Raw genomic sequence first — 57,055 nt, forward strand, 5'->3', positions numbered from 1 at the left:
CTTGCTGCTGGGGCTGTGCATGCTGCTGTTATGGGGTGAATTCCGTCTACGCGGGCGCGGTTTCGCGCGCACCGGGCAGGGTGTGGCACGTAGCGCGGCGCGGGTGCGCCTGGGCCGTTGGAGCGGGCCCGCTCAGGTGCTGCTGCTGGCGCTGGTGGCCATCGGCTGCGGCGTGCCGCTGGTGATGCTGGGCTTCTGGATAGTCGAAGGCAGCTCGGCCAGCTTCCCGGTGGCGGAGATCGCCCAGACGCTGTGGTCGTCGCTGACCTATTCCTTTGGCGGCGCCTTGTTCAGTTGCCTGCTGGCGTTGCCGGTGTGCCTGGTGGTGGTGCGTTACTACGGGCGCATGGCCACCCTGGCCGATCGCCTGCCTTATCTGCTGCACGCCTTGCCGGGCCTAGTGATCGCCCTGTCGCTGGTGTTCTTCGCCCTCGGCTACGTGCCCGCGCTGTACCAGACCAGCATCCTGCTGCTGGCGGCCTATGCGCTGCTGTTCATGCCCATGGCCCAGGGGCCGATTCGCGTGGCGTTGGAAAAAGCCTCGCCGCAACTGGAAGAGGCTGCGCGCACCCTGGGGCATACGCCGATTGCCACCTTTCTGCGAGTGACCCTGCCGATCATCTCGCCGGCCATTGGTGCCGGCTTCGTGCTGGTGTTTCTCGACTGCATGAAAGAGCTGACCGCTACCTTGATCCTCGGCCCGACCGGCCTGGAAACCCTGGCCACCAAGGTCTGGTCGCATACTGGCAACCTGGAGTACGCCGGCGCCGCGCCTTATGCCGCGCTGATCGTGTTGGTCTCGGGGCTGCCGGTGTATCTGCTGACCACCCGCGCTTACCGGCGTTCCTGAGCGCGGGCGAGGCGCGATGTCACGGTGTCGTGGCTTAACGCCCCGGCGCTCAAGGTGTATCGTGCGCAGCTTTCAGCAGGCCGTTGAAACGGCAACAGACCCTAGCGCCCGCAGAGGCATATCGAACAAACCTGATTAGTGTCACCGCAGTCCCGCTTCAGGAGCAGGTTTCATGAGTTTCACCCGTAGACAGGTGTTGGGCGGTCTGATCGGCCTTGGCGTGGTCGGTCTCGGCGCTGGCGGCGCGCGCTATTGGCTGGGGCGCCCGTTCGACCGCAAGACCCACGACTACGAGCTGATCGCCGCGCCCCACGATATCGAACTGGTACCCGGCCATGTCACCCCGGCCTGGACCTTTGGCGGCCAGGCCCCCGGCGTGGAGCTGCGTTGCCGCCAGGGCGACGAATTGCGGGTGCGTTTCATCAACCACCTGCCCGAGCCCACCACCATTCACTGGCACGGCATCCGCCTGCCACTGGAAATGGATGGCGTGCCCTATGTGTCCCAGGCGCCGGTATTGCCGGGCGAGTTCTTCGATTACCGCTTCGTCACCCCGGATGCCGGCAGCTACTGGTACCACCCCCACGAGTCCAGCGCGAAACAGCTGGGCCGCGGGCTGGTCGGCCCGCTGATCATCGACGAGCGCGAGCCGACCGGTTTCCGCCATGAGCGCACCCTGTGCCTGAAGAGCTGGCATGTGGACGAGGAGGGCGCCTTCACCCAGTTCAGCGTGCCCCGCGAGGCGGCGCGGGAAGGCACCCGTGGGCGCCTGTCGACCATCAACGGCGTGTCGTTGCCGACCCTGGAACTGCCGGCTGGGCAAGTGGTACGCCTGCGCCTGATCAACGTCGACAGCACCATCACCTACCGGCTCAACCTGCCCAAGGGCGATGCGCGAATCTACGCCCTGGACGGCAACCCGATCGAGCCGCGCCCGCTGGGCAAGGAATACTGGCTGGGCCCGGGCATGCGTATCGACCTGGCGCTCAAGGTGCCGGCGGTTGGCAGCGAAGCGCTGTCGCTGCGCAACGGGCCGCTGCGCCTGGCCACCATCAAGCCTGTCGCCAGCAGAGAACCTTCCGCCGAGTGGCCGCCGGCGCTGCCGCCCAACCCGGTGGCCGAGCCGGACCTCGCGCAGGCCGAAACCCTGCGCTTCAACTTCGAATGGGCGGCCTCCCTGGCATCGCCTGCCGATGAAGCTGCCGGCCGCTACAAGTACTGGCAGATCAACGGCCAGGCCTGGGACATCAACGACAAGACCTGCGCCGACCGGCCCATCGCCAAGCTGAAAAAGGACGGCCACTACATCTTCGTGCTGCGCAACATGGCCCAGTACCAGCACCCGATCCACCTGCATGGGTTGATCTTCAAGGTGCTGGATTCCAACCGCCGCAAGATCGAGCCGTACTACACCGACACCTTCCTGCTCGGCAAGAACGAGACCGCGCGCATCGCCTTCGTGGCCGATAACCCAGGGGTGTGGATGTTCCATTGCCATGTCATCGACCATATGGAAACCGGCCTGATGGCCGCCATCGAGATCGCCTGATTTGAGAGCCCGGATTTGAAAGCCCCCTTGATCATCGACCGCAGCCAGGACCAGCGCTTTATGCGCGAGGCGCTGGCGCTGGCTGCCGAGGGCGCTGCCCGTGGCGAAGTGCCGGTCGGCGCCGTGCTGGTGCAGGGCGGCGAGGTGATCGGCCGCGGCTTCAACTGCCCGATCTCCACCTCGGACCCCAGCGCCCACGCCGAAATGGTCGCCATCCGCGCTGCTGCCCAGGCCGTCGCCAACTACCGCCTGCCGGGCAGCACCCTGTACGTGACCCTGGAACCCTGCGCCATGTGCGCGGGGCTTATCGTCCACTCGCGTGTACAGCGCGTGGTATTCGGCGCCAGCGAACCCCGCGCGGGCATGGCGGTAAGCCGCGGCCAGTTCTTCGACCAGAGCTTTCTCAATCACCGCGTGCTGGTGGAGGGCGGAGTTCTTACAGAGGAGTGCGGTGAGGTGTTGAAGGCGTTTTTCAAGGCGCGGCGGGGTTAGTCGGGTTAAAGAACTAGGCCATAGGGCCAGGGATTCCCACAGGCCCGTGACAACACTCGAGGAGCATTGAGATTGATCAAAGCAGGGATGTTTGCAGTAGCGGCACTGCTGGGCGTATCTGCCCAGGCGGCGGAGCGGCAGGTGTATCTGGTGGCCACGGCGCAGTTGGACGGTTCCAATCTGGCCCAGAGCATCTTTCTGCATGAGCCGCAGATCACCGAGTTGCAGGGCTGTCTGGATGCCGTGCGCAAGGGCCAGCGCGGGCGCGACTGGCTGCAGTATCACCACATCTTCCAGCGCGATAGATTCAAGGGCTTCACCGGCCATATGCGCTACCGCTGTGTCTACAGCGACCTGCAGATCAGCGCCTGGTACGACAAGGTGCGCTACAACCAGCCATACCTGATCAGCATCGACGACGACGCGGTACTGAGCATCAGCCGCCCACCGAGCCTGGCGCAGTGCTCGACACGGTTGCGTGCCTTGCCAGCGAAGCAGCAGGCGCAGAGTTTTTGCGCCATGGGCAATCAGACCGTCACGCGCTGAGCCGTTCTCGCCTATCGAGCGCGCTCGAACACCAGGCTGACCTTGGCACCGCCAGGGCGCTGGAAGCTTTCGATCATGCGCTCGCCTTCTACCTCCATGCGCAGTTCCCGGGTGGTGCGCACGTCGCCGGTCCAGTTCGGGAACGACGAGCCTTCCACGGTGTTGCCACTGAAGTTGCCTTGCTCATCGACGGTATAACGCCCATACAGCGCCAGGCTGCCGGCCATCACCGCACGGTTTTCCGCGTCGGTGCCGCCGCCCCGCTGGTTGGACTGGAAGCGCGGAATGCGCGGATCGTGCAGAAATTCCACGAAGTGCAGATCCGGCGTGAACACCAGCCGGCCCCGCGGTTCGGGGCCGTAGGGATGGCTGATCACGCCGTCGCTTTCGACCGTGGCGGCGATCAGGTTCCAGGTGCCGGCAACCTGGTTCGGTTTCGGCTCGGCGTGGCTGCCCATGGCAGCCAGCAGCAACGCCGCCGCAGCGGCCAGGCGGATCAAGGAATGCGGGTACATATCAGGCCTCCCGACTGTCAGCCGAGAAGGCCATATCGCGTTGGGCTTCGAGGATCGCGAGGCGCTGGTTCAGGGCGCGGTGGATGTTCTTATAAGCGGTGCTGCCCAAGGGCAGGCGCAGGGGCGGGTTGGCCGCGTCGGCCGCCTGGATGATCGCCGCGACCGTATTGACGGCATCGCCGCGGATCTCGAATTCGCCACTGGCGATCATCCCGTGAACCTGGCCGGCCGGTGTGTCGCGATAGGCACCCGAAGGCGCAGCCAGGTCGAGCGCCGCGGCGAAGTTGGTGCGAGTCGGGCCGGGCTCGGCGAGGATGAAGTCGATGCCGAAGGGCGCGACCTCCTGGGCCACGGCTTCGACGAACCCTTCGATCCCCCATTTGCTGGCGTGGTAGAGGCTGAAGCCGGGATAGGCGATCTGCCCACCCTCGGACGACACCTGCACGATGCGCCCGCCGCCCTGGGCGCGCAGATGGGCCAGGCTGCGGCGGATCAGCTGGATCGAGCCGCTCAGGTTGGTGGCCAGCAGCCGGTCGATCTGCTCGTCGCTTACCTGCTCGGCCGGGCCGAACAGGCCGTAGCCGGCGTTGCTGACGATCACGTCGATACGGCCGAAGCGCTGGAAAGCATGGTCGATCAGGTGGCCGATCTGCGCGGTATCGGTGAGGTCCAGCGCGAGCACCTGCAACTGCTCACCATAGGCGCTCGCCAGGTCCTGCAGAGCCTCCTGACGGCGGGCGGTGGCGATCACCCGATCGCCGCGTTCGAGCAGCTGGGTGGTCATGATCCTGCCGAGCCCGGACGAGGCGCCGGTGATAAGCCAGGTCTTGTTCATGCTGTGCTCCTTGATCATTGCGTGAAGCGTTCACTCTAGTCCGGTTATTTGTAGCGATAATCGGCTTTAATCCGCATGAGCTGGTGAATGGGAGCGAACAATGAACAGGCCCACGCTGACCGATCTCACCGCCCTGATGGCGGTGGCGCAGCACCGCAGCTTCCGCAAGGCGGCCGATGAGCTGGGGATCTCGCGCTCGGCGCTCAGCCATGCCATCGCCGCGCTGGAGCGCCGGCTGGGCGTGCGGCTGCTGCATCGCACCACCCGCAGCGTGGCGCCGACCGAGGCCGGCGAGCACTTCCTGCAGCGCCTGGCGCCGGTGCTGCAGGAACTGGATCAGGCCATCGATGCGCTGACCGAGGAGGGCGGCCATCCCACCGGCACCTTGCGCATCAACGGTGGCGAGGAGGCGATGCGTGTGTTGCTCGAGCGCGTGGTGCCGGCTTTTCTGCAGCGCTACCCGCAGGTTTCCCTGGATCTGGTCAGCGACGGTCACTTGGTGGATGTGGTGCGCGAAGGCTTCGATGCCGGCATTCGGCTGGCCGAGGCGGTGCCCCAGGACATGATCGCGGTCGCCCTGAGCGAGGATTTCCGCTTTCTAGCCGTGGCGTCGCCCGAGTACCTGGCCAGTGCCGGGCGCCCCGTTACGCCGGAGGACCTGCGCGCCCATCGCTGCATCCGCCAGCGCCTGCCCAGCGGCAAGCTGTACCGTTGGGAGTTCGAGCAGCGCGGCCAGGAGGTCGTGGTCGATGTGCCGGGGGCGATGACCCTCAACCATACGCAGCTGATGATCGAGGCGGCCGTGGCCGGGATGGGCATCGCCTATGTACCGGATATGGCCGCGCAGCGCTGGCTGACGGACGGCAAACTGGTCGCCGTGCTGGAGGACTGGTCGCCGCCGGTGGGAGGGTTGCGGCTGTATTACCCCAGCCACCGGCATGTATCGGCGGCGCTGCGGGCGTTTATCGGGGTGATGAAAGACGTTCGATAGCTATGCGGAAACGGCGCCGCTGGGAGGGCTTAGAGCGGCGCCTTTTCCTGCTGCTCGGGGTGATCCTTGGAGACCCCCGGCACGTGCAGGCCGCTTTCGGCGACCTGACTGCCTTCCAGCTGCGGCTGGGTCACCCAGGTGAGGATGTCGTAGTAGCGGCGGATGTTGCGCACGAAGTGCACCGGCTCGCCGCCCCTGGCGTAGCCGTAACGGGTCTTGCTGTACCACTGCTTTTGCGACAGGCGCGGCAGGATCTTCTGCACGTCGAGCCATTTGTTGGGGTCCAGGCCCTCGGCTTCGGTGAGCTTGCGCGCGTCTTCCAGGTGGCCGCCGCCGATGTTGTAGGAGGCGAGGGCGAACCAGGTGCGATCCGGCTCCTGAATGCTGTCCGGCAACTGCTCCTTGACGTGCACCAGGTACTTGGCGCCGCCCTGGATGCTCTGCTGCGGGTTGAGACGGTCGGACACCCCCATCGCCTGGGCGGTGCGCAGGGTCAGCATCATCAGGCCGCGCACGCCGGTCTTGGAAGTGGCGCCCGGTTGCCAGAGCGACTCCTGATAGCCCACCGCGGCGAGCATGCGCCAGTCCAGGCCGTGTTCCTGGGCGGCCTTGCGAAAGTGCTTCTCGTAACGGGGCAGGCGCTGCTGCAGGTGCTGGGCAAAGGTGTAGGCGCCTACGTAGCCGAGTACGTCGACATGGCCGTAGTAGCGCTCCTTGAGGCGCTGCAGGCTGCCATTGTCCTGGGAGCGACGCAGGAAGCCGTCGACCTGCTCGAGCAGGCTGGTGTCCTCGCCAGGTGCCACCGCCCAGCCGAGATTGCGCGAGTCGCCAAGGTCGAAGCCGACCCGCACGTTGGGGAAGTACACCTGGTTCATGGCCAGTTCGTTGGAGTCGACCAGGGTCAGGTCGATCTCGCCTTCGTCGACCATGCGCAGCAGGTCGACCACCTCGACATCCGCCGACTCTTCATATTGCAGCTCCGGCTCCTCGAGCTTCAGCGCGGCGAGTTGCTCGGCATGGCTGCTGCCCTTGAGCACCAGGATGCGTTTGCCGACCAGGTCCGCCGGGCGGCTGGGGCGGCGCTGGCCGTTGCGGTAGACGATCTGCGGGGTGACTTCCAGATAGGGAACGGAAAAGCGCGCGCTCTGCTGGCGGCCTTCGCTCTCGACCAGGCCGGCGGCGGCCAGCACCGGGCCACCCGGCTTGCCGAGGCGGTCGAAGAGATCGTCGAGGTTGTCGGCGGTCTGGATTTCCAGCTTCACGTCCAGATCGTCGGCGAAGCGCTTGACCAGCTCGTATTCGAAGCCGGTTTCGCCGTTGCGATCCTGAAAGTAGGTGGCCGGGCTGTTGCGGGTTATCACGCGCAGCACGCCTTCCTCCTTGATCCGCTCCAGGCTGCTCGGAGGTTCCGCGCAGCCGCTGAGCATCAGGAGTAATCCGATCGCCGACAGCCAGCCGGCGTAGCGCTTGCCAATCAGGTAAGGAGAGGGCATCGGCGCAGTATACGCCAACGTCGTGCCGTGCCATATCTGGACAGCGCGGCTGTGCTCTGCTAGGCGAAAGCGCTTTTGCAGAGGGGCGCTGGCTGGCGGGCCAGGGCATGAGCGGGCGTGCCGCGCTCGTCGCTTTAGGCTAGAATATGCGCCCTCAAAGCACACCCCCTTCCCAGAGGCTGTCCCCTGATGCTGATCCTGCGCGGCGCTCCCGCCCTTTCCGCTTTTCGCCACGGTAAATTGCTCGAGCAACTGACCAGTAAAGTGCCTGCTGTGACCGGCCTGTACGCCGAGTTCGCCCACTTTGCCGATGTCGACGGTGCGCTGAGTGCCGACGAAGAGCAGGTACTGGCCCGTCTGCTCAAGTACGGCCCGAGCGTGCCGGTGCAGGAACCCAGTGGCCGCCTGCTGCTGACCATCCCGCGTTTCGGCACCATCTCGCCGTGGTCGAGCAAGGCCAGCGACATCGCTCGCAACTGCGGCCTGGAGAAGATTCGCCGCCTGGAGCGGGGCATCGCCTACTACGTAGCCGGCGAGCTGAGCGACGCCGAGGTGCAGCAGGTCGCCGCGCTGCTGCATGACCGCATGACCCAACTGGTGCTGAGCAACCTGCAGGACGCCGCCAAGCTGTTCAGCCATGCCGAGCCCAAGCCGCTGACCGCCGTGGACATTCTCGGTGGTGGTCGCGCCGCGCTGGAAAAGGCCAACGTCGAGCTGGGCCTGGCCCTGGCCGAAGACGAGATCGATTATCTGGTCAACGCCTTCCAGGGCTTGAAGCGCAACCCCCACGACATCGAACTGATGATGTTCGCCCAGGCCAATTCCGAGCACTGCCGCCACAAGATCTTCAATGCCAGCTGGGACATCGACGGCGAGAGCCAGGAGAAGTCGCTGTTCGGCATGATCAAGAACACCTACCAGATGCACAGCGAGAACGTGCTGTCCGCCTACAAGGACAACGCCTCGGTAATCGTCGGCCACACCGCCGGGCGCTTCTTCCCCAATCCTGAAACCCGCCAGTACGGCGCGGTGCAGGAGCCGGTGCACATCCTGATGAAGGTGGAAACCCACAACCACCCGACTGCCATCTCTCCGTTCTCCGGTGCGTCCACCGGTTCCGGCGGGGAGATTCGCGACGAAGGCGCCACCGGCCGCGGCGCCAAGCCGAAAGCCGGCCTGACCGGTTTCACCGTCTCCAACCTGAACATCCCCGGCTTCGAACAGCCCTGGGAGCAGGCCTACGGCAAGCCCGAGCGGATCGTCACGCCGCTGGACATCATGATCGAAGGCCCGCTGGGCGGCGCGGCGTTCAACAACGAATTCGGTCGTCCGGCACTGACCGGCTACTTCCGTACCTTCGAGCAGTCGATCGCCACCCCCCATGGCGACGAAGTGCGCGGCTACCACAAGCCGATCATGCTCGCCGGCGGCATGGGCAACATCCGTGAAGACCATGTGCAGAAGGCCGAGATCACCGTCGGCGCCAAGCTGATCGTACTCGGCGGCCCGGCCATGCTGATCGGCCTGGGCGGCGGCGCCGCGTCGTCGGTGGCCACCGGTGCCAGCTCGGCGGACCTCGACTTCGCCTCGGTACAGCGCGAGAACCCGGAAATGGAACGCCGCTGCCAGGAGGTCATCGACCGTTGCTGGCAGCTGGGCGACGCCAACCCGATCTCCTTCATTCATGACGTCGGCGCCGGTGGTATCTCCAATGCCTTCCCGGAGCTGGTCAACGACGGTGGCCGCGGTGGCCGCTTCGAGCTGCGCAACGTGCCCAACGACGAGCCGGGCATGGCCCCGCACGAGATCTGGAGCAACGAGTCCCAGGAGCGTTACGTGCTGGCCGTCAGCGCGGAGGACTTCGAGCGCTTCCAGGCCATCTGCGAGCGCGAGCGTTGCCCGTTCGCGGTGGTTGGCGAAGCCACCGAAGAGCCGCACCTGACCGTGACCGACAGCCACTTCGCCAACACCCCGGTGGACATGCCGCTCGAAGTACTGCTCGGCAAGCCGCCGCGCATGCACCGTTCGGTCACCCGTGAAGCCGAGCTGGGCGACGACTTCGACCCCAGCACCCTGGATATCGGCGAAGCCGCCGAGCGCGTCCTGCGCCACCCGGCCGTGGCCAGCAAGAGCTTTCTGATCACCATCGGCGACCGCACCATCACCGGCCTGGTGGCTCGTGATCAGATGGTCGGCCCGTGGCAGGTACCGGTGGCCGACGTGGCCGTCACCGCCACCAGCTTCGACGTGTACACCGGTGAAGCCATGGCGATGGGCGAGCGCACCCCGCTGGCACTGCTCGACGCACCGGCATCCGGGCGTATGGCCATCGGTGAAACGCTGACCAATATCGCCGCCTCGCGCATCGAGAAACTGTCCGACATCAAGCTGTCGGCCAACTGGATGTCCGCTGCCGGTCACCCGGGTGAAGACGCCCGCCTGTACGACACCGTCAAGGCCGTCGGCATGCAGCTGTGCCCCGAGCTGGGCCTGACCATTCCGGTCGGCAAGGACTCGATGTCGATGAAGACCAAGTGGAGCGAAGAGGGCGCGGAGAAGAGCGTTACCTCGCCGCTGTCGCTGATCGTCACCGGTTTCGCGCCGGTCGCCGACGTGCGCCAGACCCTGACCCCCGAACTGCGCATGGACAAGGGCGAGACCGATCTGATCCTCATCGATCTGGGCCGTGGCCAGAACCGCATGGGTGCCTCGATCCTCGCCCAGGTGTACAGCAAGCTCGGCAAGCAGGCGCCGGACGTCGATGACGCCGAAGACCTCAAGGCCTTCTTCGCGGTGATCCAGGGCCTCAACGCCGACGGTCACCTGCTGGCCTACCACGACCGTTCCGACGGCGGCCTGCTGGTCAGCGTGCTGGAAATGGCCTTCGCCGGTCATTGCGGCCTCAGCCTGCAACTCGACGGCCTGGTCGAAAGCCGTGAAGAACTCGCGGCCTTCCTGTTCAACGAAGAACTGGGTGCGGTGATTCAGGTGCGCCAGGATGCCACCCCGGACGTGCTCGCCCAGTTCAGTGCCGCTGGCCTGGACGACTGCGTGGCAGTGATCGGCAAGCCGGTCAACAATGGCGACGTGGCGATCAGCTTCAACGATCAGCCGGTGTTCACTGGCCAGCGTCGTCTGCTGCAGCGGCAGTGGGCGGAGACCAGCCACCGCATCCAGCGTCTGCGTGACAACGCCGACTGCGCGGATCAGGAATTCGACGCGCTGCTGGAAGAAGACAACCCGGGCCTGTCGATCAAGCTGGGCTTCGACGTCAACGACGACATCGCTGCGCCGTACATCAAGAAGGGCGTGCGCCCGCAGATCGCAGTGCTGCGCGAGCAGGGCGTCAACGGTCAGGTGGAAATGGCCGCGGCCTTCGACCGCGCCGGTTTCGCCGCGCTGGACGTGCACATGAGCGACATCCTTGCCGGTCGCGTCGATCTCAACGACTTCAAGGGCCTGGTCGCCTGCGGCGGCTTCTCCTACGGCGACGTGCTCGGCGCCGGTGAGGGCTGGGCCAAGTCGGCCCTGTTCAACGCCCGTGCCCGCGACGCCTTCCAGGGCTTCTTCGAGCGCAAGGACAGCTTCACCCTCGGCGTGTGCAACGGTTGCCAGATGCTCTCCAACCTCAGCGAGCTGATCCCGGGCACCGAGTTCTGGCCGCACTTCGTGCGCAACCGCTCCGAGCAGTTCGAAGCGCGTGTGGCCATGGTGCAGGTGCAGGAATCGGCGTCGATCTTCCTGCGCGGCATGGCCGGTTCGCGCATGCCGATCGCCATCGCCCACGGTGAAGGCCATGCCGAGTTCGAAAGTGAAGAAGCCCTGCTCGAAGCCGACCTGTCCGGCACCGTGGCACTGCGTTTCATCGACAACCACGGCAAGGTCACCGAGGCCTACCCGGCCAACCCCAACGGCTCGCCGCGCGGGATCACCGGCCTGACCAGCCGCGACGGCCGCGTGACCATCATGATGCCGCACCCGGAGCGGGTATTCCGCGCCGTGCAGAACTCCTGGCGCCCGGATGAGTGGCAGGAAGACGGCGGCTGGATGCGCATGTTCCGCAATGCACGGGTCTGGGTCGACTGATCGATCTACTCGCAGCAGCAAAAACGCCAGGCACTGCCTGGCGTTTTTCATTCTGGGCATTTGCAAGGTGCGGCGATTTCGGCTTCGCTTTGCTAAGCGATACTAATTGCTGGCGGCCAGGCCGATGACCGCCTCTCGGCGCCTGTGAACGTCGCCTGAGCAGGCCAGTCCGAATCTTCAGCAGTGTTGGCTGTATCACGAATCATGCTAGGGCGTGTTCACACTGCCGCGCAACCCGAAGGGCTCCGGCGCGGTCGTGCGGAAGTGTGAACACGCCCTAGGCAATGTGCCATTATGCTGTGGCATGATTAGCACATTGTTTTCAGCGACTTGCAGTGGAGTAGTTGATGTACAAGCTGTGTTTCTACGTTCCAGAGAGTCACCTGGAAAGCGTGAAAGCCGCCGTTTTCGCGGAGGGCGCCGGGCGCGCCGCGGGTTACGAACACTGCTGCTGGCAAACCCAGGGGCGCGGCCAATTCCGCCCGCTGCAAGGCAGTACGCCGTTCATCGGCAAAAGCGGTGAGCTGGCAACCGTCGCCGAGTGGAAGGTCGAGCTGGTGGTCGGTGACGAGCTGATCCACAACGCCGTCAAAGCCCTGAAAAAAGCCCATCCCTACGAAGTGCCCGCCTTCGAAGTGTGGCGCCTGTCCGACCTGCAGTTCTGACCCGGCCTGCTGGCTGCCAGCAGGCCATCGATAGCCGCATCCCGCCATTCATCCGCGCTTGGGGCCTGCCTCACTCGGTGACGGCCAGTTCCTGCTCGCCTTGCTGCTGGGGGCGGCGCTGGATGCTGCCGCAGGCCAGCAGGCCGACTTCGAACAGCAGCCACATCGGCACCGCCAGCATGGTTTGCGAGAACACGTCCGGCGGAGTCAGCAGCATGCCGACCACGAAGCAGCCGACGATCACGTAGGGTCGGCTGCGCCGCAGCGTGTCGACATCGGTCAGCCCGGCCCAGACGATGATGAAGGTGGCCACCGGAATCTCAAAGGCCAGCCCGAATGCCAGGAACAGGGCGAGGATGAAGTCCAGGTACAGGGCGATATCGGTCATCATCTCCACGCCATCGGGGGTGACGCTGGCGAAGAAGCCGAACATCATCGGGAACACCGCGAAGAACGCGAAGGCCATGCCGGCATAGAACAGCAGGATGCTCGATATCAGCAGGGGCACGGCGATGCGCCGCTCGCGGCGATACAGCCCCGGTGCCACGAAGCCCCAGGCCTGATGCAGCAGCACCGGCATGCAAAGGAACACGGCGACCATCAGGGTCAGTTTGAAGGGCGCCAGGAACGGCGAGGTCACGCTGGTGGCGATCATGCTCGCGCCTTCGGGCAGGTAGCGGCGCAGTGGCTCGGAGATCAGCGTGTAAAGGGTCTGCGCGAAGGGGAACAGGCCCAGGAACGCCAGCACGATCGCGAGCAGGCAGCGCAGCAGTCGCTTGCGCAATTCACCCAGGTGGGCGGTCAACGGCATGCTGCTCATGGTGTGCCCTCCGGTTTGCCGGTTGCCTGCTGCGGCTCAGCTTGGAGATTGATGCCACGCCGCAGTTCCTGCTCCAGTTGCCGTAACGGCGCTGCGTCCAGCTCCTTGCTCACGGCCTGGGCATCCAGCTCGCGTTCCACCTGGTCGCGCAGCATGGCCATTGCCCGTTTAGCCTGGCCAAGGCCGCGGCCCAGGGTGCGGGCCGCCACCGGCAGGCGTTCGGGGCCGAGTACCAGCAACGCCACCACGCTCACCAGCAGCAGTTCGGTGAAGCCTATTTCGAACATCAGGCCGGCCGGTCCGTGTGGGCCTGGGCTGGCTGAGCGCTTTCGGCCACTGGTGCCTGCTGCTGCACCTGGGCTGGTGCCTCGTCCGCTTCGCTGTTGCCGGCCATGGATTTGCGGAAACCCTGGATGGTTTCACCCAGATCGCCACCCAGCGTCTTGAGGCGTTTGCTGCCGAATAGCAGGAACACGATCAACAGCACGATGACCAGTTGCCAGATACCGATACCACCCATGAAAAACGCTCCAACGCCATGAAATTGAAGGGCTAATCTGCCTGGGCTTTGTGACGCTACGGTGACGCGGTGATGACGAAAAGAGGCGCTTGCCACTTCCCTGCAACATTCAGCCTGTTGACTGTCGGCTCCGTGTTTCGAGGGGTGAGCGATGGGGTGCAGGCAGCAACGCGGCGCAGCGTTATTGATGGTGCTGGTGGCCCTGGCCATGCTCGCCGGCGGATTGGCGTGGATGGTGCAGCAGGGGCGCCAGCAGGTCGATGCGGTGCGCCTGCAGCAGCAGCGTATCCAGGCGCGGGCCCTGGAGGTCGCCGGCCTGGCGTTCGCCGAGCAGGCGCTGCGCGATCCTGCCTGGCGGCAGAGCCCGCTGTTCTGGCAAGCCCTGCGTGGCCAGCCGTTGCGCTACGACTTCGCCGGCGGCGCGGCGACCCTGCGCATCCGTGATCTGCACAGCTGCTTCAACGTCAATGCGCTGGCCGGCCAGGAAGCCGAACGGGCCGAGCGTCAGCTGCAGTACCTGCTCGGCGACGACCTGGCCGCCGAGCAACTGGTGCATGCCCTGGCCGACTGGATCGACAGCGACGGCCAAAGCCGCCTGCACGGCGCCGAAAGCGATCAGTACCTGCGCCAGACGCCACCTCGGCTGGCGGCCAACCAACCAATGGTGGATATGAGCGAGCTGAACCTGCTGCTCACCCCGCAGCGTGGCCGGCAGCTGCGTTATCCGCAGCTCTGTGCGCTGCCGCAGACCTCGGGCTGGCGACTGAATGCCAATGCCCTGAGCCTGGAGCATCTGCCCCTGCTCGAGGCGCTCTACGAGGGCGAGTTCGCGCGCTCCTTGCTGGCCCGCATCATCACCGGCCGACCGGCCAACGGCTACCGCGATGTGGCGGCCTTGCGCGAGGCCCTGGGCGCGCTGGACGACCCGACGTTCGAGCGGTTGAGCGAAGGGCTGCTGCTCAACAGCGGTGACTTCCTGCTGCAGCTCGAGTTCGAGCAGGATGGCCGGCGGATCAGCAGCCAGTTCCAGGTGCAGGCCCAGGGGGTGGTGCGCTGGCACGCCCAGGTGCCCGCACAACGGGTGCAGGTGATCAGCCGGGAACCCTTGCCGTTCGCCTTGTAGCCAGAGGTTGATGGCAAGCGGTACCTGAGACCCGTTCACGCTCTCTGGATGTCTGGGCATTTGTATTCTGTGGATCGACTGCAACAAGGCAGAAGCGGCCGCTCCCAGCGTAGGGTGGACAACGCTCTTTTTGTCCACCATTGCGATCGCAGAGCGGTGGACGGGTAAAGCGTCGTCCACCCTACGAAAGGCCACTTGCGCCACGGTGCAGCCATTACCGGTGCAATTACGGTGAATGATGGTGAACAGGTTTTGATAAGAGAGCGCCTGGACGTCGCGGCTGCGCCATCCAGGCGAAGGGAGGCGGCACGAGATGATCCCGTGCCGCGCAGGCCGGTCAGACGCCGATTTCGCCGCCGTCGTTGCGCTGGATCACCACCGTGGAGGCCCGTGGGCGGACGGTGGTGCCGGCTGGCGTTTCCTCGGTGGCGACGTCGCTGTATGGCCAGTTGCCCGGGTGCTGGATGTTGATGAACATCGACTTGTTGTCCGGGGTGAAGGCGATGCCGGTCACTTCGCAGCCGTTGGGGCCGACGAAGAAACGGCGCAGGTCCACTTGGTTCTGCGCGTTGACCGGTACCTGCTGGCCGTTGGTGTCGGTCAGGTTGGTGGGGATCACCGCCAGCATCTGGTCGTTGGTGTAGCTGGTCACGCTGGGTTCGCCGTTGTCGGTCTGTATCCACAGAACCCCGCGGCTGTCGAAGCTCATGCCGTCCGGGCTGGCGAACTGGTTGAGCTCGGTCAGGCCGGAGCGGTTGATGTCCGGCGTGGCCGAGGCATTGGCGCCGAACACGAAGATGTCCCAGGTGAAGCTCAGCTGATCATCGCTGTCGTGCCAGCGAATCACATGGCCATGGCGGTTCGGGCCGCGTGGGTTGGCGGCGTCGACTTGCGCGGCGGTGCGTGCGCTGTTGTTGGTCAGGGTCAGGTAGACATCGCCGTTGAGCGGGTTGACGGCGGTCCACTCCGGTCGGTCCATCGGCGTTGCGCCGACGGCATCGGCCGCACCCCGGGTGTTGAGGATGATCCCCGGCAGGTCGGTGAACTTGGCGCCCAGGGTGCTGCCATCGGTGGTCGGGGTGGCCGCGACCAGCGGGATCCACGCACCGGTGCCGTCGGCATCGAAGCGCGCCACGTAGAGAGTGCCGTTGTCCATGTACTTGGCGCCGGTCGCCAGGCGGTCGCTGGGGTTGGCGTCGGCGGCCTCCCAGAGGGCATTGGACACGTACTTGTACAGGTACTCGTTGTTCGAGTCGTCGCCGCTGTAGAACACCACCGGCTTGCCGACCACCGGCAGCGCCGGCCAGCAGCCCTCATGGCGGAAGCGGCCCAGGGCGGTGCGCTTCACCGCGCGGTTGCTGGCATCGAAGGGGTCGATCTCGACGATGTAGCCATAGGTGCTGGCTTCGTTGCGGTAGTCATCGGTGGCCGAGGCGCCGCTCGGGGTGATGTCGAAACGGGTGAATTCGTCGTTCTGTTCCGAGGCATCCCCGGCGGCGGTTTCCCAGCCGTAGCGGCCGGTGCTGGTAGCGATACCGATACGCGATTGATCGGCAGGGCGGGTGCCGGTATTGATGAAGATCGACGGCCAGTTCTCTTCGCAGGTCAGGTAGGTACCCCAGGGGGTGTAACCGTTGCCGCAGTTGTTGTTGGTGCCTCGGGTCTGGGTGCCGGTCGGCGAGAACTTGGTCTTCAGGTGGTCGGTGCCGCTCAGCGGGCCGGAGATGTCCATCACGGTGGCGGTGGTGAAGCGGCGGTTCAGGGGATCGTTATCGACCACCTGCCAACGGCCATTGACCTTGCTGATGCGAATGACACCCGCGCCGTGGGCGTTGATTTCCTTGCGCACTTCCTCGGCCGGGCGGCGGCCGTTGACGGTGGTCGGACCGTTGGGGTGCAGGGCGTCTTCGTCGATGTATTCGTAGTTGACCGCCAGCAGGCCATCTTCGGAACTGCCGTTGATGGGGAAGAAGTGCATGCCGTCATGGTGCATGCCGGCCGAGTTTTCCTGGTCGGTGGCGGTGTTGCTGCCATCGGCTTTCCAGGGCGCGGCCAGGGAATTGAACGGCGTGCCCCAGGGGGCCAGCACGTGGGCGCTGTAACCGGCAGCCACCACGCAGGCATCGGTGCGCGAGCCGGCGATGGATTGGAAACCGAGGGTCAGTTTTTCTTCGGCGGGTGGCTCGGCAGGGCTGTCGTTACTGGAGCCGCCGCCGCTGTCGAAGCAGCCGGTGAGGCCGGTGCCCGCGATCATCGCGATCGCCGCGCCCAGGCCTCCACGCATCACGCTGCGGCGGCTCAGGTACGCATCCAGAACCGACGCCATGGGCAGGTTGCCACTGGTATTGCGGTCCAGGTTATCGCCGGTATCTCGACTCATCAGGTCATGTCCTTTTTCTGGTGAAGCGGCTTGAGGAAACCGGGACTTTAGAGACCGTGTGTGATGATTTTTTGGCAGTTCTGTTAATGGCTATTGAAAGCTTTATGACGCTAGCTTTCTGATTTATCTGGTTTTTTCAATTTGGATCCATGGCAAGGCTGTCGAATAACCGCCATTAAACTGTCACATAAGCTGCCCAGTATCCCGCCCCGACAACGCATAAAGGTGAGGCGGGCGGGGCGATGACAGACATCGGCAGGCGGGAAGTGATGAGCTGGATGGGCATCGGTGCAGTGGCGCCGCTGCTCGGTGCCTGCTCGGGCTTCGCGACCCCGCGGCCGGCCGGGCAATCCGAGCTGGAGTTGCTGTACGTCGCCGATACCCTGGATGCCCGCCAGCCGGGCCAGCCGGTGGTGCCGGCCACCCGGCTGGGGCCGGTTTCCCACCTGGGCCGCGCGCCCTGGCTCAGTGGCAGCAATGCCCACCAGGCGCGCAGCGAACTCAATCCGCTGCTCGATGCGCGCCTGGCCGAAGGGGTCAGCACTGGTGGTTACGCCGTGCTGGGCGCGGTGCTGGAAGACCTGCGCCAGCGCCACGGCGCCGAGCGCTGCCTGACCCTGGAGAACGGCCAGGGTTGGAACGGCAGCGGGCTGGCCTATCTGACCCAGGGCGAGAGTGGTGCCCAGGGTAGCCAGCTGCTGGGCAGCGAGGTGCGGGTCAGCAGCGATGAGCGGGTGTTGTGGCCCCAGCGCTGTGCCGGCCTCTATCGCCAGTTCGCCCGGCCGGTGCTGGGTGCCGGCCTGGCCGAAGATCAGGCCCAGGCGCTGGGCGTGCAGCCCTTCACCCTGATCCGCCGCGCTGGCCTGCGAATCGCCGTGGTGGGCATCACCGACCCCTATGCCGGGGACCAGAAAGCCTCCCTGAAACAGTGGTACCAGTCGCTGCTGCCGGCGTTCAAGGCGGCGCGTGAGCAGGCCGATCTGGTCATCGCCCTGGCCGACGTGGGCACCGGGCCCGGCCTCTGGCTGGCCGAACGGCTGGGCGACGCCGACCTGCTGTTGTGTGCCCGTGGGCAGGATTTCTGGCCGACGCCGATCGAGGTGCTGCAAAGCAGCGGCAGGCGGGTGCCGGTGGTGCTCGGCGGCTGCCGGGCCAGCGGTGCCTTTCATATCGGCTGCCAGCGCCAGGCGGGGCAGTGGACCTTCGTCGCCCGCTTTCACCCCGCCTTCGAACAATTGCTTTCCCCGGCCGGCCAGGCCCATGCAGCAGGCTTGCGCCGCCAGCTGCAGGGCCAGCGCGCGCCTCACGCCGCCTGGCTCGACCAACCGCTGGCCAGGGCGCCGCAGGCGCTGTGGCGGCGTGACACCCGCGGTGGCAGCTGGGACCGCCTGCTCCATCAGGCCCTCTCCGATGACGGCCGGATGCAGGTGTTGCTGCCCGGCCTGCGTTACGACAGCCCCCTGGCCGCCGGCCAGGCGATCACCCGCGAGCAGCTGATCAGCCTCACCGGCGGCTACCCGGCCGCCGTGGTCGAGGCGCCGGCAAAGCCGCTGGAAAGCGTGCTGGAGAACGCCGCCGACCAGCTGTTCGGCGACCCCCTGCTGCTCGACAACAGCCAGGATCTGCCGCGCTGGCAGGGGCAGGCCTGGCAGGTCAGCTACAGCGCGGGGGGCAAGCGGGTTTCCGGTCTGGCGCCACTCGACGGCCTGTGTCGCAGCGTTTCCCTGAGCGCCGATGCCCGCGGCGAACCCCTCTGGCAGCGCGTGGAAACCTGGTTGAGCAGGCAGCCGGCCGACTGGCAATTGCCGGCCCTGCAGCTGCCCAGCGTGCGCTACGTACAGGGCCATCCCGGCTGGCACCCCCGAGGCGTCAGTTGATCAGCGCGCCGCGCCTGTGGAACGGCCTGTGGCTGACCCTCGCGGCGTGGCTGGCGGCGCAGTGCGTGCTGCTGCTCAGCCGTGAGCCGCAACCGGCCCGTGCCGCAGCCGTCGAGGTGGCCGCGCCGCCCGGCCTGCTGGTGGGCCACTGGCAGCTGCAGGCCGACGACGGTGCAGTGCCGCTGACCCGCCTGCCGGTCCAGTACCTGGGCGGGCTGCGCGCGCAGCCGCTGGGCGCCACGGTGGTGGTGCTGCGCTACGAGCAGCAGGTGCGCAGCTACCGCCGCGGGCAACGCCTCGCCCCGGGCATCGTGCTGCAGGACATCGACGAGACGGGGCTGATTTTCGACAACCAGGGGCGGCGCGAGCGCCTGCCCTGGCCGCCACGGCCTGCCGTGACCGGCTTCAAGCGGCAAGGATAAGAGATGATCGTTCGCTACTGCCTGGCCGCGCTGCTGGCCCTGGGCGCTACCCAGATTCTGGCCGATGAGGTGCTGGACCTGCCGGTCGCCGAGTCGCCGCTGTACGAGGTGAATTTCGTCGACACCGAACTCAGCGAGTTCATCGACAGCGTGTCGCAGATCACCGGCACGACCTTCATCGTCGACCCGCGGGTCAAGGGCAAGGTCACCGTGCGCACGGTCGAGCGCCATGACAGTGAAGCCATCTACGACATCTTCCTGGCGCAACTGCGTGCCCAGGGCTTCGCCGCGGTCAACCTGCCCAACGGCAGCGTGAAGATTGTGCCTGATCAGGCCGCGCGCCTGGAGCCGGTGCCCGTGGACCCCAGCGGCGGGCAGCCGGCCGCCGGCGACGGTATCGCCACCCGGGTATTCAGCGTGCGCAATGCCGCCAGCGAACAGTTGCTCGGCATCATCAAGCCGCTGATCGATCCGCGGGTCGGGGTCATCACCCCGTATCCGGCCGCCAACCTGCTGGTGGTTACCGACTGGCGCAGCAACCTGGCGCGTATCGACCGCCTGCTCGCCGAACTCGATCAGGTCAGCGACGAGCCGTTGCAGGTGATGCCCCTGCAGCACGCCAGCGCCGCCGACACCAGCGCGCTGATCACCCGACTGCTGGCCAGCGACAAGGGCGCCGACGGCGCCCAGGTGATCGCCGACCCGCGCAGCAACGCGCTGCTGGTGCGCGGCAGTGCCGACAGCCGTGAGCGGGTGCGTGCCCTGCTGACCCAACTGGATCGACCGGGCGGCGAGCTGCGCGCCTCCAATACCCAGGTGATCTACCTGCGCCATGCCAACGCCAGTGAAGTGGTCAAGGTGCTGCGCGGTCTCGGCCAGGAGGCGCCCCAGGCCCCCGGCGAGGGCGCGGAAGGTGCCCAGGTCGCGCGCCTGCCGATCAGCGATTCCGGGGTGCGCCTGGAATACGAGGAGGGCACCAACGCGGTGGTGATGGTCGGCCCGGACAGCGAGCTGGCGGCCTACCGCTCGATCGTCGAGCAACTGGACATCCGCCGCGCCCAGGTGGTGGTCGAGGCGATCATCGCCGAGGTTTCCGATTCCCGCGCCGAGGAGCTGGGCGTGCAGTGGCTGTTCGCCGACGAGAAGCTCGGCGCCGGGGTGGTCAACTTCAGCGCCGGCGGCGCGAATATCGCCAGCATCGCCGGTGCCGCGGCCAGTGGCGACAACGCCGCCCTCGGCGAGCTACTGTCGGGTGTCAACGGCGCCACCGCCGGCATCGGCCATTTCGGCGGTGGCTTCAATTTCGCCGTGCTGCTCAATGCGCTGAAGAGCAAGAGTGGCTTCAACCTGCTGTCCACCCCGACCCTGCTGACCCTGGACAACGCCGAGGCGTCGATCCTGGTGGGTCAGGAAGTGCCCTTCGTCACCGGCTCGGTGACCCAGAACAACAGCAATCCGTACCAGACCATCGAGCGCCGCGAGGTCGGCGTGAAGCTGCGCATCAAGCCGCAGATCAATATCGACAACAGCGTGCGCCTGGACATCGTCCAGGAGGTGTCGTCGATCGCCGACTTCGCCTCGGCCAGCGACGTGATCACCAACAAGCGCGAGATCAAGACCAAGGTGATGGTCGAGGACAACGGCCTGATCATTCTCGGCGGGCTGATCAGCGATGAAGCCAGCAACACCGATCAGAAGGTGCCCCTGCTCGGCGACATACCCGGCCTCGGCCGGCTGTTTCGCTCGACCGCCAAGAGCGGCGTGAAACAGAACCTGATGGTGTTCATCCGCCCGCGCATCCTGCGCGACGGGCCGAGCATCGCCAGCTTCAGTGCCGATAAATACCAGAACCTGCAGCGCGACACGGCCCTGGAGCTGCCGGCGCTGGACGGCGATGCCGGGCTGCAGCGGCTGTTCCCGGCCAGCCGTGCGCGCCTCGATGGGGGCGCCTGGTAATGAGCCTGCTGCCCTATCGCGTGGCCCGGCAGGCCGGCCTGGCCTGGGTGCCCGGCGAGGGTAGCTGGAGCCTGTGGCTGTGCGAGGACGCCGACACCGACCAGTTGCAGGAGCTGTTGCGCGTCGAGGGCGCGCCGGCTTCGGTGTGCAGCCTGTCACGCAGCGAGTTCGAACAACGCCTGGGCCAGCTGTACCAGGCCGGCGAGGGGGCGAACGCGGCGCTGATCGAGGGCATCGGCGAGCAGGTCGATCTCGACAGTTTGATGAACGACATGCCGCGCATCGAGGACCTGCTGGAGAGCGATGACGAGGCGCCGGTGATCCGCCTGATCAACGGCCTGTTCGCCCAGGCCCTGCAGTTGCAGGCCTCGGATATCCATATCGAGACCTTCGAGCAGAGCCTGGTGGTGCGCCTGCGCATCGACGGCCACCTGCGTGAGGTGCTGCGCCCGCCACGGGCGCTGTCGGCCATGCTGGTGTCGCGGATCAAGGTCATGGCGCGCCTGGACATCGCCGAAAAGCGCCAGCCCCAGGACGGCCGCATCACCCTGCGGGCCGCCGGCCGCGAGGTCGACGTGCGGGTCTCCACCCTGCCGGGCATCCATGGCGAGCGGGTGGTGATGCGCGTGCTGGACAAGCAGGCCAGCCTGCTGGCACTGCCCAACCTGGGGATGCCCTCCACGGTGGAGCAGGGCCTGCGCGCCTGCCTGGGCCGCCCCAACGGCATCGTGCTGAGCACCGGGCCGACCGGCTCGGGCAAGACCACCACCCTGTACGCCAGTCTCAACAGCCTCAACGATGGCAGCCGCAATATCCTCACCGTCGAAGACCCGGTGGAGTACGCCATCACCGGCATCGGCCAGACCGCCATCAACCCGCGTGCCGGGCTGACCTTCGCCAGTGGCCTGCGGGCGATCCTGCGCCAGGACCCGGACGTGATCATGCTTGGCGAAATCCGTGACCGGGAGACCGCGCAGATCGCCGTGCAGGCCAGCCTCACCGGGCACCTGGTGCTGTCGACGCTGCATACCAACAGCGCGGTGGGCGCGGTGACCCGGCTGCGCGACATGGGCATCGAACCCTTTCTGATCGCCTCCTGCCTGCGCGGCGTGCTCGCCCAGCGCCTGGTGCGCCGCCTGTGCAGTTGCGCCGAGCGGCGCCCCCTGCAGGCCGCCGAGCGGCAGCTGCTGCCGGAGCTGGCCGGCCTCGACCACAGCTTTCATCCGGTGGGCTGCGAGCTATGCCAGGGCAGCGGTTATCAGGGCCGACTGGGGCTGTACGAGTTCATCGAGCTGGACGACGGGCTGATCGCACTGTTGTACAGCGGCGCCAGCGAGGTGAGCATGCAGGCCTACCTCGAGGACCGTCGGCAGAGCCTGGCGGCCATGGCCTGCGATTGCCTGGGCCGCGGCGACACCAGCCTCGCCGAAGTGCTGCGCGCGGTACAGGGCTGAGCATGCCGACCTATCGCTATCAGGCCGTCGACCTGGCCGGCAAGGCGCACAAGGCCAGTCTGCAGGCGGACAGCGAGCGCCACGCCCGGCAGCTGCTGCGCGAAAACGGGCTGTTCGCCCGTGAGCTGCACCGCCACGACCCGCAAAGCCGCCAGCCACGTCGCCAGCGGGTCAGCCGTGCGCAGCTGTGCGAACTGACCCGGCAACTGGCGACCCTCACCGGCGCCGGCATTCCGCTGGTCGACGCCCTGGGCACCCTGGAGCGGCAACTGGTCCAGCCCGCCCTGCGCAGCCTGCTGGTGGCGGTGCGCGGCTCGCTCGCCGAGGGCGTTGGCCTGGCCCGCAGCCTGGCGCGCCAGGGCGGGGTGTTCTCGCCGCTGTACTGCGCGCTGGTCGAGGCCGGGGAGCGCTCCGGTCGCCTGGCCCAGGTGCTCGAACGCCTGGCCGAGCACCTCGAACAGGTGCAGCGCCAGCAGCACAAGGCGCGCACCGCGCTGATCTATCCGGCCGTGCTGATGGGGGTTTCCCTGGCCGTGGTGATCGGCCTGATGACCTTCGTGGTGCCCAAGCTCACCGAGCAGTTCGCCCATGCCGGGCAGAGCCTGCCGTGGATCACCACGCTGCTGATCGGCATCAGCAACACCCTGGTGCTGCTCGGCCCCTGGCTGCTGGGGGCGGCACTGCTGGCGGCGCTGCTTGGCAAGGTGCTGCTGCGCAAGCCGCACTGGTGCCTGCGCCGCGACGATCTGCTGCTGCGCCTGCCCCAGGTCGGTGTGCTCCTGCAGGTGCTGGAGAGTGCACGACTGTCACGCAGCCTGGCGATCCTGGTGGGCAGCGGCGTGCCGTTGCTCGAGGCCCTGCAGGTGGCCACCGCCACGGTCAACAACCGGCGCATCCGCCTGGCCCTGGAACGGGTCGGCAGCGAAGTCAAGGGCGGCGTCAGCCTGCACCGGGCGCTGGAGGCCAGCGGCCATTTCCCGCCGTTGCTGCTGAACATGGTGGCCAGTGGCGAGGCCAGCGGCACCCTGCCGGACATGCTCGAACGCGTGGCGGACAACCAGGAGCGTGGCTTCGCCCGCCAGGTGGACACCGCCATGGCACTGTTCGAACCCCTGATGATTCTGGTGATGGGCGGCGTGGTGCTGTTCATCGTAATGGCTGTGCTGCTGCCGATCATGCAGCTCAACCAGGGCCTGACACTGTAAGGAGGAGCGCCATCATGCGCAGCAATCGTTTCACCCAGCGGGGCTTCACCCTGATGGAAATCATGGTGGTGATCTTCATCATGGGGCTGTTGATCGCCGTGGTCGCGCCCAGCGTGCTGGGCAGCCAGGACAAGGCCATGAAGCAGAAGGTGATGGCCGACCTGTCGACCTTCGAGCAGGCCCTGGACATGTACCGCCTCGACAACCTGCGTTTCCCCAGCAACGAGCAGGGGCTGTCGGCCCTGGTGGCCAAGCCGACCGTCGAGCCGCTGCCGCGTGCCTGGCGTGCCGACGGCTATATCCGCCGGCTGCCCGAGGATCCCTGGGGCAATCCTTATCAATACCGCAGCCCGGGCCAGCATGGTCGGGTCGATGTCTACTCGTTGGGCGCCGATGGTGTCGCGGGCGGCGAGGGCATCGATGCCGACCTGGGCAACTGGGAGCTCTGAGAAGCTGCCATGGGCGGGAATTGCAGCGAGGTGGACGGCACCTGCGTAGGGTGGACAACGCCGTTTTTGTCCACCGTTGCGGTCGTAGGCGGTGGACGGGGGAAGCGTCGTCCACCCTACGTGGCTGCCATGGTGGATGAACAGAGCGTCATCCACCCTACGTCGGCGCAACGCGGGTTCAGCCTGCTGGAGCTGCTGGTCGTGCTGTTTATCGCCGGCCTGTTGAGCAGCCTCGGCGTGGCCTGGCTCGACAGCGGTGGGGCGCCGGCGCAGCAGGCCCTGGAACGCCTCGCGGCGGCCAGCCGCGCCCAGGCCGCCGAGGCCCTGCACGCCGGGCAGATTCGTGGTCTGCGCTGGAACGGCCAGCGCCCGGAGTTCGTGCGCCAGGTGCGTGATCGGGAGGGGCTGCGCTGGCAGGTCGAGGCGGTCGCCCTGGGCGAATGGCCGAGGTTGCTGAGGCCCGACTGGCCGGCTGCCGGTGAGCCGCGTCTGCTGTTCACGCCAAACGGTGTCGGGCCTGCCCAGGCATTGCGCTGGCACTGGCCCGAGGGTGGCGAACAATGGCAGTGGGACAGCACCGGTCGCTTGCTGCGGACGTCGTTGCCATGAAGCGCCAGCGCGGTTTCACCCTGCTCGAGGTGACGGTCGCCCTGGGTATCGCCGCCGTGCTGGCGGTCATGACCAGCCAGGTGCTGCGCCAGCGTCTGGCCGTGCAGCAGAGCGTTCAGCAGCATCAGCTCGGGGCGCTGTGTGCCCGTGAGCTGGAAGCCCGTTTCGCGGTCGAGCAGCTCTGGCCGGCGCAGAGCAGCCTCTCCGGGGTGCTCGCCCAGGGCCACGGCAGCTGTCATTGGCAACTGCAGCTGCAGGGCACCGGAGTACGCAACCTGCGGCGTGCCGAGCTGAGCCTGTTCGCCGATGGCGAGCGCCGCGAGTCGCTGGGGTTGTATCAGCTGTTTCTGGTGCGCCCGTGAGCGCCAGGCAGGGCGGCTTGACCCTGATCGAGCTGCTGGTCGCCCTGGCGCTCACGGCCTTGCTGGGCGTGCTCCTGGCCGCCCTGGTCAACGGCTGGATCAATGTGCGCGAGCGCCTGTCCCAGGGCGCGCCCGGTATGCCGGTACTGGATTTCTGCCTGGCCCTGGAGCGCCGTTTCGACACCACCGAACTGCGTCAGCTGCATGAACGCCGTTTGCCGCTGGCCATGAACTGGCTGGACTGGCAGCCGGACGCGCTGCAACTGCAGTGGGTGGCGCTCGGCGCCTGGCCGAGCGCCGAAGGCGGCGCCCGCCTGCAGCGCCAGCGTCTGAGGTACGAGCGCCGCAGCCAGCGCCTGCTGCTGCACACCTCCGCTGATCTGTACGCCGCAGGCGCCCCGGCGTGGACCCTGCGCGAGCAGCTGGACGGGGTGCAATCGGTGAGTTTCAGTTTTCGCCAGGACAGCCGCTGGCTGGCCTGGCCATCGACGGACAGGTTGCGCCCGGACAGGGGCGTGCGCCTGACGTTTCAGCATGATGGAGCCTCCTATGTCTGTACCTTCGCCCTGCCGTGGGGCCGTTCATGAAACGTGAGCGTTGGCGTCGCCGCGCGGCACGGCCCTGGCTGCTGCTGCGCCCGGGCACCCACGCCGAGGCCTGGCAATGGGCGCGGGTCGAGCAGGGCCGCGTGCAGGCCTCAGGTTCGGGAGCGCCGCCGGCAACACCAGGTGCGCGGGTGGCGCTGGTGCTGCCGGGCGAGCTGTGCAGCCACTTCCAGGTAGCGGCGCCGCCGGGGCTGAAGCGCCACGAGTGGCCGTTGTTGCTCGAGGATCGCCTGCTGCAGAGCGCCGAGGATCTGGCCTGCGGCTGCCTGGCCCGTGAGCCCGGCTGGATGAGGCTGGTCTGCGTCGAGCAGGCGCAGCTCGACGGTTGGTTGGACCAGTGTGCGAGGTGGCAGCTCGATGTGCAGCGCTGCTGGGCGCAGTTCCAGCTGTTGCCGGAGCCCTCTGCCGGCGCGGCCTGGTGCTGGCGCCAGGGGGCGGGGTCGACGCTGTTCGTCGGCCGCAGCGACGAGGCACGCCAGCACTGGCTGGCCTGGCCGGTCGAGCTGCAGGCGCTGGCGCCAGCCGGCATTTGGCGCGAGCTGGATATCCACAGGCTCGACGGCGCCTGGCCCGAGCCGCTCGCCGCGCTGGAGGGCCTGCCCAGCCTGTTCGAACGGCGCCGGGCGAAGCGCCAGGCCCACCCGCTCAGCCCTGGCCTGTGGCGCCTGCCGGCGGCCTGCCTGGCCCTGGCCGTGCTCTGGGCAGGGTTGTGGGCCAGCCAGCAGTGGCGGCAGCAGGGTCTGTATCAGGCGCAGGTGGAAGCCGTGGTCGGCCCGGTCACTTCACTGCGCGAAGCCGCGCAGCGGGTCAAGCAGCAGCGTCTGGGCGCGGACGAGCGACAACTGCGCGTGCGGCAACTGCAGCATCTGCAGACCGAGCTCGATGGCTGGTTGCGCGCCAACGCCGGCTGGCAGTTGAGCGCTGCGCAGTTCGATGGGCAGCGCTGGACCCTGCGCCTGCAGGGCCACGAGGCCGTCGACGATTCGGCCTGGCAGGCGATGGCCAGCGCTATTGGCGTGGCGGTGCAGGTGACCCAGGCCAGCGACGAACTCAATCTGACTTTCGACCTGGGAGGCGCGTCATGAGCCTGAACCTCGAACACCGCGGCGTACGCCTGCTGGCGGTGGCGATCATCGCCGTGCTGCTGGCGCTGCTGGCCTGGCGTGAAGGCCAACAGCGCTGGCAGGCCTTTGGTCAGTGGCAGGCGCTGGCAGGTTCGAGCCTGACCCTGGGGGCCGACAGCACGCTGAGCGCCGAGGACCTGCAGCAGGCCGCGAAGGCCCGTGATATCCGCATCGACACCCTGGAGCCGGACAGCGAGCACTGGCTGGTACGGGGGCGTCTCAAGGATGAGCGCATGCTACAGGACTGGCTCCTGCAGCTGCAGCGGGAGGGCGCGCAGCTGTTGCGCTGGAGCCTGCGCCGTGAGGAGTCGGCGCTGCACTTCGAACTGGCCCTGCAGCGATGAGCCGGCGCGCGTGGCTGTGGGCGCTGCTGGTATTCGCCCTGACCCTGCTGGTCGAGCTGCCCGCCCGCTGGCTGTTGGCGCCGCTGCCGGTACCGCTGGCAGGCATCAGCGGCAGTCTCTGGCAGGGGCAGGCCAAGCGCCTGGGTGATCTCGGGCCGCTGCGTTGGCAATGGCAACCCTGGCGGGCGAGGGCACAGGCGAGTGCCGGTTATCAGGGGCAGCGCTGGCAGTTGCAGATATCCGGCTGGCCCTGGCGTTGGCAGGCCGCGCTGCAGCCGGCCAGTGATACGCACACCCTGGCGACCGGCTACCGCCTGGCGGGGCGCTGGCAGGGCATGCTCGAGCTGACCGGCAGTGGCGCGCGCTGCCTGTCAGCCAAGGGCCATCTACAGGTTGATGGACTGGCGTTGCTGGCGCCCTGGCAGCTGGAGTTGGGGCAGGCCCGCCTGGCCCTCGATTGCACGGCTGGCTGGAAACTGGCGGGGCAGTTGCGCCTGGCTGGGCAGCATCAGGCAGAGTTGGCGGCCGATCTGCTCGCCCGGCAGGCCAGGTTGACGGGGCGCGTCGAGCCTGGCGCGGCGCTGCAACCGCTGCTGGTCAGCGGGCAATGGCTGGCGCCGGGCGGCACCGAGGTGGCGCGTAGCATCCGTTGGTAATCACCCCAGCTCAACAGGCCGTCAGGGGCGGATCTCGATCAGCGTGCCGTCCTTCACCAGCGCCCAGACCTCACGCATGTCGGCGTTCTTCATGGCGATGCAGCCCTCTGTCCAGTCCAGGGTATGGAAGAACCACTCGGGGTATTCGTCGTCCAGCGGTGTGCCGTGGATCATGATCATGCTGCCCGGTTTTACGCCCGCGGCTTTCGCCTGAGCCTGGTCACGGGCGTTGGGGTAGGAGATGTGCATGGACAGGTTGTACTTCTCGCTCTTGCGCCGCCAGTCGATCCAGTAGAAACCTTCCGGCGTGCGCAGGTCGCCTTCGCGCAGCTTGGTGCCGAGCGGCTGCTTGCCCAGGGAGATGCGATAGGACTTCAGCGTCTTGCCCCCGCTGATCAGGTGCAGCCGGCGCTGGGATTTCTCCACCAACACCTTGTCGACGGTCGCTACAGGGGAGGCGGGCGCGGTGGCCGCCTGGCCGGCGAGGGCCAGCGAGAAGAGGGTAATGGCGAGCAACCAGCGCATGGGGATTTTCGACTGAGCAGATGGCCGGCGGGCGGCGGAGGCTCATTCTAAGGCAGGCGTATATAAGCGCCTAGGGGCTGGCGACAGGCGCCGCACCGCCCCGCAGCCTGATATAGAGCGAGGCGAACCTGTAATCCCTGGTTCGCCTCGCTCACGCAGCCATCAGTACAACGAGGGCAGCTCGTTGGGGCGCAGGTCGAACACCAGCACTTCGGCCTGCTGGCCATTGCTCAGGTGCAGGTCGCGCACATCGCGCAGCCTTACGCCATCGCCGGCCTGCAACAGCTCGCCGTTGAGCTGGACGCTGCCGCTGGCCACGTGGACGTAGGCGTAGCGGTTGTCGTCCAGTTGCAGATGAGCCTGCTCGGCACCGTCGAACAGCCCGGCGTAGACGCGGGCGTTCTGGCGCACGCTCAGCGAACCGTCGGCGCCATCCGGCGAGATGATCAGCTGCAGGCGCCCGCGTTTCTGTTCCTCGCTGAAGTGCTCCTGCTGGTAGCGCGGCTCGGCCTGGCGTTCGCTCGGCACGATCCAGATCTGCAGGAAGTGCACCGGCTCGCTGCGTGAGTGGTTGAACTCGCTGTGTGACACGCCGGTACCGGCGCTCATCAGTTGCACGTCGCCGGGGCGGATCACCGAGCCGGTGCCCAGGCTGTCCTTGTGCTCCAGGGCGCCTTGCAGCACGTAGGAGAAGATCTCCATATTGCGGTGCGGGTGCTCGCCGAAACCCTGGCCGGCGGCCACGGTGTCGTCGTTGATCACCAGCAGGTCGGAGAAGCCGCGCTCCTTCGGGTTGTTGTAGCTGGCGAACGAGAAGGTGTGAAAGGAGTTGAGCCAGCCATGGTTGGCATGGCCACGGTCGGTCGCTTTACGGATAGCCAGCATGATGAATCCTCCAGTTGATGAGTGCGGCCTCTATCGGCGGCATGGAGGTGATGTTACTGACTATCGGTGGATTGATTAACCGGCTGCAAATGGACTTATTGTCCTATCTGGGTTGACGATTTCAGGCGCTCAGGTGCTCGATCTGCTGCTTGATGAAATCCGAGAACACCTGCACCGCGCGGGCGGACTGCCGGTGCTGTGGGTACACCGCATACACCGCCGCCGAGGCAGGCCAGTGCTGTTCGAGGATCGGCACCAGCGCGCCGCTCTCCAGGGCCTGGCCGACGATAAAGGTGGGCAGGTAGGCGATGCCCATGCCGGCCACGGCCGCATCGCGGATCAGCTCGCCGTTGTTGGCGCGCAGCTGGCCGCGCATGCTCAGGTTCCGGGGTTTGCCGGCCTCGCGCAGGCGCCATTCCACGTGGCGGCTATGGCCGTAGAGCAGGCAGGCATGCTGCTGCAGTTCGCCGAGATCGGCCGGTGTGCCGTGCGCCTCCAGGTAAGCGGGGCTGGCGCAGAGGATGGTCTGCATGTCGGTCAGGCGCTTGGCGATCAGGCTGGAGTCTTCCAGGGTGCCGATGCGGATCGACATGTCGTAGCCATCGGCGAGCAGGTCGACGGCACGGTCGTTGAGGTCGACCTCCAGGTTGATGTGCGGGTGCTGCTGCATGAACAGTGGCAGCACATGGCTCAGGTGCAGGGTGGCGAAGGTCATTGGCGCGCTGACCCGCAGGGTGCCGCGCAGCGAGGCACCCTGGGCCGACACCAGCTCCTGGGCATCGCGCAGGTCGGCGAGGATGGTGGTGGCCTTGTCGTACAGCAGCAGGCCCAGTTCGGTGGCCTGCAGGCGGCGCGTGGTGCGGTTGAGCAGGCGCACGCCGAGCAGCGCTTCGAGGGCGGCGACGCGGCGGCTGACGTACTGCTTGGTCACCCCGAGGGTATCGGCGGCGGCGGTGAAGCTGCCGGCGTCCAGGGTAGTGACGAACAGGCGCAGGTCTTCGACGTTCATGGGCTTCTCATCGGTTGGCCCGCGATTATTACCGGGTGCGTGGGCTTCGCGCCATCGGCTATCCTCGGCGTCTGCCTCAACTGCCCAGGACGCCTCGATGTTCACCAGCAAGTTGCCCGCTGTCGGCACCACCATCTTCACCACCATGTCCCAGCTGGCGGCCCAGACGGGCGCCATCAACCTGTCCCAGGGCTTTCCGGATTTCGATGGCCCCGAAGCGCTGCGCGAGGCGCTGGCCCGGCACGTGGCAGCGGGGCACAACCAGTACGCACCGATGACCGGCCTGCCGGCGCTGCGTGAGCAGATCGCCGTGAAGATCGAGCGGCTGTACGGGCGCACGGTCAGTGCGGACAGCGAGGTGACCGTCACGCCGGGCGCCACCCAGGCGATCTTCTGCGCCATCCAGGCGCTGATTCATCCGGGCGACGAGGTGATCGTCTTCGATCCCTGTTATGACAGCTACGACCCCAGCGTGACATTGGCCGGCGGGCGTTGCATCCACCTACCCTTGGCCGCTGGTGATTTCGCCATCGACTGGCAGCGCCTGGAAGCCGCGCTGAGCTCGCGTACCCGGCTGATCGTGCTCAACACGCCGCACAATCCCAGCGGCGCATTGATCAGCCGCGACGAGCTGGACCGCCTGGCCGCGCTGATCCGCGATCGCGACATCCATATCGTCAGTGATGAGGTCTACGAGCACCTGGTATTCGACGGCCGCCAGCACGCCAGCGTACTGGCCCACGACGAGCTGTACGCGCGGGCGTTCGTGGTCAGCTCGTTCGGCAAGACCTACCACGTCACCGGCTGGAAGACCGGCTATGTAGTGGCGCCGCCGGCGCTGAGCGCCGAGCTGCGCAAGGTGCATCAGTACGTCAGCTTCTGCGGGGTGACGCCGCTGCAATGTGCGCTGGCCGATTTCATGGCCGAGTGCCCCGAGCATGTGAACGAGCTGCCGGCGTTCTACCAGGCCAAGCGCGATCTGTTCTGCGACCTGCTGGCCGGCTCGCGCTTTACCTTCAGCCGCACGCCGGGCACCTATTTCCAGCTGGCCGACTACTCGGCGATCCGTCCGGACCTGGACGACGTGGCCATGGCCCAGTGGCTAACCCGCGAGCATGGCGTGGCGGCGATTCCGGTGTCGGTGTTCAGCGAGCGGCCGGACCCGGCGCAGCGCCTGGTACGCTTCTGCTTCGCCAAGCGCGAGGACACCCTGCGCCAGGCCGCGGAAAAACTCAGCGCCATCTAGCGCCCTGTAGGGTGGACAACCGCGAAGCGTTGTCCACCGCTTGGCATGCGATATCACGGGAGGGCTATCGATGAGCAAACAAGACCACCTCGAACTGGCGCTGATCCAGAGCGACCTGGCCTGGCACGACCCGGCGGCCAACCGCGCGCATTTCGAAACGCAACTGCAGCAGGCTGCAGGCGCCGACCTGGTGATACTGCCGGAGATGTTCAGCACCGGCTTTTCCATGCAGTCCGCCGAGCTGGCCGAGCCGGAAGACGGCCCCACCAGCGCCTGGCTCAGCGAGCAGGCGCAGCGCGTCAATGCGGTGATCACCGGCAGCCTGATCATCCAGGCCGCCGATGGCAGCTACCGCAATCGCCTGCTGTGGGCGCGGCCGGACGGGTCACTGGCCCATTACGACAAACGCCACCTGTTTCGCATGGCCGGTGAGCACCAGCACTACGCCGCCGGCGAGCGCCAGGCGCTGTTCGAGATCAAGGGCTGGCGCGTGCGCCCGCTGATCTGCTACGACCTGCGCTTTCCGGTATGGAGCCGCGACGCCGAGGGCACCGACCTGCTGCTCTATACCGCCAATTGGCCGGCCGCGCGGCGCCTGCACTGGAACCGCCTGCTACCGGCGCGCGCCATCGAAAACCTGTGCTACGTCGCGGCGGTGAATCGCATCGGCGTCGATGGCAAGGGCCATCCCTACAGCGGCGATTCCCAGGTGCTGGATTACCAGGGCGACAGCCTGCTCGATGCCCACGACAAGGCCGGCGTGTTCCATCAGCGCCTCGATAGTGCGGCCTTAACCGCCTACCGCGAGCGCTTCCCGGCGCATCAGGATGCCGATCCGTTCGAGCTGCGGTAATCGCCGCATTGCTATGCCAAGGCTAACGGCTTGAGCGAGTTGGCTAGCTTGGCAAATCGACCCTCGAATAGCGAAGAAGTTTTGCCCGTTCAGCTGGGTGAATCAGCGTTGGGCTGTACCCAGGGCGAGGCGATCATGAGTGACCGAAAAGCCGGTGGACGTGCTCGCTAACACCTTTATTGGACTCTTCGAACCAGGCCGATAGCAGCACCGCACATAAGTCGGCCTGCTCCCGCGTACTCGGTGCGTGGTTGTGTCCGCTCCTGATTGATGGTCTGCGAGCTCTGTGCGCGGGTTTGCCGCTGCGCGGCATCCTCCCTTGGAATACCGAGCATGCCAGCCATATTGCCCGTTACGCTGGCACGTAGCCGACCTTAATCGTTGTTGAGCTGTTGCAGACGCGCGTGATACGGCCGCCAGAGTGCGGCCATCCAGCGGATGTGGATCCCTTCTTTCTCGCACAAGCGCTGCATGCAGTGCAGGTCCGATTTATCATATTGAGCGCAATAAACACGCTCCGGATATACCTACCCGACTTTGAGTGCGTAGGCGTCGCTTTGGATGCCATGCTCTTCGAGCACTTGGCCGATGATGGCCGGCACGCTGAGGTTCTAGGTTTTGTACGAAAAGTCGGTACGGGTAAAATTGCCGCCATGATTGGCTGGAGGCCCGCATGGCAAAGCGTTACGAACTCACCGACGCATCGTGGGAATTGATCAAGGATCTGGTTTCTCCAGAGCAGAAGATGGGTCGCCCACGCAGTGATGATCGTCTGGTACTCCACGCAATCCTGTGGATCCTCTGCTCGGGCGCTGCCTGGCGTGATCTGCCGGAACGCTTTGGGCCTTGGTCGACGGTGTATCAGCGTTTTCGTGACTGGCGCGACGACGGTACGTTCGACCGGATACTGGAGCGCTTGCACATCCGATTAAACCGGGAGGGACTGATTGATCTGGACACCTGGATGATCGATTCCACTGCGATACGTGCAACCCGAGCCTCTTCAGGCGCCGGGAAAAAAGGGGGCCTGAAGAACCGCTAGATCATGCTTTGGGGCGTAGTCGAGGCGGCCTTACTACCAAGATTCACATGATCTGTGACGCCAATGGTGTTCCATTACGCTTCATTCTTTCGCCGGGGCAAACCAGCGATATCGCTCATGCCCAGCCGTTGCTGGATCAGGTGCGAATTCCCGGTAAGCCGGGGCGTCCACGCAAACGCAGTCGCTGGTTACTGGCTGACAAAGGCTATGACGCGCAACACTTGCGCCATTACTGCGACCGCTACCGAATACAGCCGGTGATCCCGCTGCGTGCCATGCCCCGCAAGCCTCGGCCTGGCCTGCCCCGACTCTTTGATCGTCCAAAGTATCGGCAGCGGAACATCATTGAGCGGATGTTTGGCTGGCTGAAAGAGAACCGCAGAATAGGTACTCGCTACGACAAGCTGGCGAGAAGCTTTTCAGCCATGGTCACGCTGGCCTGCAGCCTGCGTTGCATGCGTCAGTACTTTTCGTACAAAACCTAGAGATGCGTTAGTTGAACCACTGAGATTCAATATGCATGGGTTTGGTGCTCACCCAGCGGTCGCCGCGGAGGGTTCTGCCTCTTCGCTGAAATTGACCTGGTAGTAATCGAGCATGGTCTGGCTTTGGGCATAAGCCTTGCGCACGGCGGCGCTTTCATCGAGCAAGGCCTGGCTGGGTTTGGCGTGTTGTTCAGGGGGCAGGGGCTTCGACCAGTCCAACACCTCTTGGGAGAACACGGCCTTGGGGCGGCGCTTGACCCATTGGGCGATATGGCAAGGCAAGGTCCAGCCACTGCAGAACTGAATCAGCAAAAAGCCAAACACATAACGTATCCACCAATGTTCCTTGCGATACACCTGGCGGCACATGTGGAAGTAAGCCACTGTGCCTTCCTGGAATTCCTCGTCTGACAATAAGGGTGTGGGCAGTGCATCGGGCCCTTGCTCCATATACACCCGGATGGCCTCCCATTCGCTAACTACCAGGCCCAGGTTGCCACCGGGAATGGTGACCCAATAGACGACACCTGTATCGGCATTACGCAGGCCGAGCATCAGGGCAAAGCTGGGCATCACTGCGTACTGAGTAATGACGCGGCTGGCAGAGACGCAGGCGATCACTTCTTCCCAGGGGACATAAACAGGCGCTTCACCTCGAAACACCAAGGCGACTTGGCGGCGCTGGCGGTTGAAGCGAATGGGGGAGCGGGCGCCAATATTGTGGATGATGCGGAACATGTTGAATGCGGCTAGCGAGGCAATTAAACCAATGAATGCCCACACAAACCAATCAGTCATGAGACTTATGCCAAACTCAAAAGGGCTATCACCGTATTTGAAATACTCACGAAGCCCTACGCCAATTCCTGTAAGTAAGAAAAAAATACAAAGCGACATAACCGAACCAATATAGGCCCTCGCCGCAAACTCAACACTAGCCTGCCCCGCTCCAACATCCAGAAACACCTCATTGGCATCCTGATGCAACTGTTGCCCACTGAAGGCTGGCATGCCGGTGGGCACGGGTTTGGGCGACAGGTAGAACACTTCGCTGCCACTTTCCCGCTCGAAATCCCCGGTATGGGGCAGGCGGTCATATTTATCCTGGGGCATGCGGGGACTCCGGGGTGATATCGAGCCACTGCCGAGAGGCGCGGCGCTTACTCGGTGGCTGCCACAGCGGGTTCCGCTTCTTCGCTGAACTTTACTTGGTAGTAATCGAGCATGGTCTGGCCTTGGGCGTAGGCCTTGCGCACGGCGGCGCTTTCATCGAGCAAGGCCTGGCTGGGCTTGGCGTGTTGCTCGGGTGGGAGGGGTTTCGACCAGTCGAGCACCTCTCGGGGGAAAACGGTTTTGGGGCGGCGCTTGACCCATTGGGCAATATGGCAGGGCAAGGTCCAGCCGCTGCAGAACTGAATCAGCAAAAAGCCGAAGGCATAGCGTATCCAACTGTGTTCCTTGCGGTACACCTGGCGGCACATGTGAAAGTAAGCCACGGTGCCCTCCTGGAATTCCTCGTCTGATAGCAAGGGCGTTGGCAGTGCCTCGGGTCCTTGCTCCATATAGACCCGAATAGCTTCCCATTCGCTAACTACCAGACCCAGGTTGCCACCGGGAATGGTGACCCAATAGACGACACCTGTATCGGCATTACGCAGCCCGAGCATCAGGGCAAAGCTGGGCATAACAGCGTACTGAGTAATGACGCGGCTGGCAGAGACGCAGGCGATCACTTCTTCCCAGGGGACATAAACAGGCGCTTCACCTCGAAACACCAAGGCGACTTGGCGGCGCTGGCGGTTGAAGCGAATGGGGGAACGGGCGCCGATATTGCGGATGATGCGGAACATGTTGAATGCGGCTAGTGCTGCGATCAAACCAATAAATCCCCACATATAAGGATTAAGTAGATAATTCCCCCAGTCACTCCAGAATGGCCTGTCCCCTAACTGAATAGATACAGATGCCATGCCTCCAGTGCAAATAACAAAAAAGACTACAAGCGACATAACTGAGCCAATGTAAGCACGCGCAGCAAACTCAACACTGGCCTGCCCCGCCCCCACGTCCAGAAACACCTCATTGGCATCCTGATGCAGCTGTTGCCCACTGAAGGCAGGCATGCCGGTGGGCACGGGTTTGGGCGACAGGTAGAACACTTCGCTGCCACTTTCCCGCTCAAAATCCCCTGTATGGGGCAGACGATCATACTTATCCTGGGGCATGCAGGGACTCCGGGGTGATATCGAGCCACTGGGGGGCGATACGGGTTGGACCGGCAGCGGGTACGCCCTTGATCGGCTCGCGTGAGGCGCTCGGGTGCAGCGGCAAGGCATAGTACAGGTAAGCGTCGTCTTGTTTGAGCGGCTTGCTGGCCAGCTCGGTCTGAACGGCCACGCGCAAGCGCAAGTGGGACTGCGGCCCGACCCAGTTGGGCGAAAGATCAATCGCCAGGGTCAGCGGGTTATCGCCAAGCAGGGTTAGAGCACTGCGCACCTGCGGGCCAACATCCTGCGCCGGCCAGCCTTGCTGGTAATTCCACTCGGCGGTCAAGCGTAGCGGGTGCTGGCGCAAGCTGGCCAAGCTGACCCCGGGCAGGCTGAGCACCAGGCGGCGAACCGGCTCGCCATCCAGCGGGCGCTTGAGCGTGCCTTTATCGCTGACCTGCGGGCGCATAGTGGCTTCGGCCAGCTTTTGCGCATGGACGGGCCAATCCCAGTCCTGATTTTCCAGGCCCCAGCAACAGTTCAGCATCCAGCGTTGTTGATCATCCAAATTGGCATAGTTGTAAAGCGCCTCGCCCCCGAACTGCAGTGCGGTGGCGGCCAGGCCCCAAGGCGTCAGGCGAGCGGAAAAACTCAGGAAGCGCACACCGCGCGTGGCCCAGGCACCGCCCATGACCGCGACACGCTGACCGGGGGCGGCGCGTGAGGCCTCCAGCATCAGGCCGCCGAATTCGGCGAATGCCTTGGCCGTGATTGCCGCGTTGACTGCGGTACTGCTGGTGTCCCCGGCCAGCGCCATCAGAGCACCGGCCTGCTCGCCAGCCGTGCCCGTGCGTGTGGCATCCAGCCATTTATTCCAGTTGCTCCAGGAGGTGCCAGCGGAGCCCAGCAGGGCCAGCGGAGAAATCACCACGCCCAGGCCCAATCCCAACTTGCCCAGCTTTACCGCGAATTGCATACCCCCTTTGCCGGCTGAGCTGGACACAATGGATTTGAAAGCTTTATCCACAAGGGCAATATGAGCGTTTTGATAGACCGAAAAGGCTGATGCTATTGGGGCTGAAATTGCCCCAATAACAATGAGATCCTGCTGGAGCGTCGTGCCTCCGCTACGTCGCGCGGATAACCACGCATCCCACGCATCCCCCAAATTCCGCGCCTGAAGAACCAGTGCCAGCAACGGCAGCGCACTGCTTTTAACCGCTGCCATATGCGCCCCCGTCTCGCCGTAGGCGCCCAGTGGGCCCAGGCGTAGTCGGCGGATTTCTTCGTTAAGCAGGCTTTGCTGGGCAGCATCCATCTTCAGTTTAACGCCGACAAAGCCAACCTGGACGGCGCTGGTGACGATCGCGCTGTCCTGCATTTGATTGACCAGGGCCGTGCGCTGCTGGCGATTGATGGCCAATTGCTGATTGAATTGCTGCCTCTGCACCTTGGCGTTCTGCCGTTCGGCCTCGCTTATCGTGCTCCGCTTGCTGTCGGTCTTGGCTCGGTCACGCTGGGCCTTCAATTGATCTTCGCTGTCCATCAGCTGGATCAGGGTCGTCAGGCGCGACTTGAACAGGCTGACATCCTGTTCGGTGGCCACCTGCAAGTTGGCGCCGTGCGTTTTCAGCGCTGCCAGGTTGCCCAGGCGATGCGCTCGGTTGCTGTAGGCGCCGAGCTTGTCCAGATGGGGCTTGAGGTCTGGGCTGTTCAGCTTGCTTTGCATCTCGGCCAACCAATCCTGCAGGCGCAAGGCGATGGCCGGGGAATAGGCGGCGTTGACGGCCTGGCTGGCCGCTTGGGCGGTCGCATTGAGGGCAAGGCTGTTGGTCCAATGGTTGCCCAGCAGGGTGTGGATTTCCTGCAGGCGAACCTGGGCATCGGCAAGGCCGCTTTTCAGGTTGCGTGCATCGTCGAGCCATTTGATCAGGTCCCCTGATTTGCTCGTCAGGAAACTCAGATCCAGTCGGCTGGCGAAGGCCGGCAGTATGTAATAGGGATATTTGTGGAAGTATTCGCCGACCGCCTTGAGGCTGTCTTCGGTACGACACAGGTCGCGCACGCAATTTTGCTCGATGAGCAGAGCGGCCATCAGTTGGTCAGGCACTTGAGTGTCGAAGTACCAAGCGCTGCGGTGATATTCGGTGGCGGTGAACAGCGTGACGCGATCTTCGGTGATGCGATCAAGGCGTGCGTTCCACCGTTTCAGGTGTGCACGTTCCTGCTCGAGGTATTGGCGCATCTCCTTGTGGCGCACCAGATCATGGATGCCCCGCGCCCCCAGGCCTTTGCCTTCCAGCGTGGCATCAGAGTGGTCTTCTAGGGCTTCGATATCGTCTTCCAGCTCGGCGTAGAGATCTTCACCTAATGCCTTCTGCATGGTCTGCTTCTTGGCCGCGACATTCGCCCTGGCAGCTCGCGTCTTGGCATCGAACCCTCGCCCTGGGTAATGAGCTGTCGCCGGGCTGCTGCTCTGAATGCCCTTGAGGTCATTGCGGGCATTGAGGTAGTCGTAAATCGTCTGGCGCTGCGCGGGCGTGGTTTTTTCAAACAGAGCACCACGGGTGCCGGCACGCTTGGCCGTATCGTCGTTCACCACCATCAGGGTTTCGATGTAGCTGCCGATGCTGTACTTGAGGTCGTTGCGGCTCTGCTGAATCCATTTTTCGATCCAGCCAACCACGGTGTCCTGTTCCTCTGCCAGATCCTGCATGACGCCCAGGCTGTCCTTGAACACCAGGTAGAGGTGGTCATGTTCGTAGATGGGGAGCAGTTGTTTCTTGACCAGGCCGATGGTGGTTTTGCTATACAGCGGGGCGTTTTCCCAGACGTAGTCTTTACCCTCCTGTGGGTTACCGCCGGCCGGCGGCGCACTGGTTGAGGGCTGCTCAGCCACCTCGGCCAACCACTTCTCTGCCTGCTGGCTGGTGAGTAGGTGCTCTCCACCTTCAGTGCAGGTTGCTTTGGAGAGATCCACTCGCTGCATGAAGTGCTCGCGTTCTTTACGGCTCTTCAACATCTGTGAGCATTTGAACGCTGTCCACTGCACGTCAGAAAAGCTCACATGCAGCGTACTGCCTCGTGCGAAAACCAGGCTGTTCTCCGCCAACTTTCCCTGCCGTTGGTCCTGAGCCGCTTCCTTGCCTTTCCAGACGAATTTGCTCACGACGCCTTTCTCGACACGGTATTCGTGCAGATAGCCTGTTTCGTTGTCTATCACGTACAGCCAGCCATCGCGGATCAGCCGAATACCCAGCGGTCGCGACTTGAGTCTGTAGGGCAGGGCGAGTGCCGCCGAAGGGTCGAGCCGCTCGACCAAGCCGTAGCGCAGGGGCAGCAACTGCACCTTTTTCTTCATCAGCGGGCAAGCGCCTACGGGACTTTTGGCGTCGCTTTTGGCCTTGTCGGCATGGTTGGGATTTTTGGTTGTCATCAGGAAGTCCTTTCCGCTGACGAGGCGCGGGCATATGCCAGTTCCGCTGCCTGTTCAATTCGTTGGCTGGGCGTGAGCGATGAGGTTTGATTTACCAGCTTGGCGATGTCCGGATGTTTGTCCAACGCCTCAACGCCTAGCAGACCAAAGATGTTGGCATAGAGCGTGATGTCATATTCGCTGTTGAAGCCCAGGTTGTAGGCACGCTCCGCCATTGATCGCAAATGCTGCCTGCGCTGGGTTGAATTCAGTGCTGATTGATAGGCGGGAAAATACTCGTGCATATGCGCGTCAAGGCGAATCAGGATACTTCGAAAGGCCACATCACCAAGCAGATCCAGTTGTGTTTCGGATAGCTGATAGGGGCGACTGTATTGCATCGGAATTGTCGAGCCAGGGCGTTGATGCCGATGCCAGGTGTTTTCAACACGATCGGCAGCGATGATCTGGTCGATCGGGCCAAACAGAGTCGGGTCATTATCTTTTTTTGCCTGGTCCAGCAACGCATGCATGACGGCGGGGTCGGCCAAGCGCAGCAGCATCTTCTCCCCCATCGGATGACAGACGCACACCAGCCAGCGAAGGTGCTCAATGACCGAACTTCGACTGGCGTTGCTGAACAACAGGTAGCCCCACTCTTCATGGCTATTTTGCATAAAAGCAGCCAGCGCGGGATCGTGCTGTCCGTTCAGGCGAACCAGGCAAGGCGATACATCACTCAATTCGGCCCAGGGGGTTTCCAGGTACACCAGATCGAAATCAGGCGACTCAGCCCATTCGTAGAGCCGCTTGGGAAGGGTTTCGACGCTGATACCGTCTAGAAGCAGATAAGCTGGCGTGCCCCAGGGCAGCTCTTGGGGTAAATGATCTAGACCATCAGCCAGCATGAGCAGCCTCCAGCTTGGCAGCTTCGCAAATGGCGCAAAGTGGCTGCTTGCGCTGCAGTGCCTGTCTTTGTGCTGGTATCAACAGCTTCCCTGCCTTATCCGCATCCGCCGGTTTTAAAGGCCCCGGCAGTATCGGTGCCGCCCCCGTACCACTGCCCGCACTGCCCCCGAGTTGATATTGACCACTGCCCCGCTGAGGGTGACGCCACCGCCGTCGATCTTGATAAAGCTGCCGCCGGCCTTGAGAGTCAGCTCGCTGCCTGCTTCGAGCACCACTTTCAGGCCGCTGCTCAGGTGGATTTCCTGGCCGGCCTCGATGAACTGGCCGGTGCCGATCTGCACGTGCTGGTTCACGCCCACGGTGAGGTGGTCATCGGCGCGTGCTTCGACCTTGCGGTCGGCATGCACGGTGTGGTGCTCTTCGGCCTTGAATTCGCTGTAGCTGTTTTGCTCGACGGTGTCGTGGCGCTCGTTGCCAACGCGGATTTTCTGGTTGTTCTGGACGTTCTCGTCCCAGTCGCGCTGGGCGTGCAGGTAGATCTGTTCCTGGCCTTTCTTGTCTTCGATGCGCAGCTCGTTGTAGCCGCTGCCGCCGGGTGAGCTGAGGGTCTTGAAGGTGCTGCGGGTCTTGTTGGCGGGCAGGTCGTAGGGAACGACGTTTTCCTTGTGGTACAGGCAGCCGGTGATCAGCGGTTGGGCACGCGCCAGGATGGTTGGCTGCCCACTACGATAGGCGTCATCTATTTAGCATGGCGGTCAAAAAACTGGTCGCTGGAGAAGTCGTCATCAGTGGCTTGCGGCACTAGCCGGCTTCCTGACGGTTGCAGCTATACGTCCCACCTCGGCCATCAAATCGAATATCGAGCCCTGCGGATGACGTTGGCGCAGGTTTATCAGCAGCTCACGCTGCCTGAGCAGTTCGTCACTGGGTTTGGCCCATTGCTCGGGGGGCAGGGGCTCTGACCAGGCGCGCATGGCTTCGGGAACATTGCGCTGGTGCATACGCTTGACCCGGCTTATGTTCCATTCGGTTAGATAGAAGGGCAGTGTCCACAGGGTGTAAAAGTGAAAAAAGTACCAGCCGAGTACGTACCACTTGCCGACTTCCCCTTCGCGGTAGCGGCGACGCATGCGTTCTCTGGCGTTGTAGAAAGTGTGCAGGCCCTCATGGGGTGGGTCGTCCGGGCCTTGCAGGTCGAAGGGATCCTGAATGTCCTTGAGGCTATGGATCTCGTGATCCATATAGGCGCGAATGGCTTCCCAGTTGCCGATGGCCATACCCAGACCGCTGGTGGCGAATTCCAGGGTGTAGTCCTGCCCGCTTGGGGCATGGTGAAAACCCACGCCCATGGCGAACTGGCTTTGAACACCGTATTGGGTAACCCCACGCGCCTCGATTACCCAAGCGGATACCTGTTCCCAAGGGACGAAGATGGGCTCGGTATGGCCCTCTGGCACAAAACAGACTTCACGGCGCTGGCGGTTGAAGCGGGTGGCGATAACGGTTTTGTGCTGGAGATGGTTGTATAGCCACACGCCTAGGGTCAATGCGAGAAGCGCCGGTGTACCTATCAGGCTAATTTCTAGGCCAGCCTCAAGTACTCCTGTTGCCATTTGCCAAGTATCTAAGAGAGTTCCACCTACTAAAGGGGTTAGTATGGCTACGAGAATAGGAGATAGGAGGAGTGGCATGACGACACCCACGAAAAATGGGCCTGCTAAAGTCATTTGCCAACCAAATACAGGTGGCAAGCCAGTACCAAAGCTCAGGTAGATGTCATTTACCTCACCGATGGCATGGGCATAGTCATGAGGAGGTTCACCCGTTGGCAGTGGCAGCGGAGCCAGATAGTTGACCCGCCCGCCAGGGAAGCCCTGGATATCTCCGGCCTTGTGTGGTTTATCCAGGCCGGGTGGGGTAGCGGTTTGAGTATCAGCGGTTTGCGGCATCTTGGGTATCCAGTAATAGCAAAGGATCGATCTGCAGCCTGGCGGCGGCCTGACCTTGAATGGTCGCCTGGCTGGCGGGATATTCGCCCGGTTTATCGGGCGCAAGGCGAATGGTATGGCGCTCTTCGCGATACTGGCCGCGCTCGTTGCGGCGTTCGACCCTTAGCTCCAGGAGCAGTTCTTCCTGGGTGTACCCACCAATGGCTGCGTCCATGGGCTGTGGGCGTTCGACCCGGAGTGTCAACGGTGAATTGGCGGCCAGTTCCAGCCCCAGCTCATGGAGCGGGTGCCACCTGACCATGGATTCTCCTTTTTCATAACGCACGGTGCGGATGCGATAGGCGCTGAGGCTAAGCCGTGCGGCGGGTTGCCCGGCAAGAGGCCGTTCGAGTTCTGCCCGGCTCAGGCCTGGGAACGCCAGGGCAATATCGATGCGCTTGGGTGACAGCAGCAGGTCACGCCACCAGCTATCGTGGCTGCCGTGGATAACCATTGCCAAGGGCCGTTGAATGACCCCAAGCAAGGTCTGCTGGTAGGTCTCCAGCGTATAGTCCTTGCGCTTTTGCGCATCCTGGCTCCAGGGCGTGCTGAGCAGCCATTCGTCATGGGCGTCGGTATTGTTGCGGTTGTACCACCATGTGCCGCCCAGCTCCAGGGCGGTAAACAGCGCGCCGGCAATATTGAAACGGAAGAAAACAGTTGCCAGGCGAGGGCCCGCCAGTGCCCAGGCTGCTTGTCGAGTGGCGAGCGTTTTGGCCACCCGTACCTGCGAATAAGCATGGGCGGTATGAGCGAAACCATAAGCATTGGCTGCCAGCATTCCGCTTGAACCTGCCAAGGCTGCAGCAGCCCCATACATGGCTTGGGCATTGCCGCTTTGCACGGCTCCCGACCATTCGCTGTAGTGTGTTTTGCTACTAATTACAGATGCAACAGCTCCGGCACCATATGCGAAGAGACCAAGGTTGATGTGCAGTTTCCCCACCTGTACACGAGTGGCCGTTAACGCGTGATCCTGTAGCACCTTGGCCAGTTGTACTGCTCTGGCCTCAAGTGCCGTATTGGCAATGGATTGAGCAGCAGCAAATCCAGCAGCACCGGTAGTCATAACGGCGCCAATGAATGGCATGAGGTCTTTTTTATTAGCTGGCTGGCTGAGAGTCCCCCTCGTTACCTGCACCAAATTCACCAACTGCGCCACAAATACAGCCAGTCCCACACCGTCACCCAGCTTGCCGAGGGTGCCGGCAGTGGCGTAGCCATTGCGTATATTGCGCAGCCCTGTTGCGACTTCCTGCAGCTCGGCTGGGGGCAGGATCAGGGTGATGCCGGCGCGCCCAGGGGCTGCACCCGCCACGCGCACGCTGTTCTGTGGCACCTCGGCGATAGGGCTTATGGCTGCCGCCAGGCGGGGCTCCAGCCTATCGAGTTGGGCGCGAACCCTTCTGATCTCGAGCTGCAACGCTTGCGCGCGCGGTGCCCTGTGGTCGGCAGTGCTGATGATCACACCCCGTTGCCTCTTGAGGCGCTTGAGCTCCGCGCGATTGTCCAGCACTTCCTTCAGATCTTCTCTCAGCGCAGCCTTTTCCGCCTCGCTGGCGACGGCAAAGGTCAGGCCTTCACGTTTCGCCGCGTCGAGCAGACGCTTCGGTAGAACTTTGGGCAAACGGCGAAACAGCTCGTCCAGATCCGGTACTTTCTGCTGCCCCACCTCCTCGAGGAAGGTCTGCATGGTTTTGCTGATGCCAAAGCTCAATGCGGGGTCGAGTGTGGATTGAGCGCTACGCCCAAGGGTTTGAGTCGGCTCAGGCAGTTCGTCAAGTGCCGGGATCTTGCCTTGTTCGATTTCTTTCAGCTTACCCAGCCAGTGATCGATGGCGGCAGCGGCGCCATAGGTTGACAAACCCAGCAGCACATACTGCGCTGCCTGTTCGCTTTGGGTATTCAGCGGCAGGGTATGGAACAGCGGGCGGTCGTATTGAGAGTTTTCTTCCAGCCAAGCGTAGAGCTTTTCATTGGCTGCATCGCAACGACCGATATCCTTCAGGCAGGCATATTGGGTGGCGAATGCCAAGCCCACCTGTTCGGCCTGCTGGGCATCGTAATACCAGGCTGCGCGATGAAAGCGCAGTTCGGTAGTCATGACCGTGCGGTCGGTGCTGATCCGCTCCAGCAGTGCATCCCAGCGCTGCAGCTTGGCCCGGTTAGTGACCAGAAAGGCATCCATGGCAGGGCGGTCAATCAGGTCATTGATGCCACGCTGGCCCAGTTTCGCGCCATTGAGCACATCGTTGACTTGCTCGCTCAGATCCTTCTTGACCCGAATGATCGTATCCAAGTGGCGCTGTACGAATGCTTGATCCGCTGAGTTCAATTGATTGCGGGTGAACTGGCGCTCCTGCGCTCTATGCAAGGGTTCCGGGGTGGTAGGGTCTATCGGGCGGGGTATGGGGGCACCATTCAGATAGTCGATCAGGGCCTGGCGAGTTTGCTGCTGTGAAGGCTCAGGCAGCTTGGCAGTATCGTCGACCATCGCCTGGGCATCATCGTCTTCCAGCTTGGCCAGTTCGTCAGCGCTGACTTGCGTCCGCGATTCGATATAGCAGGCGATCATGTAGTCGCGTTCGTTGGCGCCTGGCTGTGCACCGCCCTCACGCCATTCGCTGATCCAGCCGACCACCTTGTCCTGAAGCTGTGCCAGGTCACGCATGATGCCAATATCGTCGCGCAGCACCAGAAAGAGCGCATCATGCTCGTGCGCCGGCAGAATCCTGGCCGTCAACTCACCGATATGCGTGTCACGGAAGAGTGGTGGATCTTCCCAGACATAATCCTGAAGTTCTTCCGGGTGAGGTTCTACCAAGGCAGGGCGGTTCTGGTGATCAGGATAGGTTTGTTGACCCTGCTCATCACGATTAACCTTGTTCTGGACGACTTCAGCTAGCCATTTCTCCGCCTGCTCACGCGTCAGGAGGTGGGTGCCGCCCCGTTTGGGGTCGGCCTGCTTCAGATCCACCCGCTGCATAAAATAGTCGCGATCAGCCTGGCTGGCCAGCACCTGCGTGCATTTGCGGGCGGTCCATTGCAGCTCGGAGTAGGCCACATGCAGTGTGCTGGATCTGGGGAAGATCAAATCCGGTTCCCCAATGGCATTGGTACGAGTATCGGCACGAACTTCGGCATCCTTCCACAGCAGCTTGGTAATGGCGCCTTTTTCGATCTGGTACTCGTGGAGATAGCCCGTGCCGCTGTCGATGATGTAGAGAAAACCATCGCGCATAAGACGAATGCCCAGAGGCCGGGTCTTTAGCGTGAAAGGCACTGACACCTCAGAGGATGGATCGACCCATTCGGTCAGCCCATAGCGCAGTGGAAGCAGTTGCACTTCGACCTTCATCAAAGGGCATGTGCTGGTGGCCGAACGGCTATCGCTATAGGAGGCCGCCTTGGCTGCCAGGTTGGCGTTATTGCGAGGAGGTGTCTGCGCAGTCATGAGGTCATTCCTTGTATCTGCGTGGCGCGCTGCTCTGCCAGATATGCAGCTTGCTCTACTCGTTCTAGCGGAAGGCGTGGCGAAGAGCCTTCTAGCAGTTGAGCGATATCCGCGTGCTGTTCCAGTACCGTTTCCCCAAGGAAGCCGAAGATATTGGCGAACAGAAAGATTTCTCTCTCGGAGCAGAGATTGAGCCGGTAGGCCCTATTGGCCAGCTCGCGTAGATGCTGATGACGCGGCATGCCTTGTAGAGCTGCCTGGTACTCGGGGAAGAATGTTCGTAGGTGTTCGTCCAGAGCCAGAATTGTCTGACGGAAGCTAACTTCTTCCAGAGCGCTTATTTCTGCGCTGCTCAAACGATAAGGCTGTCCATGATCCTTGGCGGGCCTTGCATGCGGGGCATGGTGTACATGCCAGTTCGACTCGACTCTATCGGGCAGGCATAGGTGCTCGATAGGGCCAAAGAACATGGGGTTGCCAATACCGAACAGGGCATGCGCTACGGCTGGGTCTGCCAAACGCAGAATGAAGCTTTGCTGCGTTGCTGTTTCGACTTTCAGAAGCCAGCGTAGATGCTGGGCAACCTCATCGAGCCTGGTGTTGGCGAAGACCAGGTAACCCCATTCCTCGATTGCATTGGCAAGGAAGGCTTGCCGGATGGGATCGCCTGGGTTGTCAATGGCGATCAGGTATGGAGATATTTCGGTGAGTTCGCTCAAGTCCGTTCCCAGATACAGCGGCTCGAAATTAGGTTGTTCCGACCACTGATAGAGCTTCTGTGGCAGGTTCTCCACGCTTACGCCGTCGAGCAGCAAATAGCAGTTGCCATGCCAAGGCAGATCATGGGGTAAGGCGTTCATGTGCTCAGACATTTCCGGCCCTCGCCTTGGCTGCCTCGCAAATGGCGCAGAGTGGTTTTTTTTGCAGCAGCGCCTGCTTCTGCGCGGGTATCAGCAGCTTCCCTGCCTTATCCGCATCCGCCTGCTTCAGCGGCCCCGGCAGTATCGGTGCCGCCCCCGTACCACTGCCTGCACTGCCCCCCGAGTTGATATTGACCACTGCCCCGCTGAGGGTGACGCCACCGCCGTCGATCTTGATAAAGCTGCCGCCGGCCTTGAGAGTCAGCTCGCTGCCGGCTTCGAGCACCACTTTCAGGCCGCTGCTCAGATGGATTTCCTGGCCGGCTTCGATGAACTGGCCGGTGCCGATCTGCACGTGCTGGTTCACGCCCACGGTGAGGTGGTCGTCGGCCCGTGACTCGACCTTGCGGTCGGCGTGCACGGTGTGATGCTCTTCGGCCTTGAATTCGCTGTAGCTGTTTTGTTCGACGGTGTCGTGGCGCTCGTTGCCGACGCGGATTTTCTGGTTGTTCTGGACGTTCTCGTCCCAGTCGCGCTGGGCGTGCAGGTAGATCTGTTCCTGGCCTTTCTTGTCTTCGATGCGCAGCTCGTTGTAGCCGCTGCCGCCGGGTGAGCTGAGGGTTTTGAAGGTGCTGCGGGTCTTGTTGGCTGGCAGGTCGTAGGGAACGACGTTTTCCTTGTGGTACAGGCAGCCGGTGATCAGCGGCTGGTCGGGGTCACCTTCGAGAAAGGTGACCAGCACCTCCATGCCGATGCGCGGGATGGCGATGCCGCCGTACTGAGCCCCCGCCCAGGCGCTGGATACGCGCAGCCAGCAACTGGTCTTGTCGTCGGCTTGGCCTTCACGATCCCAATGGAACTGCACCTTGACTCGGCCGTACTCGTCGCAGTGAATCTCTTCGCCTTTCGGCCCGGTGACCACGGCGCTCTGGCTACCGAGCAGGCGTGGCTTGGGATGATGCAGGGCAGGGCGGTTGGGTACGTCCCAGGGGGTGGCCTTGAAACGATTGCGGTAACCCTGGTGGAAGTCGTCCTTGAGGTCGGTGGTATCGCTGGTGATCGACTCTTCCAGCACTTGGGGTTGCTTGCCCTCATGGAGGACTTCGGTCAGCAGCCAAAGGTCGTTCCATTTGGCTTTAGGATGTCCGGTCAAGGCGAGAAAATGACCGCTGACCAAGAGCGGCTGATCGCTTTTGCCTTCGGCCAGCTGGTAGTCGCTGCGGTGGCGTTCAAGTGCACGCTTGGCCAGATGCTTGCCGCGCTCGCGATCCACGAAACGGCCGGGGTAGTCATAGTCTTCGAGGTCGGGCAGGGCATCGCCGCGGTTCTCGCTTTCCAGCTTCAAACGCGGCTTTTCGAAGTCGTAATCGCGGCGGGTCGTGCGGCTGGTGCGGGTTTCCAGGCGCAGGTCGAAGCGCTTGATGACCGGGTCATTGGCGACCATGCCGGAGTCTTGCTGGTAGGCCACGGGCGCCAGTTTTGGAAACACCGTCTGGTCATCGCCGAACACCAGCTTGTGGGCAGTGTTGCTGTGCTGAAAGTGGTAGTGGATCCCTTCTTCCTCGCATAAGCGCTGGATGAAGTGCAGGTCCGATTCATCGTACTGAACGCAATACACGCGCTCGGGATAGACCGACCCGACTTTGAATTCGTAGGCGTCGCTTTGGATGCCATGCTCTTCAAGCACCTGGCCGATGATGTCCGGCACGCTGAGGTTCTGGAAGATGCGCTGGTTGATGCGGTGGGCCAGATAGGCCAATTGCGGGCGCAGGGTCACCGCGTAGCGGGTCAGGCGCTTGCCGGATTCGCCTTGGGCGACCCGATAGAGCTGGCCATGAATACCGCTGCCATCTGGGGAGAGCTGCAAGAACGCCGGTTTGTGCAGCAGGGTTTCAAGGTCCAGGGCAGACTGCTCGCTGACCAGTTCCACTTCGAAGGCGAACGGTTCGCTGATGGCTTCACGCCCGGTGAGCGTGAACACCTGCAGGTCGGTCGACAGACCCTCTACGGTCAGGCTGAAGTGCGTCTGGTTGGCTGGCGCGAACATCCGATGTTCCTCGTGCAGTGCTGCGGCCACCGCCGATCCGGCGGGAAACGGCCACTGGCATTCTGGATAAGCGTAAACAGCACCGGCCAGCTGGGCTGGCCGGTGCTGAACAGTCGGTTGGCTTAGCCAGCGACTGGGGAGCGCCAATCATCGGAGCCCGAAGTACCGGATACTTCGTGGGTCCAGGTGATTTTGCGGTAGGTGAAGTGCACGTCTTCCAGGTGAGTGAAATGTGCGTTGGACGGGTCCTGGCAGTTGTGCATGTAGTCCTTGATGTCGACGATGATCGCGTCTTCAAGTTTGGTGGTGTAGTAGTGCTCCTGGGTGCCCTGAGCCGAGGTGCGGAACCACTGGATTTCGATGCTGGTCATGCGCTCGCCGGAGGTCAGAGCAGCCAGCAGCAGCGGCGATGCCTTGTCGAATACCTTGGTGATCACGACGGGCTTGTGCACGCGCTGGCCAGTCGGCTGGCCCGACTGCGGGTCACGCGGGATGATCACTTCGTGGCTGAAGCCTTGAACCATGACCTGGTCTTCGTGACCTTCCTGGTAGGTATTGCCAACCGAGTCGGCGGTAAATGCGCCGGCGGTGATCAGACCTTGTTTCTCGCCAGTGATGGACATATACGCTGGTGTTGCCATGGGGATGCTCTCCTTGCTTAATCAGTTGAAATGCCCGGGGCTGAATGCCGGTGGGTAATAACTAATCAGCAAAGCCTGTGCCATTGAATTTAAAATACTTATAAAACAGTAACTTAAATGTATTTATGCTTAGCTGTGCTCAATGACTTGAGTCGCCTTATGGGATTTCTGCGCAGCTATTTGCGCAGCACTGTGCAGTTTTTTGCGCAGTGCCATTTCCGGTCACGGAGTTGAAGGTGATCGCTCGGTTATCAACAGGTTTATCCACAGGGTGGTGCGCAACTTTTTGCGCATAAGACCCATTGGGTGCAGCGATTTTTTCGGTGCTGGCAAGGCAGTGCTGGCTGGCCGGTACCCAGGCTCCACGTAGGTGTGACGCGGTCTTGGTCGAGTTTGCGAGCTGCTTCTCCCTTTCGGCAAAATCCCGGCGCCATGATTGTGCCACACTTGCCAATCGGCGGTGTGATCCATAGGATTTCAACGCCTGAGGGTTGTGGATTCAGCCTAATCAGCAGTGCCGCAAGCGGCGTTTTCTGATCGTTTGCGGCTTTAAGGCTACATGGACGTTACCTGGTTAAAGGACGAGGATGTCTTACTCAAGCAAGCTTTCAGCTCATTATCTAGAGCTAGCTAAAACTCCTATTTCCGACGTGCTTTTCGCTGGTGAAGATGTTCGCTTCTCCAGTGAGTACGAAGCGCTGGAAAGTGAGTTGGCTAAGGCTTCCTCAATGCACGAAAGCGGACAGATCGACTGGCTGAAAATTCGTGAGAATAGCGAGAACCTGCTTCGTACCCAGTCCAAGGATCTGCGCGTAAGTGCGTGGCTGACGTGGGCTTTGTATCAGCGTGAATCGTTTCAAGGGCTGCTCGCTGGCTTAGGATTGCTTCGCCACCTGTGCGAACACCATTGGCCCGATGTGCACCCGGCAAAGGCGAGAACGCGCGCCGCTGCCATCAGTTGGTTGCTGCCGCGTGTCGAGCAAGTGCTCACCGAAAATGTCGCGATCAAAGAGCAGTTGCCCCTGTTTCGGCGCATGGTGGAACACCTGGAGGCGCTCGACGCCGCGTGCACCGAACACTTGGGCAGCGATGCCCCGTTGCTGTTACCCATTTCACGCCGCTTGAGTGGCATGGTGCAGCGCGCTGCCAACAACCAGCCAGAGCCCGGCGTGGTGAGTGCGACCGTCGCGCAGGTCAAGCAGGCGGCTACCCAGCTGTTCACCCCAGGCGCACCCATCGACAACGAGAAAGAGGCTCAGAAGGCGCTGCGCGCCCAGCAGGAAAACGCGCGCCCGCTATGTGCCTGGTGGCTCAAGCAGAAGGCCACCGATCTGCGGGCTTTACGCCTGAATCGCACATTGCTTTGGCTGGGCGTAGACATCCTGCCCGAGCGCAATGGCGAGCAAATCACGGCGTTGCGCGGGCTGCCAGCCGACAAGCTCAAGGCTTATCAGGAGCGTTTGGACCAAGGCAAGTACGCCGATTTGCTCGTGGAGCTCGAGGCCAGCCTGGCCAAAGCGCCGTTCTGGTTCGACGGCCAGCGCATGGTCTGGGAATGCCTGCAAGGTCTGGATGCCGAGATGGCGATGCGCGAAGTTGAAATTCACTTCGCCTTACTGATCCAGCGACTGCCCGGCATCATCGAGCTGCGTTTCCATGATGGCGAACCATTTGCCGATCCCGCAACGCGTGCATGGATCGTTGCCAGCGTCATGCCGCATCTGCAAAGCCCAAGTGCGCCGCGCAAGGTCGAAACCGACGTTGAGAGTCAGCCTGCCTGGGAGAAAGCACTGGACGAAGTCGTTCCGGTTTTGCGTCGCGACGGATTGAAATCTGCCGTGCAGATACTCAAGCAAGGGTTGCAGAACGCCCATGGTGGGCGCGTCCGCTTTTTCTGGCAATTCACCATGGCACGCCTGTGTTTCATGGCCAAGAAGTATGAGTTGGCCAAGACCCAGCTCGAGGCGCTTGATCAGGCACTCCAGGATGCCGGGTTGCATGACTGGGAGCCCGATCTAGCGCTACAAGTACTGAATTTACTGCACAACTGCTGCGAGCTTTTACCGCAGAACCATGCAGTGCGTGAACGTAAGGAAGAGATTTATCGCAGGCTGTGCCACCTCGACCTCGAAGTGGTACTCGATTAGGCCCCCGGGCCACAACCGCAAGGAGAAAAGCCATGGCCAAAGAAGGCTCGGTAGCCCCAAAGGAACGCATCAACGTCACCTTCAAACCCGCCATTGGTGGCGCTCAAGAGGAAATTGAGCTGCCGCTGAAATTGCTGGCGATCGGTGATTACACCCACCGTAAAGACGAGCGCAAGATCGAAGATCGCAAGCCGATCAGCATCGACAAGATGACCTTCGATGAGGTCCTCTCCAAGCAGGAACTGGGCCTGACCATGAGCGTGCCCAATCGCCTTCAGGAAGAGGGCGATGCTGACGAGCTGGCCGTGCAACTGCGCATCAACTCGATGAAGGACTTCAACCCGGCCAGCCTGGTCGAGCAAGTGCCTGAGCTGAAAAAGCTGATGGAGCTGCGTGACGCGCTGGTGGCCCTCAAGGGCCCGCTGGGTAACGCACCGGCGTTCCGCAAAGCCATCGAAGGTGTTCTCGCCGACGATGAGTCCCGTGACCGCGTATTGGGTGAGCTGGGCCTGAACGCCACAGCACCGAACGCCTGAGCCCCTATCAGTCAAGGAAGCCAACACAATGAGCACTAGCGCAGCACAGCAAAAGAGCGCCGATAGCGGCGAATACAGCATTCTCGACAGCATCATCGCTGAAACTCGCCTGACACCCGATGACGAAGCCTATGACATCGCCAAACGTGGTGTGTCTGCGTTCATCGAGGAACTGCTCAAGCCGCAGAACAACGGCGAGCCGGTCAAGAAGGCGATGGTCGACCGCATGATCGCCGAGATCGATGCCAAGCTCAGCCGCCAGATGGACGAGATTCTGCACCACCCGGACTTCCAGGCTCTGGAATCGTCGTGGCGTGGTCTGCAGTTGCTGGTCGACCGCACCAACTTCCGTGAAAACATCAAGATCGAAATCCTCAACGTCTCCAAAGAAGACCTGCTGGACGATTTCGAAGACTCGCCTGAAGTCATGCAGTCAGGCCTGTACAAGCACATCTACACCGCTGAGTACGGCCAGTTCGGTGGTCAGCCGGTGGGCGCGATCATCGCCAACTACTTCATGTCGCCGAGCTCCCCTGACGTCAAGCTGATGCAGTACGTGGCCAGCGTCTCCTGCATGTCCCATGCGCCGTTCATCGCCGCGGCTGGTCCGAAGTTCTTCGGTCTGGAGAGCTTCACCGGCCTGCCGGATCTCAAGGATCTCAAAGATCACTTCGAAGGCCCACAATTTGCCAAATGGCAGAGCTTCCGTGAGTCCGAAGACTCCCGCTATGTCGGCCTGACCGTTCCGCGCTTCCTGCTGCGCAACCCGTACGACCCCGAAGAAAACCCGGTCAAGTCGTTCGTGTACAAGGAAACCGTCGCCAACAGCCACGAGCATTATCTGTGGGGCAACACCGCCTACGCGTTCGGTACTCGCCTGACCGACAGCTTCGCCAAGTTCCGCTGGTGCCCGAACATCATCGGCCCGCAAAGTGGCGGTGCGGTCGAAGACCTGCCGTTGCACCATTTCGAAAGCATGGGCGAAATCGAAACCAAGATTCCTACCGAGGTCCTGGTTTCCGACCGCCGTGAATACGAACTGGCCGAGGAAGGTTTCATCTCCCTGACCATGCGTAAAGGCTCCGACAACGCGGCGTTCTTCTCCGCCAGCTCGGTACAGAAGCCGAAGTTCTTCGGTATCAGCGCAGAAGGCAAGGCAGCAGAGCTGAACTACAAGCTCGGCACCCAACTGCCCTACATGATGATCGTCAACCGCCTGGCTCACTACCTGAAGGTGCTGCAGCGCGAGCAACTCGGTTCGTGGAAAGAGCGTACCGATCTCGAGCTGGAACTGAACAAGTGGATCCGCCAATACGTGGCCGACCAGGAAAACCCGAGCGCCGAAGTACGTGGTCGCCGCCCGTTGCGTGCTGCGCAAATCAGCGTCAGTGACGTGGAAGGCGAGCCGGGCTGGTACCGCGTCAGCCTGAACGTGCGCCCGCACTTCAAGTACATGGGTGCCGATTTCACCCTGTCGCTGGTTGGCAAGCTGGACAAAGAGTAAACGGAGCGCCTCATGAACGGATACGGCAGCCTTTTTGAACGCCTGAACGGCGACGCGGACAAACGCGTCGCCTGGAGCCGCGAGGTTTCCATCATGGCGTCCGTGGCTGCCCATCTGGCCAAGATGCTCAGCACCCGGGCCGGCAGTGTGCAAACACTGTCCGACTACGGGTTGCCCGATCTCAACGACATGCGCCTGAGTCTGCACGACTCCCTTACCCAGGCACGCCTGGCGATAGAGCGCTTTATCGAGGCCTACGAGCCTCGGATGAGCAATGTGCGTGTCGTTTCCCTACCGCGTGACCATGACCGGCTTCGTCTGTCCTTCAGCATTGAAGGGCTATTGGAAGTCGATGGGTTCAAGCGGCAGGTCAGTTTCTCCGCACGCCTGGATGGCAGCGGTCAAGTGAAGGTCAAATAAGGAGAGTCCGATGTCCGGTAAGCCCGCAGCACGCCTGTCCGACCCCACCGCTTGCCCCAAGCCGGGCCACGGAACCAACCCGATTGCCGCCGGCTCCGGCGACGTGTTCTTCGACGGCCTCGCGGCCGCCCGCCAAGGCGACGCCTCGGCATGTGGTGGTGCGATGTCGGGCGGTTTGGCGACCACTGTACTGATCAACGGCAAGCCCGCCGCCACCGTTGATTCGGTGGGCACCCATGGCAATAAAGTCACGGCTGGCTCCGGGACGGTGATTATTGGCAATTCGCATTCGCCGGCGCCTTTTGTGCCGCCGTTGCCTTTGATTCTTCCTGGTTTTGATGAGCAGTTCGTATTGAGCGATACGTCGGGTGCGCCCATGGCCAACTCCCGATACTTGCTAGTGCGTGAGGATGGTTCCGAGGAGGAGGGCGTGACGAATGACCAAGGCCTTACTCACCGTGTTACTCGCCATAAGCAAGCGGAAAAGATCGACATTTACATTGCATCGAGAGACTGACCAATGGGAGCCGACATCAGAACCACCGCTAGCGGGAACTTTGTAAAAATCTCTACCGCACAAAGTACGCCGACTAAAGATCCTCAGCCAAAGGCCGTAGCCGTGGAGCATGGGCTCACTGTGTTTCTTGGTGGGGCAGGGATGGTGGGTGCTTATAACGATGACATGATAGCGGCTTTTACAGAAGTCGGCATCTCAAATGCTGTATACGGTAATTATTCTTCCCTGATCACCGGGATGGATAAGTATGTTCCTGATCTTGTTGATATGTTGAGTGATGCATCTTCAGTGGTTCTTTATAATCAGGATGAAAAAGATCCGGTTGTTTTGGAATATGGTGAGTTGCAGAAGTGTGAATACGGTAACGAGTATATAGAAAAGAAATACTTGTTCGGAATGGTTACGGTCAGAAGCTATAACGAAGTTGTGTGCACACCCACCAGTGATTTGATGGCGCTTAAAATCAGTCGCGATGTGAGCAAGAATAAGGCTACAGAGTTCCCCTTAAGTGTCTTGCAGGTTGCCAAGCCCATTCCAAAGATAGGTCAATTTAATATTGTGGGTTATTCGTGGGGGGCAGTGATTGCAGCACGAAGCGCAATTTATTATGCCCGCGCGGGAGTGAAGGTTGACCATCTGGTGCTAATAGGAGCACCGATAAATAAAAGTTTGAAAGAGGCAGTCACTTCGCATCCCAATATCGCGAGTACCACAATCATCGACTTGACGGATAAAGGAGATCCGATCTATGCGGGCCTTTCGGATGAGGAATTGATGAGGGCCTCTGTGGAATTAGGTAGACAGATGCTCAACGGTGGTGGGCATTTTTATTATTCGGGTGATAACGCGGAAGGAAAAGCTCGGCGCCGTGAACTAGCAAAACTTCTCTATGAAAAGGGGTTGCGTTAATTGATTCGTTGCTTTTATTTGGGCGTGGCGCTGCTCCTGATACTGATGTCTTTCACGCAGCCCCGTATTCAGCACGCTAGCTTGAGCTGGGAAAGGTTTTTCTTGCCAGCTAGCGTGTATGAGTTTTTGTTTTTGTTCTGCGTCGTTTTTTATATTCCAATGGTGGGTGTTGCATTTTATTATCTTTTCAAAGGTTTTTCTGCTTCTTTAGTGCAGCGTAGTTTGCGCTCAGGGTTGCCTGTTTTTTTTGTTGCGATAGTAGTGGCGATCTCGCTCTATTGCTTCAATGCGTGGGTGTTTCGTGAGCTTTTTTAGTTGCAGGTTGATTTGTGCGGAAAACGTTTACAGAGTAATTTTTATTTTAGAGTGCGCTGATTGTGCCGGTGATCCACATTATAGGCACTTATTATCTGAATTAGACACCCGCCTGAGAATGCGCTGACCAAACATGTTCACCAGCAAAACATCCTACATCTATATGGAAAGCTGACCTAAATGTCCTTCAACCACTACTATCAAAGCGAACTTACCGCGCTGCGTCAGCTCGGTCGCCGTTTCGCCGAGCGTAGTCCGGCGCTGGCGCCGTTCTTGGGGCAGGCCGGGCGGGATCCGGATGTGGAACGGTTGCTGGAAGGTTTCGCATTCCTGACCGGGCGCCTGCGCCAGAAACTCGATGACGAGTTGCCGGAGCTGAGCCACTCGCTGATGCAGTTGCTGTGGCCCAACTATATGCGGCCGCTGCCGGCGTTCAGCATTTTGCAATTCGATCCGCTCAAACGCTCCGGTCCGGCACTCAAGGTCGAGCGTGACACGCCAATCGAGAGCGTGCCGATCAATGACGTGCGCTGCCGTTTCCGTACCTGCTACCCGACCGAGGTAGTGGCGCTGGACCTGGCTGCATTGAACTACTCGGTGAAAGGCGACGGTGCATTGTTGAGCCTGCGCCTTGAGATGAGCGCCGACGGCCATCTTGGTGAGTTGGAACTGAGCAAGCTGCGCCTGCACTTTGCCGGAGAGCGTTACATCAGCCAGATGCTGTACCTGAGCCTGCTGCGCAATTTGGAAGGCATCGAACTGGTTCCGCTGGACGCTGCTGGGAAAGCTATCCAGGGCGCCAATGGCGTGCCGATGGCATTCAAGATGCCCGGCAACCGTGTACAGCCAGTGGGGTTTGCCGAGGAAGAGGCGTTGATCCCGTATCCACTGAATACCTTCCGTGGTTATCGCTACCTTCAGGAGTACTTCGCTTTCCAGGACAAGTTCCTGTTCGTCGATGTCGACGGTCTGGACATTCTCAAGGCACTGCCAGAAGACACGCTTAAACAGACTCGTGGCGTCGAACTGCGCTTCGATATTCGCAAGAGCGGTATCCAGCGCCTGCGGCCGACGCTGGATAACGTCAAACTGTTCTGCACCCCTATCGTCAATCTGTTCGAGCATGACGCGCTGCCGATCCGTCTCGATGGCAAGCAGGACGAATACCTGCTGCTGCCAGCCGAGTACGACCTGGAAAACTGCGGCGTGTTTT

At 62.9% G+C, this 57,055-nt stretch carries 49 protein-coding genes and 2 pseudogenes (2 of these 51 only partly in view); 30 read left to right on the forward strand and 21 right to left on the reverse strand.

From position 1 onward, the window contains the following. The 4 genes from K8U54_RS18540 to K8U54_RS18555 all read left to right on the forward strand — a co-directional run. A protein-coding gene (locus K8U54_RS18540) for an ABC transporter permease (protein ID WP_249907196.1) crosses the window boundary here: on the forward strand, positions 1–850 show its 3' portion. Its footprint begins 725 nt before the window's first position; only the last 850 of its 1,575 coding nucleotides appear in the window; the start codon falls outside the window, past its left edge; it ends in the stop codon at positions 848–850. A 172-nt stretch (positions 851–1,022) separates the two neighbouring features. Next, positions 1,023–2,399, forward strand: coding sequence for a multicopper oxidase family protein (locus K8U54_RS18545; RefSeq protein ID WP_249907197.1), 1,377 nt, complete (start codon positions 1,023–1,025; stop codon positions 2,397–2,399). Positions 2,400–2,414: 15 nt separating this feature from the next. After that, complete coding sequence (gene tadA, locus K8U54_RS18550) at positions 2,415–2,891, forward strand: tRNA adenosine(34) deaminase TadA (protein WP_249907198.1); 477 nt, start codon at positions 2,415–2,417, stop codon at positions 2,889–2,891. Between the two features lie 87 nt (positions 2,892–2,978). After that, complete coding sequence (locus tag K8U54_RS18555; RefSeq protein WP_074883120.1) at positions 2,979–3,437, forward strand: hypothetical protein; 459 nt, start codon at positions 2,979–2,981, stop codon at positions 3,435–3,437. An 11-nt stretch (positions 3,438–3,448) separates the two neighbouring features. Here the strand turns inward: K8U54_RS18555 and K8U54_RS18560 are convergent, their stop codons facing one another. Then, complete coding sequence (locus K8U54_RS18560) at positions 3,449–3,952, reverse strand: lipocalin-like domain-containing protein (protein WP_249907199.1); 504 nt, start codon at positions 3,950–3,952, stop codon at positions 3,449–3,451. A gap of 1 nt (position 3,953) precedes the next feature. Beyond that, positions 3,954–4,787, reverse strand: a complete 834-nt coding sequence (locus K8U54_RS18565) for an SDR family oxidoreductase (protein WP_249907200.1) — start codon at positions 4,785–4,787, stop codon at positions 3,954–3,956. Positions 4,788–4,887: 100 nt separating this feature from the next. Here K8U54_RS18565 and K8U54_RS18570 point away from each other — a divergent pair, with 100 nt between their 5' ends. Further along, positions 4,888–5,778: a LysR family transcriptional regulator gene (locus K8U54_RS18570; RefSeq protein ID WP_249907201.1), complete on the forward strand. Its 891-nt coding sequence runs from the start codon at positions 4,888–4,890 to the stop codon at positions 5,776–5,778. A gap of 29 nt (positions 5,779–5,807) precedes the next feature. Here K8U54_RS18570 and mltF read toward each other — a convergent pair whose 3' ends face one another. After that, positions 5,808–7,271 (reverse strand): membrane-bound lytic murein transglycosylase MltF, encoded by a 1,464-nt coding sequence (gene mltF / locus K8U54_RS18575; protein ID WP_074883131.1) that lies wholly within the window; start codon positions 7,269–7,271, stop codon positions 5,808–5,810. Positions 7,272–7,460: 189 nt separating this feature from the next. Between mltF and purL the strand changes: the two genes are divergently transcribed. After that, complete coding sequence (gene purL / locus K8U54_RS18580) at positions 7,461–11,357, forward strand: phosphoribosylformylglycinamidine synthase (RefSeq protein WP_249907202.1); 3,897 nt, start codon at positions 7,461–7,463, stop codon at positions 11,355–11,357. 347 nt (positions 11,358–11,704) lie between these two features. Continuing rightward, positions 11,705–12,022: a Nif3-like dinuclear metal center hexameric protein gene (locus K8U54_RS18585; RefSeq protein ID WP_249907203.1), complete on the forward strand. Its 318-nt coding sequence runs from the start codon at positions 11,705–11,707 to the stop codon at positions 12,020–12,022. 70 nt (positions 12,023–12,092) lie between these two features. Here the strand turns inward: K8U54_RS18585 and tatC are convergent, their stop codons facing one another. The 3 genes from tatC to tatA are packed head-to-tail and all read right to left on the reverse strand — an operon-like array spanning position 12,093 to position 13,362. After that, positions 12,093–12,842: a twin-arginine translocase subunit TatC gene (gene tatC / locus K8U54_RS18590; protein ID WP_249907204.1), complete on the reverse strand. Its 750-nt coding sequence runs from the start codon at positions 12,840–12,842 to the stop codon at positions 12,093–12,095. Next, on the reverse strand, positions 12,839–13,129 hold the full coding sequence (gene tatB, locus K8U54_RS18595; RefSeq protein WP_249907205.1) for a Sec-independent protein translocase protein TatB: 291 nt from the start codon (positions 13,127–13,129) through the stop codon (positions 12,839–12,841). The genes tatC and tatB overlap by 4 nt, the downstream gene beginning before the upstream one ends. Next, the gene (tatA, locus tag K8U54_RS18600) at positions 13,129–13,362 is read right to left on the reverse strand and encodes a twin-arginine translocase TatA/TatE family subunit (RefSeq protein ID WP_249907206.1); all 234 of its coding nucleotides are present in this window, start codon (positions 13,360–13,362) and stop codon (positions 13,129–13,131) included. Before tatA ends, tatB begins: the two co-directional genes overlap by 1 nt. Before the next feature lie 151 nt (positions 13,363–13,513). Here tatA and gspK point away from each other — a divergent pair, with 151 nt between their 5' ends. After that, complete coding sequence (gene gspK / locus K8U54_RS18605; protein WP_249907207.1) at positions 13,514–14,485, forward strand: type II secretion system minor pseudopilin GspK; 972 nt, start codon at positions 13,514–13,516, stop codon at positions 14,483–14,485. A gap of 337 nt (positions 14,486–14,822) precedes the next feature. Here gspK and K8U54_RS18610 read toward each other — a convergent pair whose 3' ends face one another. Continuing rightward, positions 14,823–16,865 (reverse strand): PhoX family protein, encoded by a 2,043-nt coding sequence (locus tag K8U54_RS18610; protein ID WP_249907208.1) that lies wholly within the window; start codon positions 16,863–16,865, stop codon positions 14,823–14,825. A 242-nt stretch (positions 16,866–17,107) separates the two neighbouring features. On the opposite strand from K8U54_RS18610, the gene K8U54_RS18615 reads away from it, so the two are divergent. From K8U54_RS18615 to K8U54_RS18670, 12 genes are all read left to right on the forward strand, one after another. Continuing rightward, positions 17,108–18,742 (forward strand): lipoprotein UxpA, encoded by a 1,635-nt coding sequence (locus tag K8U54_RS18615; RefSeq protein ID WP_249907209.1) that lies wholly within the window; start codon positions 17,108–17,110, stop codon positions 18,740–18,742. Further along, positions 18,739–19,164, forward strand: coding sequence for a pilus assembly protein PilZ (locus tag K8U54_RS18620; protein WP_249907210.1), 426 nt, complete (start codon positions 18,739–18,741; stop codon positions 19,162–19,164). The genes K8U54_RS18615 and K8U54_RS18620 overlap by 4 nt, the downstream gene beginning before the upstream one ends. A 3-nt stretch (positions 19,165–19,167) precedes the next feature. Further along, positions 19,168–21,120 carry a type II secretion system secretin GspD gene (gspD, locus tag K8U54_RS18625; RefSeq protein WP_249907211.1) on the forward strand — a complete coding sequence of 651 codons (1,953 nt, stop codon included), beginning with the start codon at positions 19,168–19,170 and terminating at the stop codon, positions 21,118–21,120. Between the two features lie 5 nt (positions 21,121–21,125). Continuing rightward, complete coding sequence (locus K8U54_RS18630; RefSeq protein ID WP_249910473.1) at positions 21,126–22,574, forward strand: GspE/PulE family protein; 1,449 nt, start codon at positions 21,126–21,128, stop codon at positions 22,572–22,574. A gap of 2 nt (positions 22,575–22,576) precedes the next feature. After that, positions 22,577–23,779 (forward strand): type II secretion system inner membrane protein GspF, encoded by a 1,203-nt coding sequence (gene gspF / locus K8U54_RS18635; protein ID WP_249907212.1) that lies wholly within the window; start codon positions 22,577–22,579, stop codon positions 23,777–23,779. A gap of 14 nt (positions 23,780–23,793) precedes the next feature. Continuing rightward, complete coding sequence (gene gspG / locus K8U54_RS18640; protein WP_249907213.1) at positions 23,794–24,228, forward strand: type II secretion system major pseudopilin GspG; 435 nt, start codon at positions 23,794–23,796, stop codon at positions 24,226–24,228. Between the two features lie 129 nt (positions 24,229–24,357). Then, a complete protein-coding gene (locus tag K8U54_RS18645) occupies positions 24,358–24,837 on the forward strand; it encodes a prepilin-type N-terminal cleavage/methylation domain-containing protein (RefSeq protein WP_249907214.1) in 480 nt (159 codons plus the stop codon). Beyond that, the gene (locus K8U54_RS18650) at positions 24,834–25,199 is read left to right on the forward strand and encodes a type II secretion system protein (protein WP_249907215.1); all 366 of its coding nucleotides are present in this window, start codon (positions 24,834–24,836) and stop codon (positions 25,197–25,199) included. The genes K8U54_RS18645 and K8U54_RS18650 overlap by 4 nt, the downstream gene beginning before the upstream one ends. Continuing rightward, positions 25,196–25,786, forward strand: a complete 591-nt coding sequence (locus tag K8U54_RS18655) for a prepilin-type N-terminal cleavage/methylation domain-containing protein (protein WP_249907216.1) — start codon at positions 25,196–25,198, stop codon at positions 25,784–25,786. Before K8U54_RS18650 ends, K8U54_RS18655 begins: the two co-directional genes overlap by 4 nt. Further along, complete coding sequence (locus K8U54_RS18660; protein WP_249907217.1) at positions 25,783–26,889, forward strand: GspL/Epsl periplasmic domain-containing protein; 1,107 nt, start codon at positions 25,783–25,785, stop codon at positions 26,887–26,889. Before K8U54_RS18655 ends, K8U54_RS18660 begins: the two co-directional genes overlap by 4 nt. Next, a complete protein-coding gene (gene gspM, locus K8U54_RS18665) occupies positions 26,886–27,272 on the forward strand; it encodes a type II secretion system protein GspM (RefSeq protein ID WP_249907218.1) in 387 nt (128 codons plus the stop codon). Before K8U54_RS18660 ends, gspM begins: the two co-directional genes overlap by 4 nt. Then, positions 27,269–27,928, forward strand: coding sequence for a type II secretion system protein N (locus K8U54_RS18670; RefSeq protein ID WP_249907219.1), 660 nt, complete (start codon positions 27,269–27,271; stop codon positions 27,926–27,928). Before gspM ends, K8U54_RS18670 begins: the two co-directional genes overlap by 4 nt. A 21-nt stretch (positions 27,929–27,949) precedes the next feature. On the opposite strand, the gene K8U54_RS18675 is transcribed toward K8U54_RS18670, so the two are convergent. From K8U54_RS18675 to K8U54_RS18685, 3 genes are all read right to left on the reverse strand, one after another. Continuing rightward, complete coding sequence (locus tag K8U54_RS18675) at positions 27,950–28,453, reverse strand: L,D-transpeptidase family protein (protein WP_249907220.1); 504 nt, start codon at positions 28,451–28,453, stop codon at positions 27,950–27,952. Positions 28,454–28,615: 162 nt separating this feature from the next. Next, entirely contained in the window at positions 28,616–29,338 is a 723-nt protein-coding gene (locus tag K8U54_RS18680; protein WP_249907221.1) for a pirin family protein, read from the reverse strand. A gap of 121 nt (positions 29,339–29,459) precedes the next feature. After that, positions 29,460–30,347 (reverse strand): LysR family transcriptional regulator, encoded by an 888-nt coding sequence (locus K8U54_RS18685; protein WP_249907222.1) that lies wholly within the window; start codon positions 30,345–30,347, stop codon positions 29,460–29,462. Positions 30,348–30,444: 97 nt separating this feature from the next. On the opposite strand from K8U54_RS18685, the gene K8U54_RS18690 reads away from it, so the two are divergent. Together K8U54_RS18690 and K8U54_RS18695 are read left to right on the forward strand one after the other, a co-directional pair. Continuing rightward, a complete protein-coding gene (locus tag K8U54_RS18690; protein WP_249907223.1) occupies positions 30,445–31,593 on the forward strand; it encodes a pyridoxal phosphate-dependent aminotransferase in 1,149 nt (382 codons plus the stop codon). 70 nt (positions 31,594–31,663) lie between these two features. Continuing rightward, a complete protein-coding gene (locus tag K8U54_RS18695; RefSeq protein WP_249907224.1) occupies positions 31,664–32,446 on the forward strand; it encodes an amidohydrolase in 783 nt (260 codons plus the stop codon). 440 nt (positions 32,447–32,886) lie between these two features. On the opposite strand, the pseudogene K8U54_RS18700 reads toward K8U54_RS18695, so the two are convergent. After that, positions 32,887–33,057: pseudogene (locus K8U54_RS18700) on the reverse strand (contractile injection system protein, VgrG/Pvc8 family); the annotation flags it as partial. A gap of 62 nt (positions 33,058–33,119) precedes the next feature. Here K8U54_RS18700 and K8U54_RS18705 point away from each other — a divergent pair. Then, a protein-coding gene (locus K8U54_RS18705) for an IS5 family transposase (RefSeq protein WP_249906677.1) occupies positions 33,120–33,973 on the forward strand; the annotation gives its coding sequence in 2 pieces (ribosomal slippage) (positions 33,120–33,468 and positions 33,468–33,973; 855 coding nt in all). 48 nt (positions 33,974–34,021) lie between these two features. Here the strand turns inward: K8U54_RS18705 and K8U54_RS18710 are convergent. The 10 genes and pseudogenes from K8U54_RS18710 to K8U54_RS18755 form a co-directional block, all read right to left on the reverse strand. Beyond that, complete coding sequence (locus tag K8U54_RS18710) at positions 34,022–35,086, reverse strand: DUF6708 domain-containing protein (protein WP_249907225.1); 1,065 nt, start codon at positions 35,084–35,086, stop codon at positions 34,022–34,024. A gap of 47 nt (positions 35,087–35,133) precedes the next feature. Next, positions 35,134–36,198, reverse strand: coding sequence for a DUF6708 domain-containing protein (locus K8U54_RS18715; RefSeq protein WP_249907226.1), 1,065 nt, complete (start codon positions 36,196–36,198; stop codon positions 35,134–35,136). Next, positions 36,185–39,616 (reverse strand): toxin VasX, encoded by a 3,432-nt coding sequence (locus K8U54_RS18720; RefSeq protein ID WP_249907227.1) that lies wholly within the window; start codon positions 39,614–39,616, stop codon positions 36,185–36,187. Before K8U54_RS18720 ends, K8U54_RS18715 begins: the two co-directional genes overlap by 14 nt. Then, entirely contained in the window at positions 39,616–40,503 is an 888-nt protein-coding gene (locus K8U54_RS18725; RefSeq protein ID WP_249907228.1) for a DUF4123 domain-containing protein, read from the reverse strand. Before K8U54_RS18725 ends, K8U54_RS18720 begins: the two co-directional genes overlap by 1 nt. After that, a pseudogene (locus K8U54_RS18730) lies at positions 40,485–41,199 on the reverse strand (bacteriophage T4 gp5 trimerisation domain-containing protein); the annotation flags it as partial. The pseudogene K8U54_RS18730 and the gene K8U54_RS18725, both read right to left, overlap by 19 nt. Positions 41,200–41,289: 90 nt before the next feature. Beyond that, positions 41,290–42,453 carry a hypothetical protein gene (locus K8U54_RS18735; RefSeq protein WP_249907229.1) on the reverse strand — a complete coding sequence of 388 codons (1,164 nt, stop codon included), beginning with the start codon at positions 42,451–42,453 and terminating at the stop codon, positions 41,290–41,292. After that, positions 42,437–45,946 carry a toxin VasX gene (locus K8U54_RS18740; RefSeq protein WP_249907230.1) on the reverse strand — a complete coding sequence of 1,170 codons (3,510 nt, stop codon included), beginning with the start codon at positions 45,944–45,946 and terminating at the stop codon, positions 42,437–42,439. The genes K8U54_RS18735 and K8U54_RS18740 overlap by 17 nt, the downstream gene beginning before the upstream one ends. Further along, positions 45,943–46,818, reverse strand: a complete 876-nt coding sequence (locus K8U54_RS18745; RefSeq protein ID WP_249907231.1) for a DUF4123 domain-containing protein — start codon at positions 46,816–46,818, stop codon at positions 45,943–45,945. Before K8U54_RS18745 ends, K8U54_RS18740 begins: the two co-directional genes overlap by 4 nt. Then, positions 46,811–48,853, reverse strand: a complete 2,043-nt coding sequence (tssI, locus tag K8U54_RS18750; protein ID WP_249907232.1) for a type VI secretion system tip protein TssI/VgrG — start codon at positions 48,851–48,853, stop codon at positions 46,811–46,813. Before tssI ends, K8U54_RS18745 begins: the two co-directional genes overlap by 8 nt. A 122-nt stretch (positions 48,854–48,975) precedes the next feature. Then, positions 48,976–49,494: an Hcp family type VI secretion system effector gene (locus K8U54_RS18755; RefSeq protein WP_075959453.1), complete on the reverse strand. Its 519-nt coding sequence runs from the start codon at positions 49,492–49,494 to the stop codon at positions 48,976–48,978. Positions 49,495–50,081: 587 nt separating this feature from the next. On the opposite strand from K8U54_RS18755, the gene tssA reads away from it, so the two are divergent. The 7 genes from tssA to tssF form a co-directional block, all read left to right on the forward strand. Beyond that, positions 50,082–51,641, forward strand: coding sequence for a type VI secretion system protein TssA (gene tssA / locus K8U54_RS18760; RefSeq protein ID WP_249907233.1), 1,560 nt, complete (start codon positions 50,082–50,084; stop codon positions 51,639–51,641). 32 nt (positions 51,642–51,673) lie between these two features. Further along, positions 51,674–52,177: a type VI secretion system contractile sheath small subunit gene (gene tssB / locus K8U54_RS18765; protein WP_249907234.1), complete on the forward strand. Its 504-nt coding sequence runs from the start codon at positions 51,674–51,676 to the stop codon at positions 52,175–52,177. A 28-nt stretch (positions 52,178–52,205) separates the two neighbouring features. Then, a complete protein-coding gene (gene tssC / locus K8U54_RS18770) occupies positions 52,206–53,681 on the forward strand; it encodes a type VI secretion system contractile sheath large subunit (protein ID WP_249907235.1) in 1,476 nt (491 codons plus the stop codon). A gap of 12 nt (positions 53,682–53,693) precedes the next feature. Beyond that, positions 53,694–54,101 (forward strand): type VI secretion system baseplate subunit TssE, encoded by a 408-nt coding sequence (gene tssE, locus K8U54_RS18775; protein ID WP_249907236.1) that lies wholly within the window; start codon positions 53,694–53,696, stop codon positions 54,099–54,101. A 10-nt stretch (positions 54,102–54,111) separates the two neighbouring features. After that, entirely contained in the window at positions 54,112–54,618 is a 507-nt protein-coding gene (locus K8U54_RS18780; protein WP_249907237.1) for a PAAR domain-containing protein, read from the forward strand. Positions 54,619–54,621: 3 nt separating this feature from the next. After that, complete coding sequence (locus K8U54_RS18785) at positions 54,622–55,527, forward strand: alpha/beta hydrolase (RefSeq protein ID WP_249907238.1); 906 nt, start codon at positions 54,622–54,624, stop codon at positions 55,525–55,527. A gap of 495 nt (positions 55,528–56,022) precedes the next feature. Beyond that, positions 56,023–57,055, forward strand: partial view of a type VI secretion system baseplate subunit TssF gene (gene tssF, locus K8U54_RS18790; protein WP_249907239.1) — the 5' portion only. It continues 755 nt past the right edge of the window; the window shows 1,033 of its 1,788 coding nt (coding positions 1–1,033); the start codon lies at positions 56,023–56,025; the stop codon falls past the right edge of the window.

It is taken from the genome of Pseudomonas fulva (assembly GCF_023517795.1).
Taxonomy (GTDB): Bacteria; Pseudomonadota; Gammaproteobacteria; order Pseudomonadales; family Pseudomonadaceae; genus Aquipseudomonas; species Aquipseudomonas fulva_D.

Excerpts from the sequence above, each read along its gene's own strand:
- K8U54_RS18545 (WP_249907197.1), top strand. The coding sequence starts at position 1,023 with ATGAGTTTCACCCGTAGACAGGTGTTGGGCGGTCTGATCGGCCTTGGC.
- K8U54_RS18555 (WP_074883120.1), top strand. The coding sequence starts at position 2,979 with ATGTTTGCAGTAGCGGCACTGCTGGGCGTATCTGCCCAGGCGGCGGAG.
- K8U54_RS18560 (WP_249907199.1), bottom strand. The coding sequence starts at position 3,952 with ATGTACCCGCATTCCTTGATCCGCCTGGCCGCTGCGGCGGCGTTGCTG.
- K8U54_RS18565 (WP_249907200.1), bottom strand. The coding sequence starts at position 4,787 with ATGAACAAGACCTGGCTTATCACCGGCGCCTCGTCCGGGCTCGGCAGG.
- K8U54_RS18570 (WP_249907201.1), top strand. The coding sequence starts at position 4,888 with ATGAACAGGCCCACGCTGACCGATCTCACCGCCCTGATGGCGGTGGCG.
- mltF (WP_074883131.1), bottom strand. The coding sequence starts at position 7,271 with ATGCCCTCTCCTTACCTGATTGGCAAGCGCTACGCCGGCTGGCTGTCG.
- purL (WP_249907202.1), top strand. The coding sequence starts at position 7,461 with ATGCTGATCCTGCGCGGCGCTCCCGCCCTTTCCGCTTTTCGCCACGGT.
- K8U54_RS18585 (WP_249907203.1), top strand. The coding sequence starts at position 11,705 with ATGTACAAGCTGTGTTTCTACGTTCCAGAGAGTCACCTGGAAAGCGTG.
- tatC (WP_249907204.1), bottom strand. The coding sequence starts at position 12,842 with ATGAGCAGCATGCCGTTGACCGCCCACCTGGGTGAATTGCGCAAGCGA.
- tatB (WP_249907205.1), bottom strand. The coding sequence starts at position 13,129 with ATGTTCGAAATAGGCTTCACCGAACTGCTGCTGGTGAGCGTGGTGGCG.
- tatA (WP_249907206.1), bottom strand. The coding sequence starts at position 13,362 with ATGGGTGGTATCGGTATCTGGCAACTGGTCATCGTGCTGTTGATCGTG.
- gspK (WP_249907207.1), top strand. The coding sequence starts at position 13,514 with ATGGGGTGCAGGCAGCAACGCGGCGCAGCGTTATTGATGGTGCTGGTG.
- K8U54_RS18610 (WP_249907208.1), bottom strand. The coding sequence starts at position 16,865 with ATGAGTCGAGATACCGGCGATAACCTGGACCGCAATACCAGTGGCAAC.
- K8U54_RS18615 (WP_249907209.1), top strand. The coding sequence starts at position 17,108 with ATGACAGACATCGGCAGGCGGGAAGTGATGAGCTGGATGGGCATCGGT.
- gspD (WP_249907211.1), top strand. The coding sequence starts at position 19,168 with ATGATCGTTCGCTACTGCCTGGCCGCGCTGCTGGCCCTGGGCGCTACC.
- gspF (WP_249907212.1), top strand. The coding sequence starts at position 22,577 with ATGCCGACCTATCGCTATCAGGCCGTCGACCTGGCCGGCAAGGCGCAC.
- gspG (WP_249907213.1), top strand. The coding sequence starts at position 23,794 with ATGCGCAGCAATCGTTTCACCCAGCGGGGCTTCACCCTGATGGAAATC.
- K8U54_RS18645 (WP_249907214.1), top strand. The coding sequence starts at position 24,358 with ATGGTGGATGAACAGAGCGTCATCCACCCTACGTCGGCGCAACGCGGG.
- K8U54_RS18650 (WP_249907215.1), top strand. The coding sequence starts at position 24,834 with ATGAAGCGCCAGCGCGGTTTCACCCTGCTCGAGGTGACGGTCGCCCTG.
- K8U54_RS18660 (WP_249907217.1), top strand. The coding sequence starts at position 25,783 with ATGAAACGTGAGCGTTGGCGTCGCCGCGCGGCACGGCCCTGGCTGCTG.
- gspM (WP_249907218.1), top strand. The coding sequence starts at position 26,886 with ATGAGCCTGAACCTCGAACACCGCGGCGTACGCCTGCTGGCGGTGGCG.
- K8U54_RS18670 (WP_249907219.1), top strand. The coding sequence starts at position 27,269 with ATGAGCCGGCGCGCGTGGCTGTGGGCGCTGCTGGTATTCGCCCTGACC.
- K8U54_RS18675 (WP_249907220.1), bottom strand. The coding sequence starts at position 28,453 with ATGCGCTGGTTGCTCGCCATTACCCTCTTCTCGCTGGCCCTCGCCGGC.
- K8U54_RS18680 (WP_249907221.1), bottom strand. The coding sequence starts at position 29,338 with ATGCTGGCTATCCGTAAAGCGACCGACCGTGGCCATGCCAACCATGGC.
- K8U54_RS18685 (WP_249907222.1), bottom strand. The coding sequence starts at position 30,347 with ATGAACGTCGAAGACCTGCGCCTGTTCGTCACTACCCTGGACGCCGGC.
- K8U54_RS18690 (WP_249907223.1), top strand. The coding sequence starts at position 30,445 with ATGTTCACCAGCAAGTTGCCCGCTGTCGGCACCACCATCTTCACCACC.
- K8U54_RS18695 (WP_249907224.1), top strand. The coding sequence starts at position 31,664 with ATGAGCAAACAAGACCACCTCGAACTGGCGCTGATCCAGAGCGACCTG.
- K8U54_RS18710 (WP_249907225.1), bottom strand. The coding sequence starts at position 35,086 with ATGCCCCAGGATAAATATGACCGCCTGCCCCATACCGGGGATTTCGAG.
- K8U54_RS18715 (WP_249907226.1), bottom strand. The coding sequence starts at position 36,198 with ATGCCCCAGGATAAGTATGATCGTCTGCCCCATACAGGGGATTTTGAG.
- K8U54_RS18720 (WP_249907227.1), bottom strand. The coding sequence starts at position 39,616 with ATGACAACCAAAAATCCCAACCATGCCGACAAGGCCAAAAGCGACGCC.
- K8U54_RS18725 (WP_249907228.1), bottom strand. The coding sequence starts at position 40,503 with ATGCTGGCTGATGGTCTAGATCATTTACCCCAAGAGCTGCCCTGGGGC.
- K8U54_RS18735 (WP_249907229.1), bottom strand. The coding sequence starts at position 42,453 with ATGCCGCAAACCGCTGATACTCAAACCGCTACCCCACCCGGCCTGGAT.
- K8U54_RS18740 (WP_249907230.1), bottom strand. The coding sequence starts at position 45,946 with ATGACTGCGCAGACACCTCCTCGCAATAACGCCAACCTGGCAGCCAAG.
- K8U54_RS18745 (WP_249907231.1), bottom strand. The coding sequence starts at position 46,818 with ATGTCTGAGCACATGAACGCCTTACCCCATGATCTGCCTTGGCATGGC.
- tssI (WP_249907232.1), bottom strand. The coding sequence starts at position 48,853 with ATGTTCGCGCCAGCCAACCAGACGCACTTCAGCCTGACCGTAGAGGGT.
- K8U54_RS18755 (WP_075959453.1), bottom strand. The coding sequence starts at position 49,494 with ATGGCAACACCAGCGTATATGTCCATCACTGGCGAGAAACAAGGTCTG.
- tssA (WP_249907233.1), top strand. The coding sequence starts at position 50,082 with ATGTCTTACTCAAGCAAGCTTTCAGCTCATTATCTAGAGCTAGCTAAA.
- tssB (WP_249907234.1), top strand. The coding sequence starts at position 51,674 with ATGGCCAAAGAAGGCTCGGTAGCCCCAAAGGAACGCATCAACGTCACC.
- tssC (WP_249907235.1), top strand. The coding sequence starts at position 52,206 with ATGAGCACTAGCGCAGCACAGCAAAAGAGCGCCGATAGCGGCGAATAC.
- tssE (WP_249907236.1), top strand. The coding sequence starts at position 53,694 with ATGAACGGATACGGCAGCCTTTTTGAACGCCTGAACGGCGACGCGGAC.
- K8U54_RS18780 (WP_249907237.1), top strand. The coding sequence starts at position 54,112 with ATGTCCGGTAAGCCCGCAGCACGCCTGTCCGACCCCACCGCTTGCCCC.
- K8U54_RS18785 (WP_249907238.1), top strand. The coding sequence starts at position 54,622 with ATGGGAGCCGACATCAGAACCACCGCTAGCGGGAACTTTGTAAAAATC.